The 56,821-nt window shown below is 53.3% G+C and carries 52 protein-coding genes, 1 pseudogene and 2 riboswitches; of the genes and pseudogenes, 22 read left to right on the top strand and 31 right to left on the bottom strand.

Annotated features, from left to right (window positions below; genetic code table 11):
• Positions 1-692: 692 nt before the first annotated feature.
• Complete coding sequence (locus AC6RNO_RS17070) at positions 693-1,484, bottom strand: alpha/beta hydrolase (protein WP_474685130.1); 792 nt, start codon at positions 1,482-1,484, stop codon at positions 693-695.
• A gap of 94 nt (positions 1,485-1,578) precedes the next feature.
• Between AC6RNO_RS17070 and AC6RNO_RS17065 the strand changes: the two genes are divergently transcribed.
• Positions 1,579-1,899: a YbjQ family protein gene (locus AC6RNO_RS17065; protein ID WP_474685131.1), complete on the top strand. Its 321-nt coding sequence runs from the start codon at positions 1,579-1,581 to the stop codon at positions 1,897-1,899.
• Positions 1,896-2,141 (top strand): HD family phosphohydrolase, encoded by a 246-nt coding sequence (locus AC6RNO_RS17060; RefSeq protein WP_474685132.1) that lies wholly within the window; start codon positions 1,896-1,898, stop codon positions 2,139-2,141. The genes AC6RNO_RS17065 and AC6RNO_RS17060 overlap by 4 nt, the downstream gene beginning before the upstream one ends.
• A gap of 1 nt (position 2,142) precedes the next feature.
• Here the strand turns inward: AC6RNO_RS17060 and AC6RNO_RS17055 are convergent, their stop codons facing one another.
• Positions 2,143-3,741, bottom strand: coding sequence for a bifunctional metallophosphatase/5'-nucleotidase (locus AC6RNO_RS17055; protein ID WP_474685133.1), 1,599 nt, complete (start codon positions 3,739-3,741; stop codon positions 2,143-2,145).
• A 147-nt stretch (positions 3,742-3,888) separates the two neighbouring features.
• Between AC6RNO_RS17055 and AC6RNO_RS17050 the strand changes: the two genes are divergently transcribed.
• On the top strand, positions 3,889-4,854 hold the full coding sequence (locus AC6RNO_RS17050; RefSeq protein ID WP_497106150.1) for a phosphate/phosphite/phosphonate ABC transporter substrate-binding protein: 966 nt from the start codon (positions 3,889-3,891) through the stop codon (positions 4,852-4,854).
• Positions 4,855-4,926: 72 nt separating this feature from the next.
• Here the strand turns inward: AC6RNO_RS17050 and AC6RNO_RS17045 are convergent, their stop codons facing one another.
• The gene (locus AC6RNO_RS17045) at positions 4,927-5,172 is read right to left on the bottom strand and encodes a hypothetical protein (RefSeq protein ID WP_474685135.1); all 246 of its coding nucleotides are present in this window, start codon (positions 5,170-5,172) and stop codon (positions 4,927-4,929) included.
• Positions 5,173-5,408: 236 nt separating this feature from the next.
• Between AC6RNO_RS17045 and fur the strand changes: the two genes are divergently transcribed.
• Positions 5,409-5,858 carry a ferric iron uptake transcriptional regulator gene (gene fur / locus AC6RNO_RS17040; protein WP_474685179.1) on the top strand — a complete coding sequence of 150 codons (450 nt, stop codon included), beginning with the start codon at positions 5,409-5,411 and terminating at the stop codon, positions 5,856-5,858.
• A 78-nt stretch (positions 5,859-5,936) separates the two neighbouring features.
• Here the strand turns inward: fur and phnE are convergent, their stop codons facing one another.
• The 3 genes from phnE to AC6RNO_RS17025 all read right to left on the bottom strand — a co-directional run bounded on the left by phnE (position 5,937) and on the right by AC6RNO_RS17025 (position 9,478).
• Positions 5,937-7,478 carry a phosphonate ABC transporter, permease protein PhnE gene (gene phnE / locus AC6RNO_RS17035; protein WP_497106210.1) on the bottom strand — a complete coding sequence of 514 codons (1,542 nt, stop codon included), beginning with the start codon at positions 7,476-7,478 and terminating at the stop codon, positions 5,937-5,939.
• Positions 7,479-7,507: 29 nt separating this feature from the next.
• Entirely contained in the window at positions 7,508-8,281 is a 774-nt protein-coding gene (phnC, locus tag AC6RNO_RS17030) for a phosphonate ABC transporter ATP-binding protein (protein WP_497106149.1), read from the bottom strand.
• 171 nt (positions 8,282-8,452) lie between these two features.
• On the bottom strand, positions 8,453-9,478 hold the full coding sequence (locus AC6RNO_RS17025; RefSeq protein WP_474685138.1) for a HoxN/HupN/NixA family nickel/cobalt transporter: 1,026 nt from the start codon (positions 9,476-9,478) through the stop codon (positions 8,453-8,455).
• A gap of 166 nt (positions 9,479-9,644) precedes the next feature.
• Between AC6RNO_RS17025 and AC6RNO_RS17020 the strand changes: the two genes are divergently transcribed.
• From AC6RNO_RS17020 to AC6RNO_RS17010, 3 genes are all read left to right on the top strand, one after another.
• Positions 9,645-10,451: a histidine kinase gene (locus AC6RNO_RS17020; RefSeq protein WP_497106148.1), complete on the top strand. Its 807-nt coding sequence runs from the start codon at positions 9,645-9,647 to the stop codon at positions 10,449-10,451.
• Positions 10,451-11,119, top strand: a complete 669-nt coding sequence (locus AC6RNO_RS17015) for a response regulator (RefSeq protein WP_474685180.1) — start codon at positions 10,451-10,453, stop codon at positions 11,117-11,119. Before AC6RNO_RS17020 ends, AC6RNO_RS17015 begins: the two co-directional genes overlap by 1 nt.
• Before the next feature lie 113 nt (positions 11,120-11,232).
• A complete protein-coding gene (locus AC6RNO_RS17010) occupies positions 11,233-11,850 on the top strand; it encodes a YcnI family copper-binding membrane protein (protein ID WP_474685181.1) in 618 nt (205 codons plus the stop codon).
• Positions 11,851-11,905: 55 nt separating this feature from the next.
• On the opposite strand, the gene AC6RNO_RS17005 is transcribed toward AC6RNO_RS17010, so the two are convergent.
• The 4 genes from AC6RNO_RS17005 to AC6RNO_RS16990 form a co-directional block, all read right to left on the bottom strand.
• Positions 11,906-12,169 carry a YciI family protein gene (locus tag AC6RNO_RS17005; RefSeq protein ID WP_474685140.1) on the bottom strand — a complete coding sequence of 88 codons (264 nt, stop codon included), beginning with the start codon at positions 12,167-12,169 and terminating at the stop codon, positions 11,906-11,908.
• A gap of 3 nt (positions 12,170-12,172) precedes the next feature.
• Entirely contained in the window at positions 12,173-12,661 is a 489-nt protein-coding gene (locus AC6RNO_RS17000; RefSeq protein WP_497106147.1) for a dihydrofolate reductase, read from the bottom strand.
• 34 nt (positions 12,662-12,695) lie between these two features.
• Positions 12,696-13,490, bottom strand: a complete 795-nt coding sequence (locus AC6RNO_RS16995) for a thymidylate synthase (RefSeq protein ID WP_497106146.1) — start codon at positions 13,488-13,490, stop codon at positions 12,696-12,698.
• Positions 13,491-13,616: 126 nt separating this feature from the next.
• Positions 13,617-14,447, bottom strand: a complete 831-nt coding sequence (locus AC6RNO_RS16990) for a helix-turn-helix transcriptional regulator (RefSeq protein WP_488437865.1) — start codon at positions 14,445-14,447, stop codon at positions 13,617-13,619.
• A gap of 136 nt (positions 14,448-14,583) precedes the next feature.
• On the opposite strand from AC6RNO_RS16990, the gene AC6RNO_RS16985 reads away from it, so the two are divergent.
• Both AC6RNO_RS16985 and AC6RNO_RS16980 read left to right on the top strand, forming a co-directional pair.
• Positions 14,584-16,644, top strand: coding sequence for a beta-galactosidase (locus AC6RNO_RS16985; protein WP_497106145.1), 2,061 nt, complete (start codon positions 14,584-14,586; stop codon positions 16,642-16,644).
• Between the two features lie 271 nt (positions 16,645-16,915).
• Positions 16,916-17,182 carry a hypothetical protein gene (locus AC6RNO_RS16980; RefSeq protein WP_474685145.1) on the top strand — a complete coding sequence of 89 codons (267 nt, stop codon included), beginning with the start codon at positions 16,916-16,918 and terminating at the stop codon, positions 17,180-17,182.
• A gap of 239 nt (positions 17,183-17,421) precedes the next feature.
• On the opposite strand, the gene AC6RNO_RS16975 is transcribed toward AC6RNO_RS16980, so the two are convergent.
• The gene (locus AC6RNO_RS16975; RefSeq protein WP_497106144.1) at positions 17,422-18,996 is read right to left on the bottom strand and encodes a PAS domain S-box protein; all 1,575 of its coding nucleotides are present in this window, start codon (positions 18,994-18,996) and stop codon (positions 17,422-17,424) included.
• A gap of 171 nt (positions 18,997-19,167) precedes the next feature.
• Between AC6RNO_RS16975 and AC6RNO_RS16970 the strand changes: the two genes are divergently transcribed.
• The 6 genes from AC6RNO_RS16970 (at position 19,168) to AC6RNO_RS16945 (ending at position 27,162) form a co-directional block, all read left to right on the top strand.
• Complete coding sequence (locus AC6RNO_RS16970) at positions 19,168-20,427, top strand: MFS transporter (protein WP_497106143.1); 1,260 nt, start codon at positions 19,168-19,170, stop codon at positions 20,425-20,427.
• A 68-nt stretch (positions 20,428-20,495) separates the two neighbouring features.
• Positions 20,496-20,540: riboswitch (PreQ1 riboswitch) on the top strand.
• A 14-nt stretch (positions 20,541-20,554) separates the two neighbouring features.
• Positions 20,555-21,055 (top strand): preQ(1) synthase, encoded by a 501-nt coding sequence (gene queF, locus AC6RNO_RS16965; protein WP_488437861.1) that lies wholly within the window; start codon positions 20,555-20,557, stop codon positions 21,053-21,055.
• Between the two features lie 723 nt (positions 21,056-21,778).
• Positions 21,779-22,786, top strand: coding sequence for a substrate-binding domain-containing protein (locus tag AC6RNO_RS16960; protein ID WP_497106142.1), 1,008 nt, complete (start codon positions 21,779-21,781; stop codon positions 22,784-22,786).
• The gene (locus AC6RNO_RS16955) at positions 22,783-24,231 is read left to right on the top strand and encodes a histidine kinase (protein WP_497106141.1); all 1,449 of its coding nucleotides are present in this window, start codon (positions 22,783-22,785) and stop codon (positions 24,229-24,231) included. The genes AC6RNO_RS16960 and AC6RNO_RS16955 overlap by 4 nt, the downstream gene beginning before the upstream one ends.
• Positions 24,206-25,549, top strand: a complete 1,344-nt coding sequence (locus AC6RNO_RS16950; protein WP_497106140.1) for an AraC family transcriptional regulator — start codon at positions 24,206-24,208, stop codon at positions 25,547-25,549. The genes AC6RNO_RS16955 and AC6RNO_RS16950 overlap by 26 nt, the downstream gene beginning before the upstream one ends.
• Positions 25,550-25,770: 221 nt before the next feature.
• Complete coding sequence (locus AC6RNO_RS16945) at positions 25,771-27,162, top strand: sugar porter family MFS transporter (RefSeq protein WP_497106139.1); 1,392 nt, start codon at positions 25,771-25,773, stop codon at positions 27,160-27,162.
• Positions 27,163-27,878: 716 nt separating this feature from the next.
• Here the strand turns inward: AC6RNO_RS16945 and AC6RNO_RS16940 are convergent.
• On the bottom strand, positions 27,879-29,924 hold the full coding sequence (locus tag AC6RNO_RS16940) for a molybdopterin-dependent oxidoreductase (RefSeq protein WP_497106138.1): 2,046 nt from the start codon (positions 29,922-29,924) through the stop codon (positions 27,879-27,881).
• A gap of 174 nt (positions 29,925-30,098) precedes the next feature.
• Between AC6RNO_RS16940 and AC6RNO_RS16935 the strand changes: the two genes are divergently transcribed.
• Together AC6RNO_RS16935 and AC6RNO_RS16930 are read left to right on the top strand one after the other, a co-directional pair.
• Positions 30,099-30,395, top strand: a complete 297-nt coding sequence (locus tag AC6RNO_RS16935; protein WP_474685154.1) for a hypothetical protein — start codon at positions 30,099-30,101, stop codon at positions 30,393-30,395.
• A 45-nt stretch (positions 30,396-30,440) separates the two neighbouring features.
• Positions 30,441-31,712, top strand: a complete 1,272-nt coding sequence (locus AC6RNO_RS16930) for a methyl-accepting chemotaxis protein (protein WP_474685155.1) — start codon at positions 30,441-30,443, stop codon at positions 31,710-31,712.
• Between the two features lie 7 nt (positions 31,713-31,719).
• Here AC6RNO_RS16930 and AC6RNO_RS16925 read toward each other — a convergent pair whose 3' ends face one another.
• The 7 genes from AC6RNO_RS16925 to AC6RNO_RS16895 form a co-directional block, all read right to left on the bottom strand.
• Entirely contained in the window at positions 31,720-32,658 is a 939-nt protein-coding gene (locus AC6RNO_RS16925) for an ABC transporter substrate-binding protein (protein ID WP_497106137.1), read from the bottom strand.
• A 15-nt stretch (positions 32,659-32,673) separates the two neighbouring features.
• Positions 32,674-33,696 (bottom strand): FecCD family ABC transporter permease, encoded by a 1,023-nt coding sequence (locus AC6RNO_RS16920; protein WP_474685157.1) that lies wholly within the window; start codon positions 33,694-33,696, stop codon positions 32,674-32,676.
• Positions 33,697-34,632: an iron chelate uptake ABC transporter family permease subunit gene (locus AC6RNO_RS16915; RefSeq protein ID WP_497106209.1), complete on the bottom strand. Its 936-nt coding sequence runs from the start codon at positions 34,630-34,632 to the stop codon at positions 33,697-33,699. It lies immediately after the preceding gene.
• A 220-nt stretch (positions 34,633-34,852) separates the two neighbouring features.
• Positions 34,853-36,523 carry an AraC family transcriptional regulator gene (locus AC6RNO_RS16910; protein ID WP_497106136.1) on the bottom strand — a complete coding sequence of 557 codons (1,671 nt, stop codon included), beginning with the start codon at positions 36,521-36,523 and terminating at the stop codon, positions 34,853-34,855.
• 178 nt (positions 36,524-36,701) lie between these two features.
• Positions 36,702-36,944 (bottom strand): hypothetical protein, encoded by a 243-nt coding sequence (locus AC6RNO_RS16905; RefSeq protein WP_497106135.1) that lies wholly within the window; start codon positions 36,942-36,944, stop codon positions 36,702-36,704.
• Positions 36,945-37,160: 216 nt separating this feature from the next.
• The gene (locus AC6RNO_RS16900; RefSeq protein WP_474685160.1) at positions 37,161-37,538 is read right to left on the bottom strand and encodes an IDEAL domain-containing protein; all 378 of its coding nucleotides are present in this window, start codon (positions 37,536-37,538) and stop codon (positions 37,161-37,163) included.
• A gap of 400 nt (positions 37,539-37,938) precedes the next feature.
• On the bottom strand, positions 37,939-40,299 hold the full coding sequence (locus AC6RNO_RS16895) for an MHYT domain-containing protein (protein WP_497106134.1): 2,361 nt from the start codon (positions 40,297-40,299) through the stop codon (positions 37,939-37,941).
• A 149-nt stretch (positions 40,300-40,448) separates the two neighbouring features.
• On the opposite strand from AC6RNO_RS16895, the gene AC6RNO_RS16890 reads away from it, so the two are divergent.
• The 3 genes from AC6RNO_RS16890 (at position 40,449) to AC6RNO_RS16880 (ending at position 42,995) form a co-directional block, all read left to right on the top strand.
• Positions 40,449-41,600, top strand: coding sequence for a DUF4062 domain-containing protein (locus tag AC6RNO_RS16890; RefSeq protein WP_497106133.1), 1,152 nt, complete (start codon positions 40,449-40,451; stop codon positions 41,598-41,600).
• Complete coding sequence (locus tag AC6RNO_RS16885) at positions 41,597-41,782, top strand: hypothetical protein (RefSeq protein WP_474685163.1); 186 nt, start codon at positions 41,597-41,599, stop codon at positions 41,780-41,782. The genes AC6RNO_RS16890 and AC6RNO_RS16885 overlap by 4 nt, the downstream gene beginning before the upstream one ends.
• Before the next feature lie 187 nt (positions 41,783-41,969).
• Positions 41,970-42,106, top strand: a riboswitch (cyclic di-AMP (ydaO/yuaA leader).
• A 7-nt stretch (positions 42,107-42,113) separates the two neighbouring features.
• The gene (locus AC6RNO_RS16880) at positions 42,114-42,995 is read left to right on the top strand and encodes a CAP domain-containing protein (protein WP_497106132.1); all 882 of its coding nucleotides are present in this window, start codon (positions 42,114-42,116) and stop codon (positions 42,993-42,995) included.
• Positions 42,996-43,081: 86 nt separating this feature from the next.
• Here AC6RNO_RS16880 and AC6RNO_RS16875 read toward each other — a convergent pair whose 3' ends face one another.
• From AC6RNO_RS16875 to AC6RNO_RS16820, 12 genes and pseudogenes are all read right to left on the bottom strand, one after another.
• Complete coding sequence (locus tag AC6RNO_RS16875; protein WP_474685165.1) at positions 43,082-43,591, bottom strand: DUF4188 domain-containing protein; 510 nt, start codon at positions 43,589-43,591, stop codon at positions 43,082-43,084.
• Between the two features lie 10 nt (positions 43,592-43,601).
• Complete coding sequence (locus tag AC6RNO_RS16870; RefSeq protein ID WP_474685166.1) at positions 43,602-44,267, bottom strand: TetR/AcrR family transcriptional regulator; 666 nt, start codon at positions 44,265-44,267, stop codon at positions 43,602-43,604.
• A gap of 178 nt (positions 44,268-44,445) precedes the next feature.
• Entirely contained in the window at positions 44,446-45,933 is a 1,488-nt protein-coding gene (locus AC6RNO_RS16865; protein WP_497106131.1) for a stalk domain-containing protein, read from the bottom strand.
• Positions 45,934-46,203: 270 nt separating this feature from the next.
• Positions 46,204-46,830, bottom strand: coding sequence for a nitroreductase family protein (locus AC6RNO_RS16860; protein ID WP_497106130.1), 627 nt, complete (start codon positions 46,828-46,830; stop codon positions 46,204-46,206).
• 183 nt (positions 46,831-47,013) lie between these two features.
• Positions 47,014-47,240, bottom strand: a pseudogene (locus AC6RNO_RS16855) (MBL fold metallo-hydrolase); the annotation flags it as partial.
• A gap of 831 nt (positions 47,241-48,071) precedes the next feature.
• Positions 48,072-49,286, bottom strand: a complete 1,215-nt coding sequence (locus AC6RNO_RS16850; RefSeq protein ID WP_497106129.1) for a M24 family metallopeptidase — start codon at positions 49,284-49,286, stop codon at positions 48,072-48,074.
• A 19-nt stretch (positions 49,287-49,305) separates the two neighbouring features.
• Positions 49,306-50,049, bottom strand: a complete 744-nt coding sequence (locus AC6RNO_RS16845) for an amino acid ABC transporter ATP-binding protein (RefSeq protein ID WP_474685170.1) — start codon at positions 50,047-50,049, stop codon at positions 49,306-49,308.
• Between the two features lie 14 nt (positions 50,050-50,063).
• Positions 50,064-50,708, bottom strand: a complete 645-nt coding sequence (locus AC6RNO_RS16840; RefSeq protein WP_474685171.1) for an amino acid ABC transporter permease — start codon at positions 50,706-50,708, stop codon at positions 50,064-50,066.
• A 27-nt stretch (positions 50,709-50,735) separates the two neighbouring features.
• Positions 50,736-51,590, bottom strand: a complete 855-nt coding sequence (locus tag AC6RNO_RS16835; RefSeq protein ID WP_474685172.1) for a transporter substrate-binding domain-containing protein — start codon at positions 51,588-51,590, stop codon at positions 50,736-50,738.
• A 46-nt stretch (positions 51,591-51,636) separates the two neighbouring features.
• Positions 51,637-52,218 carry a TetR family transcriptional regulator gene (locus tag AC6RNO_RS16830; RefSeq protein WP_497106208.1) on the bottom strand — a complete coding sequence of 194 codons (582 nt, stop codon included), beginning with the start codon at positions 52,216-52,218 and terminating at the stop codon, positions 51,637-51,639.
• Between the two features lie 149 nt (positions 52,219-52,367).
• The gene (locus AC6RNO_RS16825; RefSeq protein ID WP_497106128.1) at positions 52,368-54,161 is read right to left on the bottom strand and encodes an ATP-binding protein; all 1,794 of its coding nucleotides are present in this window, start codon (positions 54,159-54,161) and stop codon (positions 52,368-52,370) included.
• Complete coding sequence (locus tag AC6RNO_RS16820) at positions 54,151-54,873, bottom strand: response regulator transcription factor (RefSeq protein ID WP_488437897.1); 723 nt, start codon at positions 54,871-54,873, stop codon at positions 54,151-54,153. The genes AC6RNO_RS16825 and AC6RNO_RS16820 overlap by 11 nt, the downstream gene beginning before the upstream one ends.
• Positions 54,874-55,067: 194 nt before the next feature.
• On the opposite strand from AC6RNO_RS16820, the gene AC6RNO_RS16815 reads away from it, so the two are divergent.
• Together AC6RNO_RS16815 and AC6RNO_RS16810 are read left to right on the top strand one after the other, a co-directional pair.
• Positions 55,068-56,078: a peptidoglycan DD-metalloendopeptidase family protein gene (locus tag AC6RNO_RS16815; protein WP_497106127.1), complete on the top strand. Its 1,011-nt coding sequence runs from the start codon at positions 55,068-55,070 to the stop codon at positions 56,076-56,078.
• Between the two features lie 55 nt (positions 56,079-56,133).
• Positions 56,134-56,821 (top strand): alpha/beta fold hydrolase (locus AC6RNO_RS16810; protein WP_497106126.1); only part of this gene is annotated, 688 nt, incomplete at its 3' end.

Here is a 56,821-nt window from a genome sequence, read left to right as displayed (position 1 = left end):
CTTGCCAAAGGTGATGGGAATTTCCATAAACGCTAGAGAATCGAGGGTTCTGCGCTTCTCGGTGAACGCCGTTCTGTTGTATCTGCAAAATCACCAAAGGGTGGTGGAAGCTAGTACGTGTGGCGGGGGACTCGGTGGGTCTGTGCTTCTCGGTGGGCGCCGTTCTGTCGTATCTGCAAAATCGCCAGAGGGTGGTGGGAGTTAGTCGGGATGGTGGGAGTTAGTTAGCCAGGGGGACGAAGGTCGAGCTTGGCGAGAATCCGAATCATGCGTAATTGGGACGCGCTGTTTTTATACGCGTCCCATGGGTCATAATAAACAGTGACCCGATGGTCACTCAGAGTGTTGAGAATTAGGTCCGCCGAAGAGGACCTGGGGGCAACCCATAAAACCTGCGAAAGTGCAGGTTTTTTCCGCAAAAATGGTTCATTTTGGCGAAAAGCCTGCGATTGTGCAGGAATTTTTGATGAAAATGAACCTGAGCCCGTGTTCGCGGTGAAAAGCCTGCACATTTGCAGGAATATTTCGCGGACAGTGTATCCGTCGAGCAAAAGCTGCACTTTTGCAGGTTTTCCCCGCGCTGTCAAATAGGTGTGCTGCCCCCTGGCGCGTGCGAGCTTTTCAACAGTCTGAGTGACCGTATAATGCACATACGGTCACTGTTTATCGCTCCGCGGCTGGCCCGCCCGCCGTTAAAAGCCCTGCTTCTTCAGCCACGTGCCGCAAAGCTCCGGCCAGGCTTTGGCTTCGGGGTGCGATTGCGCCAGACCGAGCCCGTGCGAACCGCTTTCAAACACGTGCAGCTCGAAAGGCACTTTGTTGCGGCTGAGACCTGCGGCAAACAGCATGCTGTTCTCGACGGCTACGGCCGCATCATCGGCGGTATGCCACAAAAAGGTCGGTGGCGTATCCTCGGTAATTTGCCGTTCGCCCGACATCAGCTCGACAAGCGCTTCATCGGGAGACTCGCCCAGAAGGCTTGTTTTCGACCCTTGATGCGTGTATTCGCCAAAAGTAATAACCGGATAGCACAGTACCATGAGATCAGGACGGCTGCTCTGCCTTTCGATCGGATCGGCCGACTGCGCATCGCCCAGGTCGTAATGCGTTCCTGCCGTAGACGCCAGGTGGCCTCCTGCGGAAAAGCCCAAAATACCGACGCGCCCGGGATCGATTCCCCACTCGGCGGCATAATGCCGGACTGTGCGAATAGCCCGCAGCACTTCCTGCATAGGCACGGGATGGTAATTGGGAGCGACCCGGTAATTCAGCACAAATGCGGAAATCCCGAGTCCGTTCAACCACTGCGCGATCGGCTCGCCTTCGTGGGACGCGCGGTTGCGGTATCCGCCCCCGGGACAGACGATAACTGCAGGGCTTGCGCCTTCCCCTGAGACCGGGTAGAGCGACAAGCTCGGACACCCGTCATTGATTTCTCCGCTGGCTTCAAAAGATACGCCAGGCCATAAATCCACTGTTTTCATTTTGGAACCCCCATCGGTTAAAATACGTACTAAGCTAATAATATCGCAACAAAATGATAGAGCAAGCTATATTTCACTCAAGGAGATGATAAGCATGATTGTAGCTACAACAGAAAACATTGCAGGTCATGAAATTACCGAGGTGCTCGGAAGCACGTTCGGCGTCGTCGTTCGGGCGAGAGGGATCGGCGGCGACATCCTCGCTTCGCTCAAGGGGCTGGTCGGCGGCGAAGTGACGCAGTACACCCAGATGGTTGAGGACGGACGGCGCCAAGCCATGGATCGCATGGTGAAAAATGCCGCCGCGATGGGCGCGGACGCGATCGTGATGATGCGTTTCGACAGCGGTGACATCGGCCAGAACATGAGCGAAATCGTCGCTTACGGCACTGCGGTCCGGACGCGCAGGTTATGAATGGGATGTATCCCGTCATATTCTTTTACGGAATCTGGCTGATCGGATTTATCGTTCTTTTCCTTCTGGGCTGGGCTTACTACGACAAACGTTATAAAAGCAGGACGAACGCGGACGATTCTCAGCCGTCCAACGGTTTCGTATGGACGGCTGAAGTTTTTATCGATCCGAAGGACGGCTTTACTTACCGGGTTTATTACAACCCGCGAACCGGCGACAGAGAATATGTCCGAGAGAAGTAAATTATTCGGTAACGACTTCCCAGTTATGATTTAATGAGGCCTCTATCGTTCCTTTTTCCATAATATAAATAGCCAGCAGTTCGGCAACGTCTGTCGGTATATCTTTCACAACGGGTTTATTTTGGAACATCGTATAATTTCCCCCGCCGCCGGCCCGGTAATTGTTCATCACTACATTATAGGATGCCTCCATATCAAGCGGACGGCCCTCATAGTCAAGCTTGACGACTCTTTGGCCGGGCGGGCGGGAAATATTCAGTTTGTACTCGATTCCTTCCCACATGTCATAGTTGTAATGCTGCGGCTTCGGCTCGCTGAATTTGGCGCTTATCCCGATCCGGCCGTCCGGCGCGAGCTCGAAGTATTCCGCGGATTGTTCAAGTGCATCCTTGATGTCTTGACCGGATATGCGAATGACCTTCAGCGTATTCGGATAAATATAGTTCGACACGATATCTCTCATCGTTATATCCGAAGGGAACCCCGGCGAACTATTGTCAAACAATGCCGTATTGGAAATTTTCGCTCCTGACAGCTCCATTTGCACGCGGTTGATGAATTCGATCAGCGCGCTGTCCCGGAGCCTGATTTGCATCGGATCTTTGACCAGCATATCGCCCTTCAGCTTGCCGATCGGCTGATCCAGCCATTTCTGCGTCTTCGCCTCGTACTCGCCCGCCAATCCGACAACGCCCGCATCTGCGTCGACGCCTTGCACGGACAGCAATTCCGACTTTTTGGACAAAATGCTCCATGTGCCGCTATCGTTTTGTTCCAGCTTCAGCTCCACTTTGCCGAGCGCGGCGCCGAGACTTCCGGGCTGAACGATGACGACTCCGCCCACCTCGACTGCGGCAAGGCTGCGGTGCTGGTGCCCCGTCAGAAGCACGTCGATGCCTTCGACCTCCGTACAAAGCCGGTATCCCTGATTTTCTCCCGTCAGAGGCTCCGTAGGCTCTCCGGTCGCAAGATCGCGCTCGAAACCGCCGTGATACGCAGCGACGACGACATCGGCACGCTCTTCTTCCCTAAGCGTTTTTACCCATTTGGCCGCGCTGGCGACGGCATCTTCGAACACCAGACCGCGAATATGGTCGGGATTTTCCCAGTTCGGGATATACGGTGTCGTTAATCCGACAATTCCGACGCGGACACCCTCCGGTGTTTCTTTGACAATATAAGGTTGTCCAAAATAAGGCCGCCCTGTCGCCTCATCGGCGATCGTCGCGCAAAGCCAGGGGAATTCCGATTCCTTCACCGCTTTGTCCAGCACGTCAAGCCCGTAGTTAAATTCGTGATTCCCCGGAACGGCGGCATCATACTTCAAATAGTTCAGACCGAGAACCATCGGATTGACCGGCGTATTGTCCAGCCTTGCATGATGATAGGCAAGCGGCGTGCCTTGGATCAAATCGCCGTTGTCAATGACGATCACATGCTGTTCTTTGCCGCGCTCGGCCGCAATCAAGCTCGCAATTTTCGCCAATCCTACTTCGTTGGGCCCATTATTGGCATAATGAATCGGCAGCAGACTTCCATGCAAATCGCTAGTCTCCAAAATCGTAATCGTACAGCTCCTGCGGTCAGCAAACTTCTCCATTTTTCCACTCCTGCATCTCTAGTTTTTGTGTGCCTTTACAGAAATTTTGTCACTTTAACAAATACTTCACACTATCTTCCATATCAGATGTGTTAATGTTATAGTACTACAAGAGTAGTTGTAAATTAATTAATCGGAGGTCAACAAATGTTAAAAAAGTTTTCTGCAATTAGTTTATCCCTGGTAATGGCAGCGGCTATCGCAGGTTGCGGACAAAAAGAGAACACAACTGCCGCATCAACCTCACCGGCAGCCTCTTCCTCGCCGGCAGCTGCAGCAGCAGGATTCGTACCTAAAGAGCTGAGAGTGCAATTCGTGCCGTCCCAAAACGCCGAAACGCTTGAGGCAAAAGCAAGACCACTTGAAAAATTGCTCGCAGATAAACTCGGCATCCCTGTAAAAGTTTCCGTATCCACAGATTATAACACGGTTATCGAAGCAATGGCTTCCAAGCAAGTAGATGTCGGATTCCTTCCTCCGTCCAACTACGTCGTTGCTCATGACACCCGCAAAGCGGCCGACCTGCTTGCGCAAGCAACCCGCCTTGGCGTTGACGATGCTACAGGCCAGCCTACGAAAGATCTCGTAGATTTTTACAAAGCTATGATCGTTGTAAAAGCGGATTCCCCGATCAAAGAAGTGAAAGATTTGAAAGGCAAAAAAATGGGCTGGCAGGGCGTTACTTCCGCAGCAGGCTACATCTATCCTGGCTATATGTTGAAAAAAGCCGGCGTAGATCCTGTGAAAGATGTAACCGGCGTTCAGTTCCAAGGACACGACAAAGCGGTTATCGCTCTGCTCAACGGTCAAGTTGACGCTGTAGGCGTATTCCAGGATATCCGCGCCAACATGACTAAAGATTATCCGGACATTTTCAAACAAACCCGCGTGCTTGGCTACTCCGACAAAATCCCGAATGACACTATCGCCGTTCGTACGGATATGGATGCAGCATGGAAAAAGAAAATTCAGGACGCGTTCATCGCGATCGGCAACGACCCTGAAGGCCAAAAAGTTATTTTTGACGTATACTCTCACAAAGGCTACGTAGCTTCCGACGATGCCAAATTCAACATCGTTCGCGATGTTAACAAAGAAATGGGCTTGAAATAAGCCGGATTCGCAGTTCAAGCAAAAATGCCTCCTACCGGACCTAAAGGTCTGGTGGAGGCATTTTGCTGCTTCTTAAGTCCGTGCCAGCTTCTTGGTGAAGAAATCGATTGGCGTATTTCTGCGGCTTGCCGCCGTATTCGTAACGGGACCGGACGTATCCAGCACCTCGATTTCCCGAATACATTCGACGGGAATTAGCACATTGTCGATTTTGATGAGTTGGAAGGCTTTGTAATAATTCGAGATAGTGCCTACGAGGGTGTTATTCCCGCACGTAATTTTGACCTCTTCTTTACCTATTATGAGCCATTCGAACATCAACTTTTCACCTCTCTACTAATATATGACAAGTTCATGACGGTATTCGTTACGGATTCCGGGAAAATTTTTAATCCATGTTCGCGCAAATCCTTTTTATCAAGTAGAATAAGGATAGGCTGGCAGTAAAATGCTTTGACAGCATTTCTTATTTAACTTTATAATAGTTTTAGAATTATTATAAAGTAAATCCTTTTCAGTAGCTGAAAGGAACCAACCTTATGGAACAACAAACCATGAACGCAGCGATTGATAAAATTAAAAAACTGCTGACCGTCAAAGGCTTCAAATTGACGCCTCAGCGCGAAGCGACTGTTCAGGTGCTGCTCGAAAACGAAGACGACCATTTGAGCGCGGAGGACGTCTATATTTTGGTGAAGAGCAAATTTCCCGAAATCGGGCTCGCCACCGTTTACCGGACACTGGAGCTGCTCAGCGAGCTGCACATTGTGGAAAAAATCAATTTCGGCGACGGCGTAGCCCGCTTTGACCTGCGCAATGAAAGCCAGGCCCACCATCACCATCATTTGATTTGCGTCAAATGCGGCAGCGTCGAGGAAATCAAAGACGACTGGCTGCTGCCGCTTGAAGAGCGGCTGGCGCAGGAGTTCCGCTTCAAGGTGCTGGATCACCGGCTTGATTTTCAGGGAATGTGCCGCAACTGCCAAGCCAAACAGCAAACATAAATGTTTCTGCAAAAAAAGACGCCCCATTCCACTCGCAAGTGGTGATGGAGGCGTCTTTTTCATAACGTTCGGGGCGGGTCACACAATTCGTTTGCGCAGCGCTCCGGATATATAATCGATAATCGAGACGGTGACGACAATCCCGATCAAAATGATACCTACGCGCGGCCAGCCGCGGGCATTGATCGCAAAGATGAGCGGCGTACCGATCCCCCCTGCACCGATAATACCGAGCAGCGTCGCGGATCTGACGTTGATTTCGAACCGGTACAGCGAGTATGAGATGAACTCGGGTATGACCTGCGGGATGACGGCGAACGCCATCGTCTGCCAGCGGTTCGCTCCTGCGGCCGTCATCGCTTCCACAGGGCCCATGTCCATGTTCTCGATGCCCTCGGCATACAGCTTGCCGAGCATCCCTACCGAGTGAAGCCCCAGCGCCATAACCCCGGCGAACGCGTTCGGGCCCACGGCTTTAATAAAGATCAGCGCCATGATCACTTCCGGAATCGTTCTGACGACGCTCAGGAACAGCTTGCCGCTGCCTGAAAGAAAGCGGTTTTTGACCATGTTCGACGCCGCCCAGAAGGCGAATGGAAGACATACGACGGCCGACACGAAGTTGCCCAGATACGAAATGGCCAGCGTCTCAAGCAAGGTGCGGATCAAGTCTTCTCCCTCGGGGATATAAACGTACGACCAGTCGGGATGAAACAAGCCGCTCAGCATCGATTTCGTCAAAGTCCACGTTGTCGGCTGGAATCCGGTCAACTCCAGACCGGTCAGCGCCCAGATGAACAGGCCGAACACAACGAGCCAGCCTATCGCCGTATTCCAACGTGAGCGGGAAGGCGAAACCGGCCCTTTACCGCCCTTCAGCAAGTAAGTGCGGATGCGCGTGCTCACGGTGTCGATCAGCACGACGATAATCAACGTATAAATGACGATGGAGCAGGCTTGATCGTAGCGGAACAGATCGAGCACGTTTTTCAGCAGCAAGCCGATTCCGCCCGCTCCGACCAGCCCGAGAATGGCTGAAGCCCGGATGCTGACTTCAAACGTATACAGCAGGTGGGCCAAATAGGTGGGCGCAACCTGCGGGAGAACACCGAAGCGGATCAACTTGAGCTTGTTGGCGCCGACGGCTGTCATCGCCTCCAGCGGACCCGGATCGATCGACTCGGTCGATTCATACGCCAGCTTCGACAAAATGCCGAAGGTGAAAAAAATAAGCGCCAGCGTACCTGCCGTAGGGCCGAAGCCGACGAGAACGGCAAACAGCGAAGCGAAAAGCAAATCGGGAATCGTACGAATCAGATTCATAATGAGACGGGCCGGGTAAAACAGCCACGGTACCGTGGTTATGTTGCGCGCGGCGAGCAGCGCCATCGGAAAAGCGAACAATGCCCCGATCAGCGTGCCGAGCACGGACATTTGGATCGTTTCCCTCATCGGCTTCCAAATATCGGCAAAAAATGCCCAATCGGGCGGGAACATTTCCCCTATAAACGAAGTAATTTGCGGCGTACCTGTGATCAGCTTGGTCAGCGTAGCGTCGGTTCCGTATGCACTGGCAATCAGCAGCCCGACCATGATGACCAAAGTCAGATAGAGCTTCATGCGGGAAGGTTTTGCGATAGTTCCGGTGCTCATCCTCCCTGCCCCCCCAACAGCTCGTCTCTTTCGATCGCACGTCCGTAAATTTCGGAGAATTTGGCATCCGTCGCCTCGGCTACAGGACCGTCAAACACGACTTGCCCCGCTCTGAGGCCGATAATCCGGGTCGCATACTCCCGGGCTAAATCGATAAAGTGCAAGTTGACAACGGTCGTAATGCCGAGCTCCTGATTAATCCGCTTCAGGTCGTCCATCACCTGTCTCGTTGTGAGCGGGTCCAGCGATGCGACAGGCTCGTCCGCGAGAATGATTTTGGCTTCCTGGGCGAGCGCCCGGGCAATGGAAACGCGCTGCTGCTGACCGCCGGACAATTCATCGGCGCGCGAGTAAGCTTTTTCCCGGATATTTACCCGTTCCAACGCTTTGAGCGCAAGCTCTATATCTTCTTTCGGAAACAGGCCAAGTACGGTGCGGAGCGTGGAATGGTAGCCCACACGGCCCGACAATACGTTGCGCAGCACCGAAGACCGTTTGACCAGGTTAAAGGTTTGGAAAATCATCCCGATATCTCTGCGCATGCGGCGAAGTTCAGCGCCGGAAGCTTTGGTGATGGATTTGCCGTCAATTAAAATTTGTCCGTCCGTAATTTCGTGCAAACGATTAATGGATCGGAGCAGCGTTGACTTGCCGGCGCCCGATAGACCTACAATGACAACGAATTCTCCGGGATGAATGGTAAGATTGATATCCTTAAGACCTACGGTCCCATTCGGATACACTTTGGAAATGCGTTGAAACTGAATCATACAAGTCCTACTTTCTTTTGAGTGGTGTCTGAAATAATCCATCTGTAAATTCCACGAAATTCGCCAAAATCCTTTTTTCTGTATCTCCTTTATAAAAAATTCATATTCCATTGTTCACCGGCACAAAAAAACGGCGGGCTTTGCAGCTCCGCCGCATACCGCCGACTTTTATTACACCTTGGCGCCCCAGCGCTCCTCAATGCGCAGTCCTTTCCAAATGGTGACGGAAACCGCCCAAGCCAGTACGAACAGGCCTACGAGGATATAACCGAGCATCCCGAAGTCCAGTTCCTGCAGCCATGTCCAGAAGCCGCCCTCCAGTCCCGCTTCCTCCGACAGCACCTGACCCAGCTCGACAGCCCCGATCACCAGCGCGGCCAAAACCGCTACCGCCGTGACCGTCAAGTTGTAATACAGCTTGCGCAGCGGCGTCGTGAAAGCCCATCTGTACGCTTTGGTCATGAACATGCCGTCCGCCGTATCGAAAAGGCTCATCCCCGCCGCAAAGAGCAGCGGCAGCGAGATGACGCCGAAGAACGGCATCGCCTCTTTGGCCGCGCTCGCGGAAATCGCCAGCAGAGCAATTTCGCTGGCCGTATCGAAACCCAACCCGAAGAGAAATCCCAGCGGGTAAACGTGCCAGCTTCTTTTAATGAAGGAAAAGAAAGGTTTGATCAGCCTGGTGATGAGTCCCCGCGATTCGAGCAGCTTTTCAAATTCGTCCTCGTTGTGCTCGCCCTTGCGGTATTTTCGGAACAACTGGAACAAATTGACCAGAATGATCAAATTCAGCAGACCGATGATGACCAAAAAGCCCCCGGACACCGAGGCCCCGATGACGCCTCCGACCCGCTGCAGCCAGGGCAGCTCGCGCGCCGCCCATTGAACGGACCAGGCAGTCGCGATCGCCATCAAAAATACGACGGAGGAATGCCCGAGAGAGAAGTAAAATCCGACTCCCAGCGGATTGCTCTTTTGCTCGAGAAGTTTGCGGACGGTGTTATCGATAGCGGCAATATGGTCGACGTCAAAAGCATGGCGCATGCCGAGCGTGTAAGCGAGCAGCCCGATCGCCCAAAAGGAAGGATGATCCTTGGCTACGCTGTACAGCCCGAACAATCCTATAATATGCAGCAGGACAACACTGACGGCGTACCCTGCCCAATTTCTTTTTTGTTGAAATATGCCATTCGGCATCGCGGCTCCCCCATCCTTTTCCAATCGTGTTACAAATCATTAATAATGTAGCACAAGAGTAGGCGAATGAGAAGCTTGTTTCCGGGATTTTGTGAAGAAAACCAACATTTCTCCTGCTATAATAGAATTCATGCCAAATATTTGTCAGCCATAAGGAGTTGGCCCTATGTCCCTAAATATTCTCAAGCTGTTTACGATTTTTCTGCCGGTATTGATCATCGGCGGCTTTGAGTATATCCGCCATGAATTTTTATTGAACTATTTGTCCATGGAAGCCGGCAATTTTGCGATTACGCTCATTACGCTGCTGCTCTCCTACCTTTTTGCCTCCTGGATGTTCCGGAGCATTACGCGCATTAACGAAAAACTTGCCGCCGGGGAGGCCCGGAGAGCCGTGTACGAAGAACGCGAAAGGCTGGCGCGCGAGCTGCACGACGATTTGGCGCAAACGCTCTTTTTCCTGAACGTAAAGCTGAAGCAGGGCAAACTGGAAGACGCCAAAGCCGCCGTCTCCGAGATCGATAATTCGCTGCGGCAGGCGATTTTCAACCTGCGGACTCCGCCCGAAGAAGGCACCGCCTTCATTGTGCGCATCCGCAAATGGCTGCAGGACTGGCAGGCCGTCACCGGCATCAGGCTGGAGGAGCATATCGCCATCGCCGAGCAAAGCTTCGGCTCCGGGGAAGAGGTGCAGCTCTTCGGCATCATTCAGGAGGCGTTTACGAACATACGCAAGCATTCCAAAGCGTCGGAAGCCGCCATCTCGCTGACCGCTTCACCGGCGGAATGGCGCCTGCACATCGTTGACGACGGATGCGGTTTGCAGCAGCAAGAGCCGGACGGCAAAAAATACGGCATCGAGCTGATGCGCAAGCGGGCCGCCGAATTGAACGCGGCGTTCGAAATCCGCTCTGCCGAAGGCCGGCCGGGCACGGAGCTTATCGCCGCCGCACAAAGGAGGAAAAGCCAGTGATATCGAAGCAAGCTTACCGCGTCCTCATCGCAGACGACCATCCGCTCGCACGGAAAGCCGTCCGCAGCATGCTGGAAGGAGAACCCGAGTTCTTCATCGTAGGCGAAGCGGCTAACGGCGAGGAAGCCGTCACGCTGTGCGGGGAAGTTCAACCGGATGTCGTGCTCATGGATATTCACATGACTCCGGTCAACGGTCTGGAAGCGACGCGGCGCATCAAGCAGCTGTACGGACATATCCGCATCGTCATGCTGACCGTCTCCGATGACGTTGCCGATCTGTTCACGGCGCTCCAGTTCGGCGCGCAGGGCTATTTGCTGAAAAACATGGACCCTGACGAATGGCTCACCTACTTGCACGCGCTGCTTGACGATAATTCCGATGTCGCCCGGCAAATGGCGGACAAGCTGTTTCACCGCTTCCGCGCCCCGTCGGGAACGCAGCCGGACGGTCCTCATCCCGGCATGCTGACCTCCCGGGAGCAGGAGATTGCCGCCTACGTGGCGGCCGGGGACAACAACCGGCAGATCGCCGAAAAGCTGCTCATATCCGAACATACGGTCAAAAACCATATGAAAAATATTTTGGAAAAGCTGCAGCTCGAAAACCGTGTCCAGCTTACGGCGTTCGCCGTCAAATTCGGCTTGACACGAAAAGGACAAAACTAGCTGCAAAAATAGCCCAGTTGAGTCATACTGTTTTGCTTGATATTCGCGTAAGATGGACATCATGGTGAAAGAGTTGATTCGAAAGGGGATCCCGTATAGTGTTTAGAAAGATCATGGTTCATGCAGTTGTTTTGCTCGTTTGCTCGATGCTTTTCGCTGGAATCGCTAGCGCCCATGTGACAGTGCTCCCTAGCGAGACTACGCAAGGTTCGTACGAAAAGTTTACCGTTCGGGTGCCGGTAGAGAAAGATGTGGCGACGACAAAAGTGGAAGTCAAATTCGCGGTAGATTCGGTCGCCATCTCCCGCTTTGAGCCGAAGCCAGGCTGGAAATACGATATCGCCAAGGATGATTCCGGCAAAATTACAGGGGTCACCTGGACCGCTACCGGCGAAGGCTTGGCGAAAAACGAGTTCGGCGAATTCAGCATGCAGGGAAAAGTAGCGGATGCCGCTACGCAGATCGTTTGGAAAGCTTACCAAACGTATCAGGATGGCAGCGTCGTTGAATGGGTCGGAGCAAACGGATCCGACAAGCCCGCTTCCGTGACGACAGTGAAGCCCAAACCGGCCGGAGCGGCGGCCGACAGCCACGGCCATACGGCCGCTGCTGCAGAGGCGGCCCATGACGGAGGCGCTTCCTCCTCGAATACGGCGCTGTATGTATCCATCGCGGCTGTTGTGCTCGGCGCTTTGTCACTGATCGTCTCCTTGTTCAAAAAGCGCGCTTAACGAAAAAACAAGCCCTGACCGGCTCTGATATGCAGAGCGGCCGGGGCTTGTTTGTTTAGCTGATGACGACTTCCCATTCGTGAAGACGGCACTCTCTGGCGCCGGTTTTGACGAATGGGTCTTCACCCGCCAAAGCGGCGGCTTCTTCCAGCGTCTCGGCCTTGTAAATGACAAGGCCTCCGGTACCGTCGGCAAAGCGCCCGTTGGCGAATATTTTCCCTTCGCCCCGGCATTTTTCCAAATAAGCCAGATGATCGGGGCGATACTGCTTGCTAAGCTCTTCGTCTTTCATAGGCAAAAATGCGGCAAAGTATTTCATAGACTATTCCCTCTTTCTGTCGTAGACGCGAAATTCGTACACGTATGGATTTTTTTCGTTTTGCTCCCCTTGCTCGCAGGAAACAAGCTCCCATTCCGACAAATCGAACTCTTTGAAATAGGCGTCGGCTTCAAACTCATGGTCTATAAAGGTGATGTACATGCGGTCCGCCTGCGGAAGCAGCAGCCGGAATATTTCCGCTCCTCCGATTACGAACAGCTCTTCATCCGCAAACCCGCTTACGGCTTCCTCGGCCGAATGTACGATCTCGCAGCCTTCGGCGCGAAAATCGCTGTTTTGCGTCAGGATGACGTTTCTCCGTCCGGGCAGCGGCTTGCCGATGGAATCGTACGTCTTGCGGCCCATCAAAACCGGATGCCCCAACGTCACTCTTTTAAAATACTGCAAATCCGCCGGCAAACGCCACGGAAGCTTGTTGTTGCTGCCGATAGCCCGGTTCCGGTCCATCGCAAAAATAAATGAAATGCTCAAGAGCAAGTCCCTCCAATCCTGATTAGCAGCGGCGTTAGACCGCAATCGGCGCTTTGATGCCGGGATGCGATTGATATCCGGCGATCTCGAAATCTTCAAACCGGTAGTCGAAAATCGAATCCGGCTTGCGGTTGATTTGCAGCGTCGGAAGACCGTACGGCTCCCTTGTCAATTGCAGCTTGACCTGCTCCAGATGGTTGAAATAAATGTGCACGTCGCCGCCGGTCCAGATCAACTCGCCGACCTCCAGCCCGGACTGCTGGGCGACCATATGCGTCAAAAGAGCGTATGACGCGATATTGAACGGAAGCCCCAGAAAAGTATCGACCGACCGCATCTGAAACATGCAGGACAACCGGCCGTTCGCTACATAAAATTGAAATGCGTAGTGGCAGGGCGGCAGCGCCATGCCGTCCACTTCCGCCGGGTTCCAGGCGCTGACCAGATGGCGTCGCGAATCCGGGTTGTTCCTGATTTGCCGGATCACACCCGCGATCTGATCGACAGCTTGTCCGTCCGGACCTAGCCAGGTGCGCCACTGCGCGCCGTACACGCGCCCAAGGTTCCCCTCCTCGTCGGCCCATTCGTCCCAGATCGTAACCCCGTTGTCATGCAAATATTGAATATTGGTGCTTCCGCTCAAAAACCACAGCAGCTCGTGAACGATCGATCTGATGTGCAATTTCTTCGTTGTCAGCAGCGGAAATCCTTGCTGCAAATCGAATCTCAATTGCCGGCCGAATACCGAAATGGTGCCGGTACCGGTGCGGTCCTCTTTTTGAACCCCGGTGTCCAATATATCTTGAAGCAGTTCCAAATAAGCTTTCATCAGCCACCTCGATTAAACTGTTATGCTACGAATTTTGCCCGTTCTCCGAGACAATTACTACAATTATAGCAAAGGACTTCCGAAACCGACAGTAGTCCCTGGGCATAATTATCAAAGACAGGTGCGTCAGCCGAACAGCATCCGGTATTCTTTGGGGGACATGCCTTCGAGCTGTCTGAACACTTTGATGAAATAGCTCGCTTGCGAAAAGCCCGCCTGCACGGAAACCTCGGAGATCGGAAGGCGTGTGGAAACCAAGAGCAGTTTCGCCCTGACGATGCGGCATTCGGCCAAATATTGATTGGGCGTCTTCCCCATTACGGCGCGAAATAAACGCAAAAAATGGTACGAGCTGTATCCTGACAGGCGGGCCATCGTGTCCAAAGTCCAGTGCTGCTCGCACAGCCTGTGGATCGTATCCGCTACAGCCCGGATCGAATGCCGCTTTTCCAAAGGAATCGTCCCGTCCAGCCGCGCGGAATTTTGCAGCAATTTGACCAAAATTTCATAAAGCAGCGCCGAGAGATGCGGCTCGTGCCGGGTTTCGAAGGCGGCGCACATGCCGTACATATCTTCGAACAAATCCTCAAACCGCACTTTCGGCTCGAACGAAAAAAACCAGCCCCGCGACTGATCCACCTCCTGCAGCAAAGGCAGCGGCGTCCCGACGTCAAAATGGACCCATCTGATGTCCCAAGGGTCGGCCGCGTCGGTCCCGTATTGCTGAAAGGCCCGTCTAGGATAAAGAAAACCCGTCCCGGCGCTTAAAGGAATCCGTTTGCCATCGTGAAAAACGTAGCCTTTTCCGCCAAAAATCAAATGCAGATTGTAGCTGGACAGAGATCCTTCGCTCCTGCGCTCCATATGCTGCGGGAAATCGTAATACCGGCCTGTCATGTCCGGATAGCAAACGTAGTGAGGGTACGCGGGAGGCGGTACATAATATTGCTGTTTCATGGGCGTCTCCTTTCGCGGGCAAGAGAGCAACATCGTCTTATAAAAGCAGGATTTTATTATATACTGGCAATATTCTTGATTTTACAATGAAATAGAAAGAACATGAAAGCATATTTTTCATATTTGGAGGTTGGACATGAAAAGCGCTGCTGCTTTTGAAAAGTTCGAACTGGGCGTCTGCTATTATCCCGAACATTGGCCGGAATCGATGTGGGACGACGATTACCGCCGGATGCGCGAACTGGGCTTCACGATCATCCGGGTGGCGGAATTCGCCTGGTCGATCTTCGAACCCGAGGAAGGACGGTTCTCCTTCGAGCTGTTCGACCGGACTCTCGATCTGGCTCACCGCCACGGACTTAAAGTTATTTTGGGCACGCCGACGGCTACGCCTCCGGCTTGGCTGACGCATAAATATCCTGAAGTGCTGAACGTTACGTACGAAGGCGTCACCCTGCATCACGGCATGCGGCGCCATTACAATTACAGCAGCCCGAAATACCGCGAGCTGTGCGCGCGGATTACGGCGAAGCTGGCGGAGCATTACGCCGGCCATCCGGCCGTCGTCGGCTGGCAGATCGACAATGAGCTGAACTGCGAGATCGGCGAGTTTTATTCGCCGGCGGATCATACTGCATTCCGCGAATGGCTGCAGGTCAAATATACGACACTGGAGCGGCTCAATGAAGCGTGGGGAACCGTGTTCTGGAACCAGACGTACTCGGACTGGTCGCAGGTTCATTTGCCCAGGCCGACGCCGAGTCCCCGGCAGCCGAACCCGCATCAGGCTCTCGACGAGAAGAGATTCATTTCCGACAACACGATCTCGTTCGCCAAGGTGCAGGCCGATATGATTCGCGCAGCGGCGCCGAATCACTGGATTACGACCAACGGGCTGTTCGGGCATTTGGACAATCATCGCCTGACGGACGAGCTGCTGGATTTTTTCAGCTATGACTCTTACCCTCAGTTTTCGACCATCCGCGGCGATCAGGACGACCCGAACCCGCTGCTGGACAGAAGCTGGAGCCTGTCGCTGTCCACAACCCGCTCCATTTCGCCGAATTTCTGCGTGATGGAGCAGCAGTCGGGGCCCGGGGGCTGGGTCAACCGGATGGATATGCCTTCCCCCAAACCGGGACAAATGCGCTTATGGACGTACCAGTCCATCGCCCATGGCGCCGATATGGTGCTCTATTTCCGCTGGCGCACCGCGACCTTCGGCAATGAAATTTATTGGCACGGCATCAATGATTACCATAACCGGCCGAACCGCAGAGTGCGGGAAGCCGGCCAGATCGGGAGCGAGCTTGCGGCCATCGGCCAAAGCATCGTCGGAACCCGCAACGTGGCAAGCGTTGCGATCGTCCGCGACTATGACAACGAGTGGGACGGCGAGTACGATGTGTGGCACGGCCCTTTTACCTGGCTTAGCAATAAAGCCTGGTTCAAAGCGCTCCAGCGCAGGCATATCCCCAGCGATGTGCTGTATTTGCGAAGCGGCACGACCTTGGAAGAGCTGACGCGGTACGAGGCGCTCATTTACCCGCACCCGACCATCATGCGCGACGAAACGGCCGCTTTGCTGAAAGCGTACGTGCTTCAGGGCGGCAAAGTGATCTTCGGCTGCAGAACCGGCTATAAGGACGAGCGCGGCCAATGCTATATGCGTCCTTTTCCCGGCGCAGCCGCAGAACTGTGCGGTATAACGGTCGAAGAGTTTACCATGATCAAAGGCACGCGCCGGCCGACAGCGATGCGCTGGGCAGACGACCCTTCCGCCTTGACGGAAGCGGCTGCTTTTAATGATGTTTTGCAGGCGGACGAGGATAGCGCCGTAGAGATCGCAGCCGTGTACGCCTCCGATTATTATGCCGGCAAGCCGGCCGTTACCCGAAACAAGCTCGGCCAGGGCGAGGCTTGGTATTACGGCGCGGTCTTCAACGAGGACGCAGCGGGCCGGATGATCCGGCTCCTCGGCATCGCCTCACCCGCCGCGGATTGGCTGGAGCTGCCCGAGCAGGTAGAGCTGCAAATCCGGCGCGGGGCGGCCGGCAGCTTCGCCTTCCTGCTGAACTACAGCGAAGACGCCGTCACGATCCGGCTGAAACAGGAAAAAGCCGACCTCATTACCGGCAAGCGCCTGAGCGGCGAGTTCCGGTTGGAAGGGTTCGGGGTTTTGATTTTATCCGAATAGGGGGAGCCGCTGGACAACACACACAGGGCGATTGCTTGCAGGATGCTCCGCCGTTCGAAGCGCGGAAGCGCGACCGAGGGGCGACGCAGTGCGGAATGCGGAGTGCAATCGCGCCGATGTGCAGCTCCCCAGCGCGTGGTGTTGCGCTGCATGACGGCGGTCGGGCGACCTGAGCACGCGGAATGCGCAGAAAAGCCTGCAAAAGTACATCTTTTTGCGCCTGTTTACGCTTGCCGCGAAAAGTAGCCCCCAGCGCGTGGTGTTGCGCTGCATGGTGGCGATCGCTCGACCTGAGAACGCGGAATGCGCAGAAAGCCTGCAAAAGTACATCTTTTTGCGCCTGTTTACGCTTGCCGCGAAAAGCAGCCCCCAGCGCGTGGTGTTGCGCTGCATGACGGCGGTCGGGCGACTCGAGAACGCGGAATGCCGCAGAAAGCCTGCAAAAGTACATCTTTTTGCACCTGTTTACGCTCGCCGCGAAAAATTCCTGCAAATCTGCAGGCTTTTCGCTGAAATTGGGGGCCCAAGCCCATCCTGACCGAAAATTCCTGCACAATCGCAGGCTTTTCCTCCAAATGGGCCTTCTCCATCGAAAAAGCCTGCACTTTTGCAGGCTTTTCGATTGGTAAGCTACTGTTTCATTTGAGGTCAAGCCACTTGCCGCTGCTGGAATGTTACTTTTTTTGCAGGCAGCTAAGTCTCTGATTGGTATGCGGGAACGCCGTGATGCCGGCTGGGGCGGAGTTTTGCGTCGCTCCATAGTGGCTCAAACAAGCGTCACAAGCCCACTGCGCAAGGGAGCTTGATCGTAAAGGCAGCCCCTCCGCCGGCGGCGTTTTCTACTTGGATGGATCCTCCGTGATTTTGGATGATTTTGTAGCTTACAACCAAGCCGAGGCCTGTGCCTTGGGGTTTCGTTGTATAAAACGGCTGGCCGAGGTTTTTCAGCTTTTCTTGGGGAATGCCCGGCCCCTGGTCGACAATGGAAACGGTGATCACGTTAAGGTCGAGCCCGGCGGTAATGGTGATTTCGCCGCCTTTTGGCATTGCTTCTATCGCATTTTTCACAATGTTAATGAACACCTGCTTCAACTGGTTCGCATCGCACATGACAGGAAGAGGGGCAAAGGTGTATTCCTTAAAAATTTGCACACCGCTCATGATCGCCTGCGTTTCGAGGAGTGCGCTTACATTATTGAGTATTTCACAAAGATCGATGGCCTGCACGGCTTTGACGCCAGGCTTGGCCAGCAAAAGCAGCTCACCGGTTATAAGCTCAATTCGTTCCACCTCGGAGCGAATGATCGAAAAGTAGTCGAGGTTTTCCGGAAATTTTTGTTGCGCCAACTGCACGAAGCCTTTAATGGCTGTCAGCGGGTTGCGGATTTCATGGGCGATGCCGGCGGCTAGTTGGCCTACGGCGTTCAACTTATCGGATATCCGCATGAGCTCATCCGTCTTCAGGCGTTCGGTCACATCCCGAAGAAGCACATGAATCGCCGGCTCGTCATCGTCATTGGCGGGAAATCCCGTCGCTTCGACGTCGAGGATTTGTCCGTCCAGTCGGATGACTTTCAGCGGCATCCAACTGCTCATAAACCCATTTAACCCGCTGCGAATTCGGGTCTGCACCTGCTGCCGGTAATCGGGATGGGTATATTCCAGCACAGGCCGGCCGACAATTTGCTCGGGACGATCCGCCCCGAACAGTCTCAGTCCTGCAGGATTGCTGTACGCCCATTCATAGCCTTTTATGATCATGAACGGCTCGGGCGAGTTTTCCACCAGCTGCTTGAACGATTTCTCCTGCTGCGTGGTCCGCTCCCACAGCTTTTTGAGCATTGTCATGTCGCGTCCGTCGTTCGCTTGAAGGACGCGTCCTTCCGTATCATAAATCAAAATCGCATCGGAAGAGTGGTTAATGAACGATTCGTATTTTTCTTGCACCGCGCGCAGTTCTTCCTGCTGGTTCTTCATTATAGTTATGTCATGGACAAAACAGATGTAAAAAGGAGCCTCGAGCCCGTACAAATTTTCTTTTTTCATGTCTCCCTGTACGAGTCCCCATACGGTATGTCCTTGCTTGTGAAAGTACCGCAGCTCCATGCTGAACGGCTCCGACGGGTGTTTGACGAAGGCAAACCGCTCGTGGTTTAACGGGGCATCTTCCGGATGCGTAAGCGCGTACAAATTCAGGTGCAGCAGTTCCTCTTCCGCATAACCTACGAATTTGCAGAAACTGGCGTTGGCTCTCATGAATCGGCCGTCGGGTCCGACGAGCATAACACCGATCGGCATGCAGGCGAACAAGTCAAACATCGCTTCATCCAAAGGGTTTCCTTTTGCCGCCATATCCGTACATTCCACCCTCGCTCATGACTTTGTTATGTAAAAGTATACAATGGATATCCAGAGATTGGCTATAACATTGTTGTTAGGCGCCGACGCGGGCTTATGTGGTAAAATAAAGGAAACTGTCAGGGCCGTTGCATCCTGCACATATCATTTTGGAGGTTTCATTTTATGGAAATCGAGCACAAGCTTGCAGCCGCGCCATCCCGCAAAAACTATTATTATTTGCTGCTGGTGACCTTCGTCGGCTTTCTCGTTTTCGGTTTTTCCGAAAATATTAAAGGACCTGCCATCCCGCGTATTCAGAGCGACTTTGCGCTCAATGAAATACAAATCGGCACCCTGCTTTCCCTCAATTCCTTGGGCTACCTGCTTGCCTGCAGCTTCACCGGCTTGCTGAGCCATAAAATCGGGCTGAAACTGACATGCCTGATCTCTTTTGGCTCCATGGTCATATCGGGAGTCCTGATTGCGGTTTCGCCGCAGTTTTTGTCGTTCTCTTCCTCTTACTTTTTCATGTACATCGGCAACGGGATGCTGGAAATCGCGCTGGCTATTCTCGGGGCAAAAATTTTCACCAAAAACACCGGCATGATGATGAACCTCGCTCATTTCTTCTACGGATTAAGTTCCATTGCCGCGCCGATCCTGGCTTCCATATTGATGGGCGCCCATTTGGGGGGCGGCGAATTGGGATGGCGGGGCATGTATATGATCATGCTCGCTCTCGCGCTGCTTCCGATGATTCCTTCGGTGCTCTCGAAGTTTCCCGGAGACGGCGGCGGCGAAGCGGCGGAACAGATTTCGATGAAAGCCTACGTCCGTGATCCCGTAGCTTGGCTGATCGTCGCTATTCTTTCCTTCGGCGTCGTATCGGAGCTGTCTATCGGCAGTTGGCTGGTCAACTTTTTGGAAAAAGCTTACCACTGGGAAATGGCCGAAGCTTCCGGCATGCTGTCCGTCTTTTTTCTGTGCTTTACGCTCGCAAGGCTGGTCCTCGGACCGCTTACGGACAAAATCGGCTTCGTCTTCTCGCTCATCCTGTTCTCCGCCTTCTCGGGCTTATGCTCGCTCGCAGCGATTGCTGCAGGACCGCCGGGAGCTTTCCTATTCGCTCTGGCGGGCGCCGGGATCGCTCCCATCTATCCGACGGTGATGGCCATGCTCGCCAAGCGTTACCGCAGCGGCAGCGAGACCGCGATCACGTTCACGGTAACGATGATGGGCATCGCCAGCGTGATCGGCAATTTCCTCGTCGGCGCGATCACCGACGGGTTCAAGTCTTATTTTGCCGGCACGGGCGATGCTGAGACCGGACTGGTCGCAGGTCTGCAAGCCGGCTATATATTTATCGCCGCATGCGCGCTTGCGTGCGCGGTAGTGAGCTTCATTTTGTACAGAATGCTCAAGCGGCGCGGCGAAGCCATTTAAAAGCAAGGATGCTTTTCCCCGGTGTGTATGGTATATTTCGAAAGTAGCCGGCTTGAGCTTGGCCAAAGTTCGCAGAGGTTCGCAAACTCCCTCTATAAAAAAACTAAGAAAAAGGTGGAAACCACTTATGACAGCAGGAAGAAGCAGCGAAGAATTGCAGGATATTACACTGCTTGGCAATCAAGGGACCAAGTACGTTTTCAACTACGATCCGGGCGTTCTGGAAGCGTTTGACAACAAGCATCCGGACAGAGCCTATTTTGTGAAATTCAACTGCCCCGAATTCACCAGTTTATGCCCGATGACCGGGCAGCCGGATTTTGCGACTTTGTACATCTCCTATATTCCCCATATTAAAATGGTGGAAAGCAAATCGCTCAAGCTGTATTTGTTCAGCTTCCGCAATCACGGCGATTTTCACGAAGACTGCGTGAACATCATTATGAACGATTTGATCGGCCTGATGGACCCCTGGTACATTGAAGTCTGGGGCAAATTCACTCCCCGAGGGGGCATTTCCATCGACCCTTACTGCAACTACGGCAAACCCGGCACAAAATACGAGGCGATGGCCGAACACCGGCTTATGAACCACGACCTGTATCCCGAAAAAGTCGACAACCGATAAATAGAGCATAGTAAAGATGGGTGCGGGACAGGCGTTCTGCCTGATGCAGGCATAGTCGAAAATTTCGCCTGTGCTAACGCATCCATGGCCAAAGACGACGGAGCTGTTCGTAATATGGCTTAGCCGCGGGGGAAAACCTGCAAAAGTGCAGGAATTTTCTGTGCATGAGGTTCATTTGGAGGAAAAGCCTGCGATTGTGCAGGAATTTTCGACTAAAATGGGCCTACGACCTGGTATTCGCGAAAAAACCTGCACATTTGCAGGAATTGTTTCGCTGCGAGCGTGCCGACAGCAAAAAACTGTACTTTTGCAGGTTTTCTCCGGTTTTCTCCGCATTTCCAAGTAGATTTGCTTTTTTCCGGCATGTGTGCGAGTTTCTCGAGAGTCTGATTTGCAGCTTTTCCCCACATTCCCAGGCAGATTTGCTATTGTCCAGCGTGTGTGCGGGTTTCTCGATAGTCTGTCTGATTTGCAGGTTTCTTCGCGCTGACAGGAGCGAAAAGCTCGCTCGGTCGACCGGGTGTACCGGGTTGGAATACAACATCTAGCGGAGTCTTACGCTTCTGCTAGCGCCGGGAACCGGCATACTGAAAGCGGGCGGGCATTTTGCCCACTTTTTCGGGTTGTCCCGTTCCCGTGGTTCCTGCACATACGCCGCTTTGGTTTCTTTTCCGGCTTTTTGTATAATGACGTATGAGTCTATCCGACGGGGGCCGTGACTTCATGTCGAATCAAAAATGGAAAATTGCCATACTATTGCTATTTGCACTGTTCGCCTTCTTGCTGCTGCAATTTTTGCTCTCGACGATCCGCATCCGGGCCTTGGTCAAGCCGCCCGAAGCCGGTCTGCCGAACGGCCAAGCGGCTCGGCATGTCGTGCTGATTTCCCAGGAAATGGACAATCCATACTGGAGGTCTATCGAGCAGGGGGCCCGAGAAGCTGCCGGGCAGTTCGGACTGGAGCTGGAATATACCGGGCCGAACCGCATCAATCCGGCGGAGCAAATCCGGCTGCTGGAAAAAGCGATCGCGGCCAAGGCCGATGCCGTGCTGGCGCAAGGAATCGGCGATCCGCAGTATCGGCGGCTGATCGATAAAGCCGTTTCGCAGGGGATCGCGGTCATCGCCGTGGATACGGACGAGCCCGGCAGCCGGCGGCTCTCTTACGTAGGCACCGACAATTCTGCGGCCGGCGAGCAGATGGGCGAGCTTGTCGCCCAAGCCGCGGGCGGTCAGGGCACCATCGGCGTGATCATCGGCAATGAGCAGGCGTATAATCAACGCCTGCGGTTGGACGGATTTCGATCCGTCATTAAGCGTTATCCCGGACTTGCCGTAGCCGAAGTCCGCTCGTCCGACATTTCCCGCCTCCAAGCGGCCGAACAAGCGGCCGACCTTCTGACGCAGCGCCCGGAAATCGGCTATATGGTCGGCTTGAGCGCCCTGGACGGGCCGGGAATCGCCGAAGCCGCGCGCCGGGTGAAGCCGCGCAGCCTTGCCGTTTTTGCCTTTGACGATGTGAAGGAGACGAAGGACGGCATCCGCCAGGGACAAATCGCCTCCGCCATCGTCCAGCAGCCGCACGAAATCGGCTATCAGGCCGTTTCGCTGGCGAACGATTTTTTTCATGGCAAAGCGGTGCAGCCGCAGCTGTTCACTTCAACCACCGTGCTGGACCGCGTCAGCGTCGGCAGTGAAACCGCCGGCGAAACCGGAGGAAACGGACCATGACGATCCGTACCAAACTGCTTTTATTTATTCCTCTGCTGGTGCTGCTGACGAATTCAGTCACTTTCTTTTTGTTCGAAAACGGGAAAGCCGTGCAGCAAAGTTACGATACGAGAATGGACCGCTTTCTCTTGTACAAACAGTCCTCCCAAAAAGCCGAAAACATGCTGAAAGCGCTCTACAACTACCTTCTGAGCCCTGACGAAAACAGCCATGCGGAGCTGAACGCGATGCAAAGCGAGCTGCTTGCGCTGCGTGCCGCACTGGCCGGTCAGGAAAACGCCGCGGTCAATCCGTCCGTATTGGCCGGCTACGCCAACCTGATCGGCACCCTTTTGGAACAGGCGGGGGCGTCGCTGTCCAAAGCCGATTCCCACGAATCCCGCGAGGCGCTGAACCATTACGAGGACGCGGAAAAGACGACCGGCTTTATCCGCGATGAAAGCCAGCATCTCGTCGATTTGGAGCTGAGCTCGTACCAATCCGCCTATCAGGATATTCATGACGCGCAGCAGCGGATGTACTGGCTGGGCGCGGCGGTGTTCGTCGTGAACACGCTGCTCAGCGTCGTCCTTGCGGTATGGATATCCCGCAGCATAACGTGGCCGGTCAACCGCCTGGTGCAAACAGCCAGACACATCTCCCGGGGAGACCTGCATACGGATGCGGGGCTGCCCAGCGGGGATGAGCTCGGCTTATTGTCCGATACGTTTCGGCAAATGATCGGCGATTTGCGGGAGCTGATGGCCAAAGAGAAGGAAAGCCTTGAGAAAGACCGGCTTATGAAGGAACTGGAGCTGCAAGCTTTGCAGAGCCAGATCAATCCCCATTTTTTGTTTAATACGCTGAACAGCATTTCCAAACTTGCCCTCATCGAAGGAGCGGAGCAGACCAGCGATCTGATCGTATCCATGTCCAACCTGCTGCGGTACAATTTGCGCAAGCTGGACGAGCCGGCGACTTTGCGGGACGAGCTGGCGCATGTCCGGGAATACATCCGGATTCAGCAAACCCGGTTTCGCGACAGGGTCAGGTTTGAAACGGAGGTCGATGAAGCCGTGCTGAACGAACCGATCCCTTTGCTGACGATCCAGCCTCTTGTGGAAAATGCGTTCGTCCACGGCATTGAAAAGATGGAGCGCGGCGCGGTCATTCGCTTGAGCATTCGCGGCGAAGCCGATGCGGTAGCGATTGAGGTCACGGACAACGGCAGCGGCATGAGCGAGGAAACCCGCCTGTCGATGCTGCAGCTTGAAGCCGGGGCCGGCACTAAGGATTCCGCGGGCATCGGGACCAGGAATGTGTTTAAGCGGCTGCAGCTGTTTTACGGAAGCGGCGACTGGGTGGATATTCAAAGCGAGCCCGGAAAAGGAACGACGGTATCCGTCCGGATTCCGTATCGAAAGGAAGGTGACAGGACGCATGTACCGGATGTTGATCGCGGATGACGAGGCGCTGGAGCGCGAAGGGCTGGAATGGATCATCCAGCGTATGATGCCGGATACGTTCCAGGTGATTCATGCGGAGAACGGACGGCGGGCGATCGAGCAGGCGGATGAGCACCGTCCGCACATTATTTTCATGGATGTCAATATGCCCGGCATCCAGGGGCTTACGGCTCTGCGGGAAATTCGGCGGCGGCTGCCGGATGCGAAATTCGTGATGGTGACGGCTTACGACCATTTTGCTTATGCCCAGGAGGCGATGTCGCTCGGAGTCAAGCAGTACATCGTCAAACCGGCGAGCCGCGAGCAAGTCGTCAAAACGCTGCAGCAGCTGCTCGAAGAGCTGGATACGGAAAAAAGCAAGCGCGCAGAGGAATTGGAGCTGCGGGACAAAGTGTCCCAGCTGCAGCCTTTGGTCGAAAACGAGCTGGCTATGCTTTTCATGGTCGATCAGGTGCTCGATGCGAGCGTGGAGCAGTTGTCCGAGTGGCTGGAATTCCCCATCGACGACGGCTGTGCAATCGTAATCGCTTTTCCGGAGCATCTGCATGCCCGCACGAAGAAAAAGATGTACGATACCATCCGGAATTTTGCCAAAACGCACGGCTCATGCATCGTCAGTTCGCTGATCGATCTGCACATGGCCGTTTTCCTCAGAAAACCGCCGGAATTATCCGCCTCCTTATGGAAAGCAGAAGTTTTGAGCTTCGGCGAAAAGGTAGTCTCCTTGACCGAACGCCAGCTGGAGCTGTCCGTTTCGGTCGGCATCGGGACGGTGCGCAGCGGGTCCGAAGGTTTTCGCAAGTCATATTTTGAAGCGGTATTTGCTTCCACTTGCTATGACCAGGGCGGCCGGGTATGCAGCTTCGATGACCTGAAGGAAGGCCATTCGGACGGGCCGTCCTCCGCCAAAGGCGAACCCCTGTCATCGCCGTCTCCCGCCAGGCAGTCCTACGTCTTGTCCGCGCTGGAGCGCATCCGGGAAGAGCGCGAGCAGCAAACCTTGTCGGTGCTGGACAAAGCGAAAAGCTATATTCGGGATCAATATACCGAAGACATATCGCTGGAGGAAGTCGCCGATTTCGTCCACCTCAATCCCCACTATTTCAGTAAGGTATTCAAGCAGCAGGTCGGCGAAACATTCATTGATTTCGTAACCGGCTTGCGGATCGAAAAGGCCAAGGAACTGATCGCCGCCGGCTCGGTCAGCCTTAAGGAAGTATGCTTCGAGGTCGGATACAAAGACCCGAATTATTTTAGCAGGGTGTTCAAAAAAGTAACGGGAGTCACCCCGACCGAGTACCGCGGCCAGACCAAATAGGCCCAAGCGGGCGATGTTCACGTCTTGAACGGACGTGGACTTTTTTGTGTTCGGATAGCAAGAATGTGCTAGTCCGGCCGCGTAGGGGGCGATGCGCCGGCAATTGCAAAATAAATGCGGCAAGACCACAAATAAGTGCAGACGATCCCTCCTTTTGCGAACTTTGCGGCATGCTATAATGAACTCGTTTCCGTATGGAGATACTGAGAGGAGTGATCAAAATGGAAGCAGCTGTTCGCATAGAAAACGAAAACGAAAAAATCAGCATCAAGTTTGTAACGCTCGTTTCGATTATCGCCGCATTGGGCGGTTTGCTGTTTGGCTTCGATACAGCCGTTGTCTCGGGCGCGATCGGATTTATGCAGGAGCGGTTCGGCCTGAATGAAGTGCAGGTCGGCTGGGCCGTATCCAGCCTGATCATCGGCTGTATCGTCGGCGCCGCCGGTTCCGGCGTGCTCAGCGACAAGTTCGGCCGCAAAAAAGTGCTTATCGCCGCGGCCTTCTTGTTTATTATCGGCTCGCTCGGCTCCGCGATTCCGGCTACTTTTTCCGGATACATTATAGCCCGGATCATCGGCGGTGTCGGCATCGGCATCACCTCGACCCTGTGCCCGCTGTACAATGCCGAAATCGCGCCGGCCAAATACCGCGGCAGACTTGTCGCGTTCAACCAGTTTGCTACGGTTACCGGCATTTTTCTCGTATATTTTGTCAATTTGAGCATTGCCGGCGCCGGGGACGAGGCATGGAATATTTCCACCGGCTGGCGCCTGATGTTCGGTATCGGCGTCATTCCCGGCCTGCTGTTCATGGCACTGCTGTTTTTCGTGCCTGAAAGCCCAAGATGGCTGATCAAGCAAAAACGCCCCGCAGAGGCGCTGCCGATTCTGCTGAAAATTCATGGCGAGGAACTTGCCCGTAAAGAAGTGCTCGACATCAAGGAATCGTTCAAAGAGGAAAACGCCGGTTCCATTAAGGAGCTGTTTAAACCCGGGCTGCGTTGGGCTCTCATTGCGGGTGTGGTGCTGGCTATCCTGCAGCAGGTGACCGGCATCAACGCGATCATGTATTACGCCCCGGAAATTTTCAAGCAAATGGGCGCGGGCACAAGCGCTTCGCTGGTGCAAACGATTCTCATCGGCTTCATCAATTTTATGTTCACCATCTTGTCTTTATGGCTGATCGATAGAGTGGGACGCAAAGCGCTGCTGCTCGTCGGGTCCGCAATGATGACGCTGTGCCTGCTCGTTATCGGCATCGCTTTTCATACCGGCTATACAAGCGGGCCGCTCGTGCTTATTTTCATCCTGATCTACGTGGCATCCTTCGCCGTGTCGCTCGGACCGGTCGTCTGGGTCATTTTGTCAGAAATTTTCCCGAACCGCATCCGCGGCAGAGCTACGGCAATCGCATCCATGGCGCTGTGGGCGGCGGACTATATCGTCTCCCAATCGTTCCCGCCGATGCTTCAATCCGCCGGACCTGCCATCACCTTCTGGATTTTCGGCGTAATGTCGCTGTTCACATTCCTGTTCACCTGGCGCGCCGTGCCTGAAACGAAAGGAAAATCGCTGGAGGAAATCGAATCCATGTGGACTTCGAAACAAGCTTAAGCTTTTATGAAAGAAAGGGTTGTCTCAACGGACAGCCCCTTCTTTATGCACAAAAGCAACTCCGCCCGACAGACTCCTAACGGAAAAAATGCAGATTTGCAGGCTGCCCGGAAACCCGCGCGGCAGAAGCGGTCGCCCACAATCTGCCTGGTTGCGCGAAGAAAACCTGCAAAAGTACAGTTTTTACCCGGTTGATACGCTGGTCACGACAAATTCCTGCAAATGTGCAGGCTTTTCGCCGCGAACATGGGCTCAGATTCATTTTCGCGGAAAATTCCTGCACAATCGCAGGCTTTTCACCCAAAACGAGCCACTTTTGCGAAAAAAACTGCACTTTCGCAGGTTTTCTCCCGGGCCAAACCGCTTTGCCCCCTACTTCAGCTCCGTAACCCGTGTAAGAGAGACGTGGGTGGGAGTGAGCGGCTGTTCCCCTCTGATTCCTCTAAGCCGCCACTTTATCAACAATCTGATTTATGCAGGCTTTCTTCGCGCAGCCAGGCGATTGTGCAATCGGCTCTGGCGTGTACGTTTTTCTCAACAGTCTGAGATTTGCTGTGGTCGGACCGACCGCCATGCAGCGCAAATACCGCGCGCTGGGAGCTGCGCGCGGTGCGAATTCTGTCGGCGGGGCAACGCCGCGCGTTTGCAGCTTTGCCGGACGCGGCGCCAGCCCCACAAGCATCTCACAAGCTGCTTGTGCGGCAGCCTTCCTGCTTTTACCGCCCTACGCTCTTTTCCACCTGTACCCGCCCGGAGAAAAAGGTCGCTCCTCCGCCCATATCGGCCACACGGTCAGGCGTCAGCGCATTGACCAACGCCGGCGCTTTGCCTTCCGGTGAGTCGGCCCAGAGGCCTTGACTGACGACGACTCCCGGGAGCACGTCCTCTCCGGCCGAGACGACCAGTTCGCATTCCCCTCGCCCGTTCCAGACCCGCACCTTGTCGCCGGTCGCCACTCCAAGGGCTGCGGCATCCGCTGCATTCATATGCAGCTTTGGCGCTTTTTCCATGCGCACATGCTTGGCATTATTGGAAAAGGTCGAATTCAAAAAGTTATGATTCGGCGCCGGAACGAACAAAAACGGCAGCTTCTCGTCTTCGTGAAGCGGCGTATAAACAGGCAGCGGCGGATAGCCCCGGCTTTCCATCGTCTGCGAATAAAGCTCGATTTTCCCGCTTGGGGTACTTAGCCGCCCCGGGAAGAGCGGCCGAACCGCAGCTTTGACAAACTGCTTTTCCAGCAGCGCCTCATAGGTGAGCCCGTCCAAATACGGATTGTCCGGGTGATCCAGCGCCTGGCGGATCATCGCTTCCTCCGAATCCTGCAGCGCCTGCTCCTCAAAACCCATCGCCTGAGCCAGCAAACGGAACACTTCCGCATTGGATTTGCTTTCCGCGTAAGGTTCTGCAACCGGCTGCTGAATTTGCACGTAATGATGCCAGTAAGACCGGTAAAAATCGGTATTTTCAAAAGACGACGTAGCAGGCAGCACGATATCCGCATACAACGCCGTTTCTGTCAGGAACAAGTCGTGCACGACGGTAAACAAATCCTCCCGGGCGAGACCTTCTCTGACTTTGTTGGCGTGCGGAGCTACGAGCGCCGGGTTCGAATTGTACACGTAGAGCGAACGGACCGGAGGGTCCAGTTCAAGCAGCGCGCTCCCCAGCAAGTTCATATTAATGCGCCGCGTATCCGCGGTCAGCAAATCCGGGCGCTGCAGTGCAGCCGTGTTGTGCTCCAGGTAGCCGCCGTTTCCCTTGATCGCGCCGCCGCCCTTGTGGAGCCACTGGCCCGTAAGCGCGGGCAGGCAGGCAATCGTGCGCACGCACATGCCGCCGTTATCGTGATGCTGCGGGCCGTTGCCGATGCGAATGAACGACGGCGAGGCCTGGCCGTACATCCGGGCAAGCCGGTATATATCTTCGACCGGCACACCCGTCACAGCGGACACCGTCAGAGGATCGTACTTCCGGACGTGCTTCCTCAGTTCCTCGTATCCTACGGTGTACTCTTTCAAGAAAGCTTCGTCCGTCAAACCTTCGTCGAACAAAATATGCATCAGCCCCAGGGCAAGCGCCGCATCGGTTCCCGGCAGCACCGGAATGAACCAATCCGCCCAGCGGCCTGTCTGATTTTTATGAACATCGATCACGACAATTTTCGCGCCATTTTTACGCGCCTTCTCCGCAAGCACGACCTGGTGCATGTTCGTACTGACCGCATTGATGCCCCACATCACAATAAGCTTGGAATGAACCGTATCCTCAGGGTCGATCCCGAAGCTCCCGCCCATCGTATAATTGTAGCCTTCCGTTCCGGCGGCCTGGCAGATCGAATACAGCAGCCGGCTCGCTCCCAGGCGATGGAAAAAACGGCGGTCCATGCCCTCCGTGCCGATTCGGCCCATGTTCCCGTAAAAGCTGTAAGGAAGAATCGCCTCCGCCCCATGTTCGGCAATCAACTGTTTCCAGTTGGCGGCGATCGTGTCCAAAGCTTCCTCCCAAGTGATCCGCTCAAAGCGGTTCTCACCTTTGTTTCCGACGCGTTTTAGCGGAAATTGCAGCCGCTCGGGGTCGTATAACCGTTCCGCCATATGGCGGACTTTGTTGCAAATCGCGCCTTGCGTGACCGGGTGCGCGGGGTCCCCTTCTATTTTCACAATTTTTCCGTCCTCTTTATGAACGAGCAGTCCGCACTGATCCGGACAATCCAGCGAACATACCGAGGGGAAAATTCCGTTGCGACGATCGACAGACATTTGGACTCGGCTCCTTCCGGCTTTGCATCTTCTCTATTGTAACGAAACTGCCGGGAGATGCCAACGGCCGCAATAAAGGCCGATGCAGTAACAAATATCACAGCCTGCACCGCCAATTTTCAGCTACCATGTAAATATGCAGTGCGAAGGAAACAATGAGGGGAGTGCGTACCCGTGAAAAAAGAACATATCATTCACTTTAAAGTCATTCGCAAAGACAGCGTGAAGCTTCTGAGAGGCGTCATATTTTTGGAAGAAGGCCAGCAGCCTACCCTTCATGATTTTGCTCAATGTCTAAAGGATTGCGGCCACGAAGTGCGTTTGGAAAACAAGGAAAAGGCGATTTTCAGAGCGTACAGACCGGGCGAAGAATATATCATCGACATTTTGGAAGATTACGAAGATCATTCGCGGGATCTGGCGACCGAAAATTTAGCCAAAAACATGCTGAAAAACGATTCTATCGAATAAGAAGCATGGTAAACTGAAACTATCAAAAACGAGAGGGGCTTCGGTATGCGTCTGGGCCTGATCCAAAAAATCGTCATCGGAATTGTAGCCGTTTCCATCATCACTTACGGCACTAGCGCTTTTTTCATTCTTTATATTAAAGACGCGGCCGCGAGCGGCATTCCCGGCTGGCTGTTCACTTTAGGCACTTTGAGCCTGGGCGTGTGCTGGACCGGTTTGTTGGGCTGGTTGATGGCGCGCTGGATCGTCCGGCCACTGCTGAGATTGGCCAAATTCGCCGACGATGCGGCTTTGGGCCGCCTCGACATCAGCATCCCCGATCACAAATCGGATGATGAACTCGGCATGCTGACCGCTTCCTTTCAGAAAATGGTCCGCCATCTTCGGGACATGATCGTCGACATCTCCCAGCACATCACGGTCGCCGAACAAAGCTCCGCCTCGTTAAACAGCGCCATCGGGGCTGCGGCGAAGCAGGCCGAGCAAATTTCGCAGAGCACCGAGGACATTTCAAACAGCACCCACAGGCAGGAGCAGCAGTCTCTAGAGTGCCTGAACGCCATCGAGTCGGCCGCGCAAGCCGCGGCGGAGATGAACGGGAAGGCGGCGGACGTTCACGAGCTTTCCCGGCAAATGGTCGTCACCATCCGGGAAAGCGGCAGCGACATTCAATCGCTGTTGGCCGGGATATCGGATCTTTCCACGATCAGCGAGGACTCCACAGCGCTGGCAAACAAGCTGCAAGCGCATACCGCCGAAATCGGCAAAGTATCCGGATGGGTCGGGGAAATCGCCGATCAGACGCACCTGCTCGCTTTAAACGCCAGCATTGAAGCGGCCAGAGCCGGCGACGAGGGCATCGGATTCTCGGTCGTAGCCCTGGAAATCAGAAAGCTGGCCGAACAGAGCGCCCATGCCGTCAAAAACATCGACAGGCTGGTCAAGGACATTCAGGCGCAAGTGCATACGATGGAGGACAAAATAGCCGATCAGGTGCGCCACATTCACGAAGAGCTCGGAAGAGGGCAAAAAGCCGGCGCGGCCATGGAGCATATCGGCGCCGCCGTGCATCAGACGGCGGACGCCGTAAACATGATTGCGAGAACGGTGGGCGAGCAGGCGCAAAAAATTGGCCTCTCGGAATCGAGGGGCCAGGAGATAGCTTTCATTTCCAAACAAATTACGGATATGGCCATGCAAGCGGCCTCGGCCACGCAGGAGCAAACCGCATTCATGCAGGAAATTTCTTTTTCGGCGAACGTTCTCAGCGAGCAGGCTCAAGGCCTGAAAGAGAAAATCAAAATGTTCAGCATTTAGTCAGCGATTATTTGGAAAATATGTTTTCCGCCTCATCCATCGACAACTTGCTGCCCAGCGACGAATAGTCCAGCCACGGCTGGTCGGCGATCGGGTAAACGTGATTTTGCTTCACGGCTTTGAGCCCTTGCCAGATCGGGTTGCCCTGCAGCTGCTTGAACACCTTCTGAGCTTCCTCATCCCGGTTGACAACGACGAAAATCGCATCGGCGTCAAAATCGGGCAGCACCTCCTGGGAAATCACCTCGTAAGCTTTGTTAATTTTCTCAACGCCTTTGGCAGGCTGCAATTTCAAATCGTCGAACAGGATCGGGCCCATCGGACGCTTCATGCCGAAGACGCGGAGCTCTTTGCTCGTAACCCGGATCGCCATCACTTTGCCGGTGCCGATCTTGTTTGCAATGAGCCCTTTAACGCGCTCTTTTTCGGTGTCATATTCTTTGATAAAATCTTCTGCCTGTTTTTCGCGGTTCACGGCCTTTCCGACTTGTTTCAGCGTGTCTCTCCATGTCCCTTCGTCCAGATCGAACACTTGAACCGGAGCGATTTTCTCATATTTGGCAAGATCGTTGCCGGCGTACTGCTTGTCGAGGAAAATCACGTCAGGCTTTAAGGCAAGCAAAGCTTCCATGTCCGGATCTGAAACTACGCCCAGCTTTTTCGTGTTTTGCAGGCGGTCTTTGACGTGCGGCAAAAAGTCTTTCAGGTCGCCGCCGATGGCCGAGCCGACAGGCGTAATGCCGAGCGCGAGCAGGTGGTTCGTCAGATGAATCGACAGCGAAGCGATTCTCTGCTCTTTGGCGGCTGCGGGCGTTGCCGACGCCGCTGCCGAAGTCCCGGCATTGGCCGCGGCCGGGCTTGGCTCAGCCGGAGCCGCCGCCTTGCCGCAGGCGGCCAGTACTAGTATTACGATCATGCTCATGATGAGTAAAGATGTCTTTTTCATGGTTTTCTCCCTTGGTTATGTATGTTTGGTTTTCACTAGCAAATACAGAAAATAAGGCGCTCCGACGGCCGCTACGATGACCCCGGCCGGAATCGAGTTCGGCTGGAAGACCGAACGTCCGATCGTATCCGCGATCACCAGGATGACAAGGCCGATGAGCCCGGATATCGGCAGCAGATGCCGGTGCATCGGACCGACCAACCGGCGCGCAAGCTGCGGCGCCGCCAGCCCGATGAAACCGACGCCGCCGGCCATCGATACGCTGGCGCTCGATAAAGCGACGGCCGCTCCCAGCAAAAGCAGCCGGTTTCTGCGCACCGGCGCTCCGAGGCCGGCCGCCACCTGGTCGCCGAAAGCAAAGGCGTCCAGCGCTCTGGACTGGAGCATCGTGTAAGGCGCCAACAGCGCAATCCAGGGCAGCAGCGCATACACATGAAGCCAGTCTCTTCCCCATATGTTGCCGGCCAGCCATCTTGCGGCGAACGTATACGTTTTGTCGTCCAGGCGAAGCGATAAATACAGCGTGATTGCGCTAAAACCCGCGGCAACCGCAATTCCGATCAGCAGCAATTGAATCGGCTGCACCCCTTTGTGCCGGTCGTAAGCCAGAATCACAATCAGGAAAGCCGCCGCCACGCCGCCCGCGAAAGTGAACAGCGGAATGAGCAGCGAAACCGGGCCCTGCATCGAACGGAAGAAGGACATAAAAATGATAAGGCCGAATGCCGCGCCTGCATGAAGCCCGAGAATGCCCGGATCGGCGAGCGCATTGCGCGACAGCCCTTGCAAAATGGCTCCCGATACTCCAAGGCCGATCCCCGCCAGCATGGCAACGACAATACGCGGCAAGCGGTAGTCGAACAGCACGGTCTTGTCGTCCTCGCTGCCATAGCCGAGAAAGGTTTGCACCACATGCAGCGGAGACAGCCGGATCGTGCCGGTATTCAGACTTATAAGGATGACTGCCAGCGAAATCAGGACCAGGACGATCCCCACTGCAAAAGCTTTCTTTCCCCTGCTTTTAGTTTGCAGTTGCATCTACAAGCTCCTCCTTTCTTTTCGCGCCAAATACAAAAAGAAAGGAACGCCGACGAGCGCGACCATCACGCCGATGGCAAGCTCTTTCGGCGGGTTGACCGTCCGGGCGCCCAGATCGGCCAGAACGAGCAGCACCGCGCCCAGAATCGCAGACAGCGGAATGATGAAGCGGTAGTCCACGCCGGTAAGCTTTCGCGAAATATGCGGGATGACAAGCCCGATAAACCCGATGGAGCCGGCCGCCGACACGGAGACGCCCGCCAAAATAACCGCAGCGGTCATCGCGAGCATGCGTGTCCGCTTCGTTCGCACGCCCAAATTTACCGCCGCCTCATCCCCAAGCGCCATCAGCGAGACGGCACGTCCCATCGTCATTGCCCAAAGGATTGCCAGCAGGATAACCGGCACCAGGAGCTGGAGATGAGACCATTTGACCCCGGCCACCCCGCCCGCATACCAAAAAGCCAAATCCTGGTTCAAATCAAAATAAATCGCGATTCCCGAGCTGAGCGAATGCAGCATCGCGGCGACTACGGCACCGGCTACGGTGAGCCGCAAAGGCGTCAGCCCGCCCGGCCCCGCCGAGGCAAGCGCAAAAATCACGACCGTACTGAGCACGGCTCCGCCAAAAGACAGCGCCATTAAAGCGGAGTACGGCAAATTCGGCAAAACGGCGAAGCTGACCGCCACCACCAGCATCGCGCCCGCATTAATGCCCAGGATGCCGGCATCGGCAAGCGGGTTGCGCGTAACGCCCTGCATCAGCGCGCCGGCCACGGCCAGTCCCGCTCCTACTACGGCAGCGCCTATGACGCGGGGAAGCCGCAGTTCATGGATAATTTGATGCGCGGTCACAGACGGATCATAGTGCACGACCGCCGTCCATACCGTTTTCATGGTAAGCTCCTTCGCCCCATATGAGATCGCGAGAAACATCGACAGCAGCAATCCGAATATAGCCAAAACGAAAATGAGCACAAAAAGCGCGACGTTCGTACGCGCCGCAGCAGCAGATGTCCACTCTTGCAGTCGATTCTGTTCCATTGCATATTCCTTCTCGAGTAGTATTGATAATCATTATCAATAAAATGTATTATAAAATCCGTTTTCCACGGCGTCCATGACATATTTTAAGATTCGTTTCCATGTTATTTCTTTAGATGTAGGACGATTTGTGCGAGCCTTCCAGCATCGATACCGCTTCCTCCAATTGACGCCCGATGGCATACGGCGCATAGACCTTCCACTTTTCCCACTCCAGAAAATAGTAACGGTTCGCGCGAATCGCGGAATGCCGCAGCCACATGGGGTTCGTAACGATCTGATGCATGACGCGCCGCACCTCGTCCGCCGATTGTACGACCAGGAACAGGTAGTCCGAATCGTAGTCGCCGAGCTCCTCGATCGCGGCGGCCGTCCAGGTCAATTGGGTGCCGGGACGATACCGTTGAATCGACGTGCGGACGCGCTCCGGAGGCGACAGCTGCAGGCTGCGGTAAAAAACGTGGCCGATATTGCGTGCCGCGTATACCCTGAATTCGCCCGGCGCAATCCGCCAAATGGCTGCCGTCGCGCTGCCGATAACGCTTTTCACCCTTTTCCGCGCCCGCTCCGCCCGTTGCTCGTAATGGCTTATCCAATCCCTGGCCGCCTGCTCCTTCCCGACAATCCGGGCGATCTCCAGCATATGGTCGAAGATGTCCCCGGGCTTCCACGGAATCGAAATAATCGGGGCGATATCGCCGATATGGTCCCTCGCTTTTTGCAGCACATTGTCTTTGCATACAATGAGATCGGGCTTGACGTCGAAAAAAGCCTGCCTGTCGATGTCCCATGTCTCGTAAGCGTGAAACGGCAGCGTCAGCGACTTGATCGCCTGGGGCAGCAGCGGGTGAATTTGCGCGGCACACGGCACCACCCCGAGGGTGAACAAATGGTCCGTATACGGAAACGAAAGCGAAACGATATTCGGACACGTTTGCTTCAAATACTGCGTAGGCGCGTAGCCGTAGTTCTCTTTAAACCGGCGGCTGAAATAAAACTCGTCGCGATAGCCGACATGTGCGGCGACCTCACGGACTTTTTTATCGGAGACGCGAAGCAGCTCCTTCGCTTTGTTCATGCGCAGCCGGGTCAAAAATTCGATCGGACTTTTGTTCATTTTTTGCTTGAACAGCTGCGAATAATACGACGGATGCATACCGGCGAGCTCGGCCAGCTTGTCCAGCTTGATGTCCGTATGATACGCCTCCTGCATGTAGCGGACCGTCAGTTGGAGCGGCTCCTCGGGGCTGGTCGGCGGCGGCGGTGAGGCGGGCTCGCTCTGCAGCAAAACTTCCAGCAATTCGTACATGCGCTGCTGCCGCCGGAAGCGGTAGCCGGAATCCGCATGCGCATACGCATCTGCAGCCGGGCGCTCTTCCGCAAGCTGCAAAACAAGGCGCTGAATGCGGTTCAAATCGTTCCGCACGCTTCCTTGCACGGGAAAGCTTGTTTCCCGCTCGTACACTTTCCTTTGATCCGTGTTTTCCGTCGCCCGGAACAAATCGAACGCAATCCGGTACATTTTCGCATCTTTGCCCGATGAACCTTTCGCTTCTACGGTCGTGCCGGGAAGCAGCAGCCAGGCGGATTTGCCGGTTATGCCGGCTGGTATATCATTTACGAGGATCGTGCCTCTCATTTTGACAAAAAAAAGCAGCGTATGCGATGTAACCGTATGCCGTTCCAGACACCGCTCCGCCGCAAAGCCCGATACCGCATCCGCCTCTTTGATTTCCAGCATCGTCCCATGCAGAAAAGTACTCGCCCGGTCGGATCGACCCATTCCATATGCCTCCCTGAATTGCTTTACCGAATGAAAAGTTTTAGTGATAATCATTATCAATATCATACAACAAAACATGCGCATGCGAAAGCGGCTATCTTTTGAACGGACCGTCCTGGTGCCATTCGCCGTATAGCCTCTGCATACATGTAACCATTCCGCTGCATTTCCGGGTGTTTCACTGGTATAACGGTTGAGCGTAATGTTGAAGCGGCGGATAACAAGGAGGAAAAGCGTGGATGTCCTGAATTTGCTCGAAAGGATAGTGCTTGGTCGCGAATTGCGTATGGTACAAGTACTCAAGCAAATAAATTTCGCCGTTCTGAATCGTACACAATACCCCTGACACGCTCTGTCCATTCGTCAAAGATACGCCTACCGGGCGGCCGATTAAGAAAAAAGCTTTTTGCAGCCATGGCATACGGCTTACCTCCTTTTGGAACACTGTATGCGTCCCTGACGGCCCGTGTGTTTGTCTGCCGCATTTTCCCGCGCCGCTCTGCGTCGGTTAGCGCCGGTCCGCCCGATCCCCGGTTTCCGTTGTCCACGCCTGGGAAGCGATACAGCACGCCAAAACGCCAAAAAAAGCTGCCGGAACTTTCCCGGCAGCCTTACGTATAGATGTTCATCAGCATTTTTATTTTTTCCCGGACAGGCCCAAACGGTTAACAAAAGATGAGTAAGCGGCGGGCCGGCTTCCGTTATCTTGTCCTGCACCGTTCGGCTTGGATTTCAATTTGCCGGAAAGCTCCATGAACCACGCTTCATCGCGGGTTGACAGCGCAATATCGATCAACGCTTTTATTTGTTCATCGGCTTCCATGGAAATCATCGCTAATTTTTTCAGCTTGCTCACGGACACCAAGGCAATCGTACCTATGATCTCCTCATTATCGGATTGAAGAACATTCACTCTGGCGATTCCCAACAATTCATGTATCGATTCAATGTACCCGTGGACTAATTCCCCAGCATCCGTTCTGCCTTGCACCCAATCGCTGATTTCAAAGTTCATCTTTCTGCACCACCCATCTGAAGTTATATAATTATTCTATTTAACTATCATAATAATAGTTACAGTTTATTTTGTCAAATGGCTAAGAAAAGACGGCCGCTCTTTCACAACCTACGGCCTCTATTGCACGGGTTGGGGTGCTGAAGTGGGGACAGGGCGGCTTGGCAGGGAAAAAGCCTGCGAAAGTGCAGGCTTTTTCCCTGAAAGTACCTCATTTGGGCGAAAAGCCTGCGATTGTGCAGGAATTTTCTATAAAAATGTATCTGAGCCCATGTTCGCGGCGAAAAGCCTGCACATTTGCAGGAATTTTTCGTTTGCAGCGTATCATCCAAGCAAAAACTGTACTTTTGCAGGTTTTCTTCGCGCCACCAGAACCAGGCAGATTGTGCGCGCCCAGGCCCTACGGCGATGTTACGAATCGGCTGATTTCGGCCAGCAGCGATTTGTGGTCGAACGAGCCTTTTTGATAAACGCTTTTTACGAAACCGTTCAATTTCATCCTGTCTTCCGACGTGATCGACTTCGCGGTGATGACGATAATCGGAATAGCGCTCCAAGCGTCGTGCTTGCGCAGCTCTTCAACGAACTGAAAGCCGTCCATCTCCGGCATCATCAAATCCAGCAAAATCAGCTCGGGCATTTTCCTTGCCATAAATTCCAAAGCGAATCTGCCGTTGCCGGCCTGGGTCACCACATACCCTTCCTTTTGCAGCAGCTTGGCCATTAAGGCGCTTGTGGTCGCGTCGTCCTCGATCACCAGAACGGAGTGTTCCTTATGTTTCGAGATGTACTTGTCTATGACGCCGATCAACCGTTCCCGCTGCACCGGCTTCGTCAGAAATTCGGAAGCGCCAAGCTCGTAGCCCAGGTGCTTGTCGTCCGTCATCGACAATATAATAACGGGAATATCCTGCAGCTCGGGATCGTTCTTAAGCGCGGCCAGCACGCTCCACCCGTCCATGCTCGGCATCAGAATGTCCAGACAGATTACCTTGGGACGAAGCTTTTTGGTCAGCAAAAGCCCTTCCTCTCCGCTCTCGGCAAACGTCAAGTCCCATCCTTCCTTGGCCAAATATTTCCGTATCAATTGTTGGTTAAAAGGCTCGTCGTCGATCACCAGAACGCTCATCGGACCGTTATCCTCCGCTGTGCCGGAATCGCCCGCGGACAGAGCCTGGCTATTGTCCCGCCCGGGAGGAACGGCAGGAAGCCAGCACGTAAATGTGCTGCCGGATCCCAGTTCGCTTTCGACCGAAATGTCGCCGCCCAAAATGCTGCAGAAGTTTTGGCTGATAGCCAGCCCGAGACCGGTGCCTCCGTACTTGCGCGTAGTTGAAGCGTCGGCTTGCGTAAACGGCTGGAACAGCTTCTCGATTTGTTCCGGCGTCATGCCGATTCCCGTATCCTTGACCCGGAAGCAGAAGCCCTCGACGCCCTTTTTCGCTTGGCGGTACACCTCGAGACCGATGGTGCCGTTTTTCGTAAATTTGCTCGCATTGCTGAGCAGGTTGAACAATATTTGCCGCATCTTCGTCACATCGGTCGTGATTTCGCCTTCTATTTCGCTGGATTCCAGCCGGTTCCCATTGCCTTCGATCATCGGTTTTACCGTCGTCAGCACGTCCTGAATCAGTTCCGGCAAATGGCACGGCTCCAAATAAATTTCCATTTTACCGGCTTCGATTTTCGAAATATCCAAAATATCGTTAATAAGCGCCAGCAGATGCCTGCCCGATTTGCCGATTTTGCCAAGATCGTCCACAAAAGTCGGCTCGCCCAGTTCTTCCGCTTCCTCCATCAGCATTTCGCTGTACCCGATGATAGCATTGAGCGGCGTCCGCAGTTCATGGCTCATATTGGCCAGAAACTGGCTTTTGATCATATTCGCCTGGATCGCCTCGTCGTGGGCTTTCTCAAGCTGTGCCGTGCGTTCCTTCACCAATTCCTCCAAATGGTCGTTTAACTTTCGGAGCTCCTGGTTCATGATGTAAATTTCGTTTGTTTTTTCCTCAATCTCCAAATCTTTATGAGACAGGCGCTTGGAAATATAAATTCCCAAGAGGGACAGTGCGAGCGTAAACAAAGTGCCTCCGGCTATGAAATAAGCCGACCATTTTTGATCCAGCACCATTCCTGAGGATAGCGCCGCTTTGCCCCCCAAATGAAATTGGGCGGCCATCATTCCCGTATAATGCATACCGACGATCGCGGCGCCCATAATCAATCCGCTCCCGATCTTTTTCCACACTTCGCCGCTTTCTTTGCCCGTACGGAAATAAAACGATAACCATAAAGCCGCGATGGACGCGACGATCGCAATGACGATGGACAGCGCAAAATAGAACGGGTCGTACGAAATATCGACCTGCATGGCGGCCATGCCGATGTAATGCATCGCCGAAATGCCTACGGCCAGCATCAGCCCGCCGCCGATCAATTGGCGCAATGTCAGCTGATTGCGGCCTACGACGTTCAGAGCGACGAAAGACGCGCTGACAGCTGCGAGCACGGACAGCAGCACGAGCATAAGATCGTATCCGATCGGTATAGGCAGAGAAAAGGCGAGCATTCCGACAAAATGCATCGACCATATGCCCATCCCCATGGCAATGGCGCCGAATGAGAGCCACAGCCAACGGGCCCCGCCTGCGGCAGTGCTGATCCGTGCGGTTAAATCAAGAACCGTATAAGACGCAACGACAGCTACGATATATGAAAATATGACCAGTCCCGTATCGTACGTACCATGAACATGCTGCATGTACAATCCCTCTCTCTGTTTGTCGATTATTGTCGTAATGTCGTTCTTTCAATATATTACCATCCCTCTCTTCACTTGCTCAATGAAAATATGCGAAAAAAGCATCAAATAAGGTATAATAGTTGCAGATAAGGTAAGGGGTGAACGTTTTGCCTAAAGCGAAAATATTCATTAGCTCCGTAGGCCAAGACGAATTGCGGCCGATTCGAAACGCCGTTTTCGAGCAATTGACGGAAATCGGGCATGATCCTCTTATGTACGAACGAAATTTTGGCCCGTGGGACTCGCATCAGGATCCTATTAGCAAATGCCTCAAAAAAGTCGAAGAGTCGGAAGTTTTTCTTTTATTTATTAAAGATAAAGGGGGCACGTTCTACCCCAAATACGACCGGACGATTACCCATCTGGAGTACATACAGGCAACCCGTTTGAATAAGACCGTGCTTGTCTTTGTAGAAACCGGCGTCAAGCGCCTGTTTTTCAGCACTATGAAAGGCATTATCGAAGAAATTACGAACAGGCACGCCGAAGAAACCGGGGCTTATCCTAAAGCCGCGGACATTACAGCCGCATTAAAAAGCCATACTCAAGTACCTTCCCACATCGATCCGTACGTGTGGTTTTTCATCGATGATTTGGTCAAAAAAGGGATTTATATGGAAGAGCTCTCACTGGGTGTCTCTATCGACTGGAAAGACTATTTCAGCGACTTGATGCGCAGAGGCGTTCTGCTGCTTCCGCTTGAAGCTACGTTCGAAACGTATACGAAACAAATTCAACTGCATGAAGAGTTCGCTCAATTCATCGAGCGCAATATTCCGCTTTTTCAACATTTACCGAAAGATCGGATGGCGCTCTTTTTCACCGATTTTATGAGCAAGCTCAAAGGCAGAATGGTGAAGCGCCATTACGGAAACTATATGTCCGAGGACATCGGCGCCTTTCATGATTGCTCGGCCGTTACGATATATACGCGCGACAACGGGCGGATGAATTTGCTGCTGGAAGTCGGGAATACGACTAGCGAACCTTTTTTTCTGTTGAATAATGAAAAATCGTACGTATCGATTACGGCGAAAAGGGACAATCCGGAGCAGCTTTTTTTCAATGAAGCCAAGCAAACGCTCTACTTAACGGTAAAATGCCAGGACCGGGTCATGACCTGCCACTTTCGGGCCGATTCCGGCTGGGATGCGCGGAAGTTTGTCACTTTTCGAGATGACGTATTATATGCTATAATGAACCAGAACCCTATGGTTTTTGAATTTGCCCGGAAAATGATCGGAGGGATGCAGCCATGACAACTGTATATGTATCCATTAACGGAAAAGTGTCGGTAGCCGTAGGCGAGCAGCCCAAAGACGCGCTGCTTTTTGTTTCTCCCAACAAGAGCTTTCAAGATTTGCTAAGAGAGCAAAAGGAAGAAAGCACGAAAGCTTTGGAATTGATAAAAAGCCGGTTCGCGGCAGCAAGACGCCGATAAGCGAACAGCGTACATACCAACCGAAACGACGCCAAGCGCGGCCAGATCAGGGAAACCTGACGGCCGGGCTTTTTTGTTGCGGCTGCCTGTTTCTATCAATGGAAACATTTGAGGGGTGATCCCCCCTAGTTTTCTATGCTAGAATGAAACCCACAGAAGGACGCGGGAAACTGCTGTTCTTGCTGAGCAAACAAAACGGCCAAAGCATCGAAAGATGCACGGGGGAACCTCTTTATTTGGGGTGAAGCCATTGCAAAATGGCAGGGTGATTTCTCTTTGACCCGAATCCGTCAGCTAACCTCGTAGGCCAAAAAAGGAGAGGATGGTTTTAATGCGTTTCAAGAAAACAGCTATCACAGGTGCGCTGGTATTAGGCATGATCGTAAGTTCCGGAGCGGCATCCGCAGCTACTTACACTGTGAACGGCCAAGTCATCGGCAATCTGCAGGGGCTCCCGCAAGGGCTTCAGCAAAACATTCAGCAATTACTTCAGCAAGGACTCCAGCAAGGAAATTCTCAAGGAACTTCCCTGGACAGCTTGCTTCAGCAATATCCGCAATTGTTTGATCCGAGCAACTGGGCCGGCCTGTTTAAATCTCCCGGCAATTACAATATGCCATCGGGTTCTTACCATCACGTAAGACATCATGACTCAGACTCGAATACCGGAACGCCTTCCACCGGCACAACTCCGACGGATACGCCTTCTACGGGTACTGACACAGGCAGTGGCACAGGTACGACGACACAACCTTCTACAGGCACTGACACAGGAACAACGACACAGCCTTCCACAGGCACTGATACAGGAACGACAACAGGCACGACTACGGATACTTCGAGCTCCGCGTATGCCGATCAAGTCGTCACCCTGGTCAATCAGGAACGGGCCAAAGCAGGCTTGAGCCCGCTTACAAGCGACTCCAGTTTGGCTGCTATGGCGCTTGATAAAGCGAAAGACATGTACAACAACCATTACTTCGATCACACTTCGCCAACTTACGGATCTCCGTTCGATATGATGACCAAATACGGAATCCAGTACACGTATGCCGGCGAAAATATTGCCATGGGGCAGCAAACTCCGCAAGAAGTTATGACTGCCTGGATGAACAGCGAAGGTCATCGCCAAAACATCTTAAGCCCTAACTACACGAAAATTGGCGTAGCCTTTTACAACAACGAATGGGTTCAAGAATTTATCGCCAATTAATATTGATTCATACGACAACCGTTTCCGAACCCTCCGGAAACGGTTGTTTTGCTATTCGCTACTATTGTCCCGCAGTTCGCTTCAGATTATACCGCGGGATTCGGCGGAGTCGGTACGGCGGGATCGTTGGTTCCGCCCGTTCTTCTGCGGGCGGTCTCCCTTTTTCCCGTAGCCGGCACATGTTCGCCTGCAGCCCCAAGCCCCATGCGCGGCATATTGCCGTACACGCATTCATACTGCCCCTCCTTCATGAGATACGTCTCATGAAAAATGCCGACCGTCCCGTCCGTGCCGACGCTCCGGTTGAATGCCTGCCACGCTTTCAAGTGCACGCCGCCGCGCGCGTATTTTTCCAGATCATCGAACGACTTCCAGTACTGGATCAGCGTCACTCCGCGCCAGCTTAACAAATATTCGGAGTGTAAAAATCCGAGCTCGGGATGGCTGTACAATTCTTTCAGCATTTTGGGCATCGCGCTCATAACAGGCCACCATTTATGGACGGCCCAGAGCTTGTTGACACGCATTCCGATAATAAATACGACGAATGAATCCCCCATTTGGGCCGTATACCGGCCCGGAACGACTTTTGCCATAGAAAACACCCTACTTTCCGATGAATTGTAAATGCATGTCGTAAAAAGCCATGTAATCCGAAGCTTTGAACATATGAGCGGTTAAATAAGCGCCGTAAAACAGCGTGACCAGCATCGCTACCAAGTTTTCGGTATCCCGCTCGGCGTCAATGCCGCCGTCTTGTTTGGCCTCCTCGACAAACTGCCGGAAGCGTTTGTCAAGATTCGGGTCGACGGAAGCGGCCAGCTCCTCCTTGCCGGGAAACAGCAGATGCAATTCCGCTTCGTTCAAATCGGGCATGCAAGGGTGCATTTTCTGCTCCGCAAGAAACCCGATCAGGCTGAGCATCAGTCCCGGCTGTTTCTTCGCGTCCTCGGCCACCTTGCCGAAAATATGGCGGATCGCGGCCATCCCCCGCTTCTGCTCTTCCCGAAGCTCCACAAGCCGCCGCGTCAGCCAAACGAGCATGAAATAAATGAGTACGTCTTCTTTTTGCGGGAAAAACTTAAAAAACGTCACCTTCGATATTTCCGCCCGCCGGCAAATATCGTCGACGTACACGGCGCGAAACGTATTTTCGCCGATCAATTCAAGACTGGCCTGAAAAACAGCCAGCTTCGCGCGGGCTTTTTTAATCTCCCTCAGCGGCATTTTGCTTTTGCTATGGCGTACCGATTGCCGGTTTCCCGCTCTCATATCCTTCACCTTCTCTGCGTACTTATTGTCATCCATTTGTGAACTTATATTTATAAATTAACTCAAGTAAAGTTTTATGTCAATGAGAAAACCTCTAACGCGGCCATTCAATGATGAGCGGCCGCGTTAGAGGTTGGTTTTACCGCCAAGCAGCGATTGTGCCGCGGCGGGGTATTTCTCACGGATAAATGTTGATGCGTTTTAAAATGTCATCGTCGATAAGAAAAATATTGCCATTGCTATCCGCAGACATCAATATACGGTTTCGGTCCAACGTCAACGGGTCCGACTGCTGTATCTGCGTCTCCGGGATATTGAAGATCCCCCTGTTGTATGTAACGCCTTGAAGATCGGCGTAAACGGATATTTCGCCATTCGGATCGATTCGATGAATGAGCGAGTTTTTATCCAGGACATAGAAGTATCCATTGGAGGCTGACAGCCTGGTTATCGAATCCGTGTCGACAGATACTGCGGCTGCTTTTTTCAGCCCATTGTCCGTAAGTTTGAATATCGTTTTTCCGTTTTTGTCAAACACATACGTGACGCCGTCTTTTACCGTGGAGATCATTCGGGTTACGCCCTCGGTGCCGGAATCGGCGAACAGAGCCATCTTCTCGCCTTTTTTTGCCGAATAGACCGACCGCGTGTGCGGGTCCCCGTAATAATACGTTTGCTCGTCAAGAGAAGCAAAAAAATTATCCTCGATGTTGAAAAAGCCGGGCGTTTCAAACTGATATGTAATCATTTTCACTTCCGGCAAAATGGAATACACGACCGTTCGCAAACGCGGGTCCTCCGTTGTGCTTTCGCCGAGCACGTACAAAGCGCCGGTCGCGTCATTGTAAATCAATCTCTCGGGAACGAACGACGAGTAAATAAAACGAATTTTGTCATTTTTAACGGTATAATCAAAGTTGAACTTCTCGTTAATCGCAGTTACCAGAGAAAGCTTCTCTGAAGCATTCGGATCGTATTTCTTGATGACGAGTCCTGATCCTGTAATCGTGTCATTTTCAAGGATATAAACCTGATTATTTTTGGCCGCCGCCACGCTCTTGGTCGAGAGAGGGGCTAATTTCAGCTTGTCGAAAGATTTTGGATATCGCCAGTCAGCCGTTAGATGATCTACGGTCACATGCTCCAAACGCTGTCTGGCAGGCGCTGCGGCCTGTTCGGCTTCCGCTTTCCGCTCGTTCGAAGTTATTTGAATCTGCTTAACAGTTTCGTCGTAACTGACGGTCAGATGCAAGCTTTCGGCTACGAATCGCAAAGGAACCATCGCCGTTTCGTTGACAATAACGGCAGGCTGCTCCAATTTGGAGCGCGTTCCGTTCACCTGCGACCATGCGTCATCGATCACAAGCTCGATCGTTTGTTCCTTGTCCTGTATCGTAATGCCGCGCTTCTTCTCCTCCCACTTCACATTTGCGCCAAACGTTTCGCTTATGAAGCGCAGAGGTACAAGCGTAACATTATTCAGCAGGATCGGCGCCGTCTGCAAAGCCACCTGTTTGCCGTTGACCGTCGCAACCGGATCGCTTACTTTCAGGACGACCGTCTGCTTCGCCGCCGGAACCGTTTCCTTCGAATAGGCGGTCGGCACCAGCAGCGATAACGATAGGGCCCCCCATAACGCGATAAATATTTGCAGCTTACTCTTCATCCAATCAGTTCCCCCAATTTTAAACAAACTCGTCCGCTCATTCGTAGTTTTGCGGGCTCGGCAGCCCGCCGCAAAGCGCCCATCGGCAAAAGAAAGGCCGAGGATTGCGCTCGCTTCTGTCCCCGGCCTCGTTGTACTAGTTTTTTGCAAGGTTCAATTGCCACGACACGCCGTATTTGTCTTCGCCTTGCCGGCAAACATGAGAAACGGGGCAATTGGGGGGCTTGAACTCGCCAATCGATCAGCTCCTTTTTTTTCGTTTTGAACCCATCAATACCGGTTGTAGCTGACGAACTCGCCGGTCGGTTTGCGGTAGCCGCGCGGCCTTCTTTTGGAAGTGTCCTCTTTCCCAATAGTCACCAGCAAAGCGATTGCATACCGATCCGGAATTTGCAGCACCTGCCGCAAAGCTTCGGGATCGAATCCGATCATCGGGCAAGTATCCCAGCCTCTTTCTTTTGCAGCCAGCATAAATAACTGGGCCGACAAGCTTGCGTTCCGAATGGCCTCTTCCCGCATGAATGTGTCGCCGCGCTCTTCATAAAACCGGGTCACCGATTCGACTGTCATATCATATTCTTGCTTATTAAAAACGCCCAGATGCAAAAAGCCTTCATTTATTTTCGCTACATCCTTGTAAGCATCCATATTGCCCAGCACCGCGATAACCGCCGATGCCGATTTTACTTTGTATTGCTGCGCCGCTGCATGGTACACTTCATCTTTGACAGCAGGGTCCTTAACGACGACATAGTGGGCGTGCTGCAAATTGAATGCCGACGGAGCGAATTTGACAAGGTTAAAAATTTCCTCCAGCTCATGGTCCGGCAGTTCGATATCGGGAATAAACTTGTTGGCGGATCTGCGCTCTTTGACTAAAGAAATAAAATCGGTCATTGTGTCCACTCTCCATTTTCTAGTATGCTGTATGTAGAACAAATTCGAAAAATCTTTAAATTGATTATCTTAATATTAAGATATAGTATTGGGAAGCAATAGTCAAGACCCAATTGAGACACGAAACATAGTTCTGCCGCTAGGGCAAGAAAATGCTTCAGAAAACATGCGGCAAACTTTAACTTAGGGATCCCTGGCTAGACCTAATATTAATCCACCGTGATTACAAACCACCATATACTTTTTCAACGAGAGACGGGCTGCATGCATATCGGGAGTAGTCTGGACATGAATTCCCCCGAGAATCCCGTTAAGACTATACATTGAATCCCCGGCAATAAGAAGAGGACGACACGAATCCCGCCGCAAAGCGGCAGTTCTTGGCCGTCAATCAAGGTTTCGTCCATTTTACACGCCCTTTTTCACCTATTCACCCGTAAACGGGTCGATCAGCTCATTCATCATTAGCCATCTACGATCTGCAGGATCAACTCGAAAAATCACACAGAATTATCCTTCTTTCGTTAAAATCGATAATTCTGTATGAAAATTAATACACATTAGCTCAAATTGTTCTTTTCTCCGACTACTGATCCCCGCCGCCCATGACCGTACATGCAGCTGAATAGACTCCGGCTTCCATCTTTTCATTGAGTTAAAGGGATGAACTCCCCGTCGAACCGGAGGTTTTCTTCAGAACAAGGATTTAAGCTGGCGGCATAACGCGCTAAGCGCGAGCGCAGGGCGGCACGACGTGGACGGCTTAGTTGCATGGGGGGCGGCCGACACGGACGGCTAAGTGCTGTAGCGTGTGCGTCGGGACGGGTGAGTAACTATTCTTTTACCTCCCAGAAACCGGGGCGGCCGTTTGTGAAGCGGCTCGCTAACCCGCAAAGCCTGCAAAAGTGCAGGCTTTTTCGGCAAAAGCGGCTCGTGTGGAGGAAAAGCCTGCGATAGTGCAGCAATTCCCGCTCCAAATAGAACTGAGCCCCGAATTCAGCGAAAAAAACTGCAGATTTGCAGGAATTTATCGCTGCAAGCATATTTTGGGGCAAAAGGATGCACTTTTGCAGGTATTTTCGCATGGCCGGCGTTGTCCTGGCCACAACAGCTTTTCGACGGTCGGCCGCTCGGCACGGCTCGAATAAATAAGGGGTCCCCCCCGATCACCCCAAAACTTATAAATTCTTATATGTCAAAAAAAAGAGAGGCTTCTAAAAGCCTCCCTCTCGACTGCCAACTTAAAGCGAAATCAAATCCCGCGACAGCTTGTTGAGCCGTTCGCAGCCCGATTCCGTTACCAGCACCATATCTTCAATCATAATCGAGCCTACGCCGTAACCGTAATAAGGGGTCTCCAGACAAATTACCATGCCGGGCTGAAAAACGGCACTCTCGGCAGGGCTGATGAACGGAGGTTCCTCCGCCGCAAGGCTCAAACCCGCGCTGTGCCCAAGGTGGCCTCGGTTGTAATTGTCCAGACCGGAACGGCGAATCAGGCCCATGACTTCGTCAAAAACGGACTGCATCGTTTTCCCCGGTTCGATCAGCTCCAGGAGACGGTCGTGCCCGATCCTCAAAGCCTCGTAAGCCCGCTTCGCCGTATCGGCAGGAGCCCCGATGACGAAAGTCCGGGCAATGTCGGACCCGTATCCTAGCACATCGACGCCTACGTCAAATTTGACCAAATCCCCGGGCTCGCCCGGACGGGTATCAAAAATATGCGCAGGGGCAAAGTTCGCCCCGACGGAAATCATATGAAATCGCGACGTCGATCCCTCTCGGTTGCGCAGCAGCGCCTGCTGAAAAGCGTGCGCAATGTCGGCGGCGGAGCTCCCCGCCCGAATGCTCCGCACGGCTTCGGAGACGCCCGCTTCGGCATAGGCGCAGCTTCGGCGCAGCAGCTCGATCTCCCATGGCGTCTTGATCGCGCGCAGCTCGCTAAAAACGGGAGCTGCCTCGACCAGCTCCCGGCTTCCCGCGAGCTCAAGCAGGGCCGCCGCCGCAGGATACCGCATGGAGCCCAGCTCGACGGCCACCCGGCCTTGCGAGACGCCATGCTCGTCCAACACTTGCACGAGCAGGCCGAACATTTCCTGCACCTGGTGCGCGGTCGGCCTTTTGCCTTGATATTTGCCTCCCCGCAGACCCAAAGGATCGTCGACATCGACCCACGTCGGATACGTTCTGATCTCGCACCCGGGCAAATCCTCCGGAACGCCGGCGGCTTCGAACTCGTTCATGATCACGATCGTCTTCCGGTTCGGATCGCGAAACATGACGGCCAGCGCCACTTCACTCATGCGCAGCGTATACATGAACGTGCTCGGGTGACCGGAGAGGTAGTAAAAATTTTCACAGCCGGACGCCACGAGCGCGTCCAGGTTGTCCCTTTCCATAATCCGCCTCGATCTCGCGGCAATATGGCTCAAATGTTCTGCTTTGCTGGAAAGCACGGTCTCACCCTCCTGCGTGTTATTCGCCAAGCTGCCGTAAAAATTTACGCGCGCGTTCGGTCTGCGGCCCGGCAAAAAACTGCTCGGGAACGCCCTCCTCCTGTATTTTCCCTTCGCTCATAAAAATAACTCTGTCGGCCGCTTCCCTGGCGAACTTCATTTCATGTGTCACGACGACCATCGTCCTGCCTTCCGCGGCAAGCTGCTTGATCACCGCGAGCACCTCCCCCGTCAATTCCGGGTCCAGGGCGGATGTCGGCTCGTCAAACAGCATGATCTGCGGCTCCATGGCGAGCGATCTGGCTATCGCCACCCGCTGCTGTTGGCCTCCGGAAAGCCGGGACGGATATTCGTGCTTCTTTTCCAGCAGGCCGACTTTGGCCAGCAGCGATTCGCCAAGCTGCACAGCCTCCGCCTTGGGCATTTTTTTCAAAAGCATAGGAGCCATCGTGACATTTTCCAAAACGGTCATATGCGGAAATAAATTAAAGGATTGAAAAACCATTCCGGTTAACGAACGGATCTGTTTGATCGCCTGCTTTTTCGCCGGGGCATCCATGGCCGCATCCCACTTGATGCCGCCTATGCGGATCGTTCCCTCATCAGGCTCCTCCAGCCCGTTCAGGCAGCGCAGCAGCGTGCTTTTGCCCGAACCGCTCGGGCCGATGACGACCACGATTTCCCGCTGACGAATATGCAAATCGATATGCTGAAACACCTTTAAATCTTGAAAACTTTTGCTAAGCTTGCTAACCTCGATCATGCGAACCCACGCCCTTAATAAGCCTTGGATAATTTCGTTTCAATGCGGTTCAAAATATAGGAAAAAGCCATGCTCATGATCCAATACATGAGGGCAATTGCAATATAAAAAGGCATCGCGATATAATACTGGGCCATGAGCAGTTGAGCCGAACGGAGCAGCTCGGTGACCGTCACGATGGATACGAGCGAAGTTTCCTTCAGCATGCCGATAAACGTATTGCCCATGGGCGGAATAGCTACTCTGGCCGCCTGCGGGAGCACGACTTTCAGCATCGTCTGCCACGGCGACAAGCCGAGCGACAGCGCCGCCTCCGTCTGGCCTTTGTTCACGGACAAAATCGCGCCGCGAAACGTTTCGGACAAATAAGCGCCGATATTGATGCTTAAGGAAATATAGGCCGCAGTGAGCGGCCCAAAATTGATTCCGTAATCGGGCAATCCGTAATAGACGATAAAAATCTGAACAAGGATCGGCGTTCCGCGGATAATGGAGACATAGACTTTGGCCGCATTACGAATGAGCCAATTTCCTTTTAACCGCGCTATCGCTACGATCAGAGCGATTATGAAGCCGAAAAACATCGATACAAGCGTGATAAGAAGCGTATAGTAGGCACCCGTCAATAGAAAATGGAGATTTTGAATAACAAGATCCATTCCATGCATCCTCTCCAGTCGTGCCCGTTAAATGTTAGGGTCGACCCCAAACCATTTTTGGAAAATCGTTTTAAACGTTCCGTCGGCTTTCATGTCGCTTAACGCTTTATTGATCGCATCCAGCAGCTCCGGATTGTTCTTGCGGATGGCGATGCCGGCGGAGTCCTCTTTGATCGGATCGCCTACGGTTTTGATTTTGAATTGATTTTTCTCGACCAGCGGCTTGATCGCGAATATGTTGTTGATCGTCGCATCGATCCGGCCGACATTCAAATCGGTCAAGGATGTGATAACGTCGTTGTACGTGGCGATTTCAAATGTTCCGACTTTCGGCAGCACGACGTCGCGCAAATATTTCTCATCGTTCGTGCCGAGCCCTACGCCGACTTTTTTGCCTTTGAAATCGTCGATCGACTTGATCGTCGTGTTGTCGCTTTTGACGATGACATTGACGGCATTTTTAATATAAGGCGTGGAAAAATCCATCGTTTTTTTGCGGTCGTCGGTGATGGTCACCTGGCTGACCAATGCGTCGTACTTGTCTTTTTGCAGACCTTCGATCAATCCGGAAAATTCCCCGGTGATGAATTCCACCTGCACACCCAGACGCTTGGCGACTTCTTTCGCCACATCGGCGTCAAATCCGTCCACTTCATGCTTGTCGTTCAAAAAGTTATACGGGGCATAGGTTCCCATTAAGCCCACTTTGATTTTGCCCGACTTTTTGATTTGTTCGAGCAGGTTCGACGAGGCCGCCGCTGCGGTTGGCTGGGCGCTTGGGCTTTGCGCCGCAGGCTGCGACGGTTTCGTCCCGCATCCTGCGAGTGCGACCGTAATTACGCTTAACAACGATATCGATTTAAACCATCTGTTCATTTTCATAGTGACTTCCATTCCTCCCGATTGTTCTCTAGTCGTATATGTTTCATTATCCCAACAATCCCAAAATCTCAAACCTTGCCGTTTCTTCCGCCATTTGCGCAGGGCTGTACGCCGATTCATAATCGACGTCGTGCATCGGGCCGAACAACCATTTGGTGAGCACCCCTGTAATGAGGCCGACGAGAATGCTTACCCGCAGGGGCACATCAATCTTTTGCGGCAGCATGCCGAGCTCTATAGCGCGCTTGACGTTGCTCTTGAAGGCTTCTTCGAAGGCGATCCATGATTGCGATACGGCTTCCCTGACCGGCGGGTCGGCGCCCTGGCCTTTGATCAGCAGCAGCGCCATCAAATACCGGTTCTCATGGGCGAATTCGAACAAATCCGTGAGCAGCCGCGCCGACGACCGCACCATATCTTCCGTAGTCCCTGCGTGCTTGCGGTATCCTTGTTCGATCACTTTGGCCAGCTTCTCTTTGCCGCCATCGATTAATTCCAGCGTAAGCTGTTCCTTGCTCTGAAAATACCAATAAAACGTTCCTTGGGACACGCCCGCAGACTTAACCACATCCGAAATTTTCGTATTGTGGTACCCCTTTCTCGCAAACAGCTCAAGCGCCGCCCCCATCAACTGCTGACGGCGATCTTCCTGATCCGGTACGTTTGCAATCCTAACCACCTCTTCTCACTTAACTGACGAGTCAGTTAATTTTAATTCCGATGTGTTTACTATATTTTAAACGTGCCTTGTTGTCAAGATGATAACCCTGTTCAAAATCAATTCTGCACTTCGGCATGCTTGTCTGCCGGATTTGTCTGCGATCCTTCGAGCTTCCAATGAAGCAGGATCGTCGTCCCCCGCCCCTCGGCGGTTATGACTTTGATCGTCCCGCCAAGCGCTTCCGCCAACGCCTTGGTAACGGCCATGCCAAGCCCGGAGCCCTCCGCTCTGCTTTCGGTGTCCGTGCCCCGGTAATACCGCTCGAACAGCCGGGTTGCCGTCTCTTCGTTCATTCCCCTGCCGTTGTCCGCGAAGGATAAAATAATGCCGGATGGCTCTGCGGCTTGAACGGACACCGTTAAAATCGTCCCTGCATCGTTATGCAGCAGGGCGTTGGCGACCAAATTGTCCACGATACGTTGAAACCAGGGCTTATATACGAAAATATAGGAGGGAGTGCCCGAAGGGATGAAACGGACGCTGCCTCTCGCGTATACCGGATGGTTAGCCGCTTCCTCGACCGCTTCGGCTGCATATTCGTTAATTTCCACAAGCTCGTCGGAAGGAGCCCCCTGTCCGTTTCTCAGCCGGTACGTCAGCGTCAAATCATTGACCAACTCGTCCAGAAAGGAAGATTTGTCCAAAATGATTCTGGCAAAAGAGCGCACCTCTTCCGGCGTCCACTCATACGTATCGTTCTCCAAAAGATGCGCATAGCCTTTGATGGAGGACAAAGGGGTTTTCAAATCGTGCGAAACGCCCCCGATCCAATCGGCCCTCATTTGTTCGGTTTCTTCCCGCAGCCTCTCATTGCGGTGCAAAGTCTGCGATAACGAATTCATCGAATCGATCACGTCCTGATAGACGCGAAACTTGCGTTTTCGTCTGCCGCGGCCGTCCTGGCTGCGGGGAACGCCGCCCGGATCGGCAGGTTCCTCATACCGGCCTTCTCCCAAAAATCCGAGCCATTTCAGCACATGCATGATCGGAGAGCCGAAGCGCTGCCCGAACAAATAGGCGACGATCAAGAATACGAGCATTGCCGCCAGCAGGAACGTTCCAATACCGATAGCGAGCACGCGAATCTCCGGATTGAACAGCGGCTTCTCCCCGGGCTTCATGCCGGATAACGGAGAGCTGAGCACCCAGGTCCGTCCGGTTTCCTTGATGTAACGCGACTTCAGGCTCGTGCCGTAACGATCAGGGTATACGGAGCGCAGCGCCAATTCTTGAACGGAGAAATCGGCTACGGCTTGGGCGGGCTTGTTAAAGGACGCTATCTCTGCGCCGTTCTCGTCCAACAGCTGCAGCCAGGCCGCACCGCTACTCAGGCTGCTCTGCAATTCGTCCGGAAGACGAATGTCTTTGCCGTTAATGACAGCGTGATCGACCAATTGTTGGAGTAAGTAGTCGTCCCGCTTTTCTTTGCCGTAAACCAGCGTATGGAGGGTACCGTCCTTTTCCTGTATCCACAAGTACAATTGATAGGGAAAAGGGCTCTTTCCAAGCCAATAAGCGGTTAATTGTCCCGGACCGTAGGAGAGCGGAACATCGTTCGGCGTATAGAAAGCGTCCGTTACTCTGCCCTTTTCATCGAGATGCTGGAGCCATCCTCCGCTTTCGCGAACCTGCTCCAAAAGCTCCGGGTCGAATCGCAGCTTGTCCCCTTCGGATTGAATCGTTGTAATCAGCCGGTACAAGCCTGCGCTCTCGAATTGCCGCGTCGCGTCTATCTTCGTCAACTGGTCCAGCATCCAATAAAGCGCGGCTCCGGCCAGCGCCAACAAAATGAGCCCAACGGCCGCCAGCCAGGCGACCAGGCGGAGAGCAAGCCGGCTTTTAATGTTCATGCGGAAGCTCCTTCTTCACCAGCTTGTACCCAAGCCCCCTGACATTCACCAGGTACTCCGGCTGGGCGGGATCGGGTTCTATTCGCTCGCGGATCCGGTGAATATGAACCATGATGGTGTTGTCGTCATTCAAGCTGTTTCCGCCCCACACCCGTTCGTATAGCTCGCTTTTCGTGAAAACACGATTGGGGTTTTTGCATAAAAACATCAGGAGTTGAAAAACAAGCGAAGGGCAGGGAACCGGCGTACCGTTCACGCGCAGCTCCGCGGCGGCTTCATCGACCTGAAAACGGCCGAAATCGATCATTCTGCCAGCCGGAGCGGCTGAGGACTGAATCGCTTTGCCGGAACGGCGCAGCAGCGACTTGATTCTGGCGACGATTTCCAGCGGATTAAACGGCTTGGTGACATAATCGTCCCCTCCGACCGCAAACCCGGTCAGCTTATCGAAATCCGTCGTCCTCGCGCTCAGGAAGAGAATAGGAGCGTCCGTTAATCTGCGGATGAAAGGGCAGGCCTCAATGCCGCTCATACTCGGCAGCGTTACATCGAGGACGATGACGTCATAGCCTCGCCGCTCGCACGCGATCAGCGCCTCCTCCGCCGATTTTACTTTATCTATCGTCTGGAACCCTTCTTTGCGAAGTACCGTTTCCAATAACTGGAGTAACGCTTGTTCATCGTCCACGAGAAGGATGGCGGCATCTTTCAAGTTCATTTCACTCCTCTGCTCCCTGCGTTTCCTCTTATTTTAACATGTTCCCGCTGACGGTGAACCGCTGCAAACTTAACGGAACCTTAATTATGGCTGATCCGAATTAAGATTGGCGTAATATTCCGTTTCCAATGAAATAAGACTGATCTTTCATAATGGAGATAGACCGATTAGAGAATGGAGTGGAGACAATGAAAAGAACATTAGTACTGCTGACAGCTTGCGCTATCCTGCTCGGAGGGTGTGGAAGCGGCAATAACGGCAGCGGGAAACAATCCGCAGCCACTTCGGAACCGGCAGCGGCATCCGAATCGAAGGAGCCAGATGCGATGAAATTTAAGGCGGAACAAATCGGGCAGGCTTTGCTTGACGGACAATACGATGCGATTTACAAACAAACTAGCGCCGAGTTTCAAAAGCAAATTGCTAAAGACCAGTTCCGGGAGGTTGTCACCAGCGTCAGCGAGGGCGTAAAAGTATGGAAGCCCCATTCGCAAGCACGGTTAAACGGAACGAATTATTTCACGTGGACAGATCAGGAAGGCAAAAAAGGAGTCATCTTAACGATGGATGCGGAGAACGTGATTACGGGACTTCAATTTAAGCCGTTGGAAAGTTTTCCGGCAACGGACGATACATTGACCAAGCTTGAATACGGCGCTCCGTTCAAAGGGGAATGGTTCGTTTTTTGGGGAGGCCGGGACGTTCTCTCGAATTATCACTACGCGTATCCCAGCCAGCGCTACGCCTACGATATCATTCAGGTCAAGGACGGATATTCCTATAAGGGGGATGCCGCCAAAAATGAAAGCTATTATGCGTTCGGACAAGAGGTCCTCGCGCCCAGGAACGGAAAGGTCGTCGACGTCGTGAACGATATCAAGGATAACGTCCCGGTCGGTACTATGAATGCCGATCGGCCTGCGGGCAATATGGTCGTTATCGATCACGGCGATGGAGAATACAGCTTTCTCGCGCATCTCCGGGAAGGTTCCGTCAAAGTCAAAATCGGAGACAAAGTCGCCAAGGGGGACCCGGTCGGGCTATGCGGCAATTCCGGCAATTCCAGCGAGCCCCATTTGCATTATCAAGTATCCGATAACAAAGACTTGTTCGCAGGAAAATCGATTCCCGTGCGCTGGGAGAACGGTCTGGTTATGCGGCAGGGAGAAGCCGTCGCTAACGCTGCCGCCGCTCAATAACGACGCCCGATCAGCCATTGGAATCTATGTATTGACATCCAGGAGAGTGTGAGAGATGAAAAAATGGCGTAAAAGATTATGGAAGACGCTTGTTATCGGGTTCGTGGCTATTCTTGTTTTTCTGGGATCAGGCGCGATATATGAACAGGTGAGCGTCCGGAATGATTTGAAAACTTATACCCCTAGCGGCAAGCTGTACAAAGTGAATGGGAAAAATATGCATTTATATACCGGCGGTCAAGGGGATGTAACGGTTGTATTCGCTTCCGGTTGGGGCACGGCCAATCCGTATATTGATTTTTACCCGCTGTATGAGAAGCTCGCGCCACATGTTAAATTCGCAGTTTACGACCGGTTCGGCTATGGGTACAGTGATACGACGGACAAGAAGCGTGACATCGATACAATAACGAACGAAATACACGAAGTGCTGCAGGCATCCGGCCAAAAGCCGCCTTACCTGTTTGTGGGACATTCGCTAGGATCCCTTGAAACGCTCCGGTTTGCACAGAAATACCCGGACGAGGTACAGGGCATCGTGATGCTGGATGGCGGAAGTCCGGAATATTACTACAATGATGCCGAGGCGCCGGTAAGCGGCTTTATGTATAAGCTGCTCATAAAAACAGGCGTAATTCGAATGCTCTTTCACTCCGACAGCGTGATCGAAAACTCGCGCTCCATTCGCAACGGCTTGAAGTTCGTGCCGGATGAACTGAAGCAGATTGACCTGACAGCCTCAT

The organism is Paenibacillus sp. sgz302190, from assembly GCF_059820445.1.
The sequence above is the reverse complement of the archived record's forward strand: the minus strand, read 5'-3'. Positions and strand labels throughout refer to the sequence as shown.

What these genes read in the sequence shown, in the direction of transcription:
- AC6RNO_RS17070 (WP_474685130.1), bottom strand. Translation starts at nt 1,484, where the DNA reads ATGAAAACAGTGGATTTATGGCCTGGCGTATCTTTTGAAGCCAGCGGA.
- AC6RNO_RS17065 (WP_474685131.1), top strand. Translation starts at nt 1,579, where the DNA reads ATGATTGTAGCTACAACAGAAAACATTGCAGGTCATGAAATTACCGAG.
- AC6RNO_RS17060 (WP_474685132.1), top strand. Translation starts at nt 1,896, where the DNA reads ATGAATGGGATGTATCCCGTCATATTCTTTTACGGAATCTGGCTGATC.
- AC6RNO_RS17055 (WP_474685133.1), bottom strand. Translation starts at nt 3,741, where the DNA reads ATGGAGAAGTTTGCTGACCGCAGGAGCTGTACGATTACGATTTTGGAG.
- AC6RNO_RS17050 (WP_497106150.1), top strand. Translation starts at nt 3,889, where the DNA reads ATGTTAAAAAAGTTTTCTGCAATTAGTTTATCCCTGGTAATGGCAGCG.
- AC6RNO_RS17045 (WP_474685135.1), bottom strand. Translation starts at nt 5,172, where the DNA reads ATGTTCGAATGGCTCATAATAGGTAAAGAAGAGGTCAAAATTACGTGC.
- fur (WP_474685179.1), top strand. Translation starts at nt 5,409, where the DNA reads ATGAACGCAGCGATTGATAAAATTAAAAAACTGCTGACCGTCAAAGGC.
- phnE (WP_497106210.1), bottom strand. Translation starts at nt 7,478, where the DNA reads ATGAAGCTCTATCTGACTTTGGTCATCATGGTCGGGCTGCTGATTGCC.
- phnC (WP_497106149.1), bottom strand. Translation starts at nt 8,281, where the DNA reads ATGATTCAGTTTCAACGCATTTCCAAAGTGTATCCGAATGGGACCGTA.
- AC6RNO_RS17025 (WP_474685138.1), bottom strand. Translation starts at nt 9,478, where the DNA reads ATGCCGAATGGCATATTTCAACAAAAAAGAAATTGGGCAGGGTACGCC.
- AC6RNO_RS17020 (WP_497106148.1), top strand. Translation starts at nt 9,645, where the DNA reads ATGTCCCTAAATATTCTCAAGCTGTTTACGATTTTTCTGCCGGTATTG.
- AC6RNO_RS17010 (WP_474685181.1), top strand. Translation starts at nt 11,233, where the DNA reads ATGGTTCATGCAGTTGTTTTGCTCGTTTGCTCGATGCTTTTCGCTGGA.
- AC6RNO_RS17005 (WP_474685140.1), bottom strand. Translation starts at nt 12,169, where the DNA reads ATGAAATACTTTGCCGCATTTTTGCCTATGAAAGACGAAGAGCTTAGC.
- AC6RNO_RS16995 (WP_497106146.1), bottom strand. Translation starts at nt 13,490, where the DNA reads ATGAAAGCTTATTTGGAACTGCTTCAAGATATATTGGACACCGGGGTT.
- AC6RNO_RS16990 (WP_488437865.1), bottom strand. Translation starts at nt 14,447, where the DNA reads ATGAAACAGCAATATTATGTACCGCCTCCCGCGTACCCTCACTACGTT.
- AC6RNO_RS16985 (WP_497106145.1), top strand. Translation starts at nt 14,584, where the DNA reads ATGAAAAGCGCTGCTGCTTTTGAAAAGTTCGAACTGGGCGTCTGCTAT.
- AC6RNO_RS16980 (WP_474685145.1), top strand. Translation starts at nt 16,916, where the DNA reads ATGGTGGCGATCGCTCGACCTGAGAACGCGGAATGCGCAGAAAGCCTG.
- AC6RNO_RS16975 (WP_497106144.1), bottom strand. Translation starts at nt 18,996, where the DNA reads ATGGCGGCAAAAGGAAACCCTTTGGATGAAGCGATGTTTGACTTGTTC.
- AC6RNO_RS16970 (WP_497106143.1), top strand. Translation starts at nt 19,168, where the DNA reads ATGGAAATCGAGCACAAGCTTGCAGCCGCGCCATCCCGCAAAAACTAT.
- queF (WP_488437861.1), top strand. Translation starts at nt 20,555, where the DNA reads ATGACAGCAGGAAGAAGCAGCGAAGAATTGCAGGATATTACACTGCTT.
- AC6RNO_RS16960 (WP_497106142.1), top strand. Translation starts at nt 21,779, where the DNA reads ATGTCGAATCAAAAATGGAAAATTGCCATACTATTGCTATTTGCACTG.
- AC6RNO_RS16955 (WP_497106141.1), top strand. Translation starts at nt 22,783, where the DNA reads ATGACGATCCGTACCAAACTGCTTTTATTTATTCCTCTGCTGGTGCTG.
- AC6RNO_RS16950 (WP_497106140.1), top strand. Translation starts at nt 24,206, where the DNA reads ATGTACCGGATGTTGATCGCGGATGACGAGGCGCTGGAGCGCGAAGGG.
- AC6RNO_RS16945 (WP_497106139.1), top strand. Translation starts at nt 25,771, where the DNA reads ATGGAAGCAGCTGTTCGCATAGAAAACGAAAACGAAAAAATCAGCATC.
- AC6RNO_RS16940 (WP_497106138.1), bottom strand. Translation starts at nt 29,924, where the DNA reads ATGTCTGTCGATCGTCGCAACGGAATTTTCCCCTCGGTATGTTCGCTG.
- AC6RNO_RS16930 (WP_474685155.1), top strand. Translation starts at nt 30,441, where the DNA reads ATGCGTCTGGGCCTGATCCAAAAAATCGTCATCGGAATTGTAGCCGTT.
- AC6RNO_RS16925 (WP_497106137.1), bottom strand. Translation starts at nt 32,658, where the DNA reads ATGAAAAAGACATCTTTACTCATCATGAGCATGATCGTAATACTAGTA.
- AC6RNO_RS16920 (WP_474685157.1), bottom strand. Translation starts at nt 33,696, where the DNA reads ATGCAACTGCAAACTAAAAGCAGGGGAAAGAAAGCTTTTGCAGTGGGG.
- AC6RNO_RS16915 (WP_497106209.1), bottom strand. Translation starts at nt 34,632, where the DNA reads ATGTTTCTCGCGATCTCATATGGGGCGAAGGAGCTTACCATGAAAACG.
- AC6RNO_RS16910 (WP_497106136.1), bottom strand. Translation starts at nt 36,523, where the DNA reads ATGGGTCGATCCGACCGGGCGAGTACTTTTCTGCATGGGACGATGCTG.
- AC6RNO_RS16905 (WP_497106135.1), bottom strand. Translation starts at nt 36,944, where the DNA reads ATGCCATGGCTGCAAAAAGCTTTTTTCTTAATCGGCCGCCCGGTAGGC.
- AC6RNO_RS16900 (WP_474685160.1), bottom strand. Translation starts at nt 37,538, where the DNA reads ATGAACTTTGAAATCAGCGATTGGGTGCAAGGCAGAACGGATGCTGGG.
- AC6RNO_RS16895 (WP_497106134.1), bottom strand. Translation starts at nt 40,299, where the DNA reads ATGCAGCATGTTCATGGTACGTACGATACGGGACTGGTCATATTTTCA.
- AC6RNO_RS16885 (WP_474685163.1), top strand. Translation starts at nt 41,597, where the DNA reads ATGACAACTGTATATGTATCCATTAACGGAAAAGTGTCGGTAGCCGTA.
- AC6RNO_RS16880 (WP_497106132.1), top strand. Translation starts at nt 42,114, where the DNA reads ATGCGTTTCAAGAAAACAGCTATCACAGGTGCGCTGGTATTAGGCATG.
- AC6RNO_RS16875 (WP_474685165.1), bottom strand. Translation starts at nt 43,591, where the DNA reads ATGGCAAAAGTCGTTCCGGGCCGGTATACGGCCCAAATGGGGGATTCA.
- AC6RNO_RS16870 (WP_474685166.1), bottom strand. Translation starts at nt 44,267, where the DNA reads ATGAGAGCGGGAAACCGGCAATCGGTACGCCATAGCAAAAGCAAAATG.
- AC6RNO_RS16865 (WP_497106131.1), bottom strand. Translation starts at nt 45,933, where the DNA reads ATGAAGAGTAAGCTGCAAATATTTATCGCGTTATGGGGGGCCCTATCG.
- AC6RNO_RS16860 (WP_497106130.1), bottom strand. Translation starts at nt 46,830, where the DNA reads ATGACCGATTTTATTTCTTTAGTCAAAGAGCGCAGATCCGCCAACAAG.
- AC6RNO_RS16845 (WP_474685170.1), bottom strand. Translation starts at nt 50,049, where the DNA reads ATGATCGAGGTTAGCAAGCTTAGCAAAAGTTTTCAAGATTTAAAGGTG.
- AC6RNO_RS16840 (WP_474685171.1), bottom strand. Translation starts at nt 50,708, where the DNA reads ATGGATCTTGTTATTCAAAATCTCCATTTTCTATTGACGGGTGCCTAC.
- AC6RNO_RS16835 (WP_474685172.1), bottom strand. Translation starts at nt 51,590, where the DNA reads ATGAAAATGAACAGATGGTTTAAATCGATATCGTTGTTAAGCGTAATT.
- AC6RNO_RS16830 (WP_497106208.1), bottom strand. Translation starts at nt 52,218, where the DNA reads ATGGGGGCGGCGCTTGAGCTGTTTGCGAGAAAGGGGTACCACAATACG.
- AC6RNO_RS16825 (WP_497106128.1), bottom strand. Translation starts at nt 54,161, where the DNA reads ATGAACATTAAAAGCCGGCTTGCTCTCCGCCTGGTCGCCTGGCTGGCG.
- AC6RNO_RS16815 (WP_497106127.1), top strand. Translation starts at nt 55,068, where the DNA reads ATGAAAAGAACATTAGTACTGCTGACAGCTTGCGCTATCCTGCTCGGA.